This window comes from Bacillus sp. FSL R5-0416, from assembly GCF_037975425.1.
Taxonomy (GTDB): Bacteria; Bacillota; Bacilli; order Bacillales; family Bacillaceae; genus Bacillus; species Bacillus subtilis.
Window position 1 is genome coordinate 2,419,842 of record NZ_CP150252.1, and the last position, 55,059, is coordinate 2,474,900.

Consider the following 55,059-nt stretch of genomic DNA (forward strand, 5'->3'; position numbering starts at 1 on the left):
AGCGTCTCATCGACGTACATGCCAGGCACAAATCTCAGCATCGCACCAATCAAAAAGATGATCAATCCAATATGGTTGACATACGGGCCCCAGCGGGAAAAGCGTCCTTTTTCAGCAAGAATGCTGCCCTCTTTTTCTCTGATTCTATAATGTTTTTTCTTTAATAGAGCAACTATCTTTTCTTTCGATTCCCCGTTCAGTACAGTAACTGTTTCACTGAACAAGCGCTGCCTTCTTAAAAAAGCCGGGCTCCTTCTGACGCCTTGGTTTTTTAACGCTCTGTACAACGGAATGACCCGATCAAGGCTGCAAATCACGAGTGAAATGCCGATCGAGGCAATGAGCAGCAAATACCACCAAGAACCATATAAATGATGAAACCCGAGCAAATAATAAAGCTGGCCGAACGTGCCGTACTGCTCCTTGTAATAAGTATCAGCCTGTGCGCCCGGAGGCAGATAGGCTTCCTGGGGAAAAATGGTGCCGAACGCTGATGCGGCAAGGGTTATGACGATAAGCCATATTCCCACCTTAACCGAGGAAAAGAAATTCCAAATTTTATCGATGATCGTTTTGTTATAGGTTTGCGAACGTCTTGCGCTTCCGTCATATCTCATATCAGCGAGCGGAGGTTGAGTTTCCTGAAGAGCTCTTCCGCACGATTCGCATAAAACGGTTCCGACCGGGTTTATATGTCCGCATTCACATTTGACTTGCTTCATCCCGAAGTCTCTCCGGGTTTTATGAGATTCATATATTCGTGTATCATGCTTTCTGTCATAGTGCCGGTCACCACCTTGACAACTTTTCCTTCCGGATTGATCAAAAAGGTTGTCGGAAGCGGAGATACGTCATAGGCATCAAGCACTTGGCGATCTGTATCCAGAACAACCGGGAAATTCACTCCGTAGGATTTCATAAAATTATGTACTGCTATCTTTGACTCCCCAACATTTACAGCGACAATTTCAACACCTTGGCTTTTAAAATGCTTATATTGGTTTGCCATATAAGGAAACTCTTTTTTGCACGGTTCACACCATGTACCCCAGAAATTCAAAAAAACACCTTTCCCTTTTAAGTCACTGAGCTCGATACGTTTCCCATTCGTATCCTCAAGGACAAAATTCGGTGCGTCGGACCCTTCGGATATACTCTCTTTGCCGGCAAATACAGCATTGTAAATGGTATAGCCGAGTGCGCAGATTAAAACGAGAAGGATGCCGGTCCGAATGAATAAACGCCTTTTTTTCTTCATTGTCCACTGCCCCCTTCCCCCTATTGCAGATCCATTCAATTATATCATTGCACGTTCATTTCACATTTCTTACTTTTTGAAGGTTATGTGAAATTTAGAAAGCGTTTTTACCGTGATCCGCCAGTGCTCTGAGCCTTTTTACTTCGTGAGGCGTAAGCTCTCTGGCATCGCCCGTGTGCAGGCCTCGCAGGTTTAAAAACGCGTATTCCTCACGCTTCAGCTTGATTACCTCATGTCCGATCGCTTCAAACATGCGGCGCACCTGTCTGTTGCGTCCCTCATGGATCGTCAGCTGAATAATGCTTGTCTGCTTTTTCTTATCCAAGGACAGCAGCTTCGCTTTAGCAGGCGCTGTTTTGCCTTCTTCCAGCCTAATTCCGCGCTCCAGCTTTCTGAGCAGCTCTTTAGGCGGGATTCCTTTCACCTTCGCCACGTATGTTTTGTCTATTTCATACTTAGGGTGCATCAGCTTATTGGCGAATTCGCCGTCATTGGTTAAAAGCAAAAGACCGCTCGTATCATAGTCCAGACGCCCAATCGGATAAATGCGCTGCGGAATATTTTTAAAAAAGTCCGTCACCACTTTGCGTCCTTTATCATCTTGCGCTGCGGAAATAACGCCTCTTGGTTTATATAAGAGAAAGTAAACCGGCTCTTCGCGTTCAACCTTTAACCCGTTTACCTCAATCTGATCAGAACCGGTGACCTTAACACCTAGCTCTGTTACTACTTTGCCATTCACCTTTACTTTTCCTTCTTTAATCAGCTCTTCTGCCTTTCTGCGCGACGCAACTCCGGCATGAGCAATCACTTTTTGCAGTCTTTCCATGTCTTTCACCTCAAGTATTATCTTACTTTTTTCAACCTTAACAAACAAGCTTTTTCAAATTCCTATGCCAAATCTAAAAAAAACGCCGTTTTCAGGCGCTCCCAAATAATAACGTAACGATGATGATAGATGCAACTACGCCGATTAAATCTGCAAGAAGTCCCACCTTTAATGCATCACCCATTTTTTTAATGCCGACTGCTCCGAAATACACAGTCAGTACGTAAAGCGTTGTATCTGTAGATCCCTGCATGACGGAAGCCAGCCTGCCGATAAAGGAATCGGGCCCGTATACTGCAATTAAATCGGTCGTCATTCCGAGAGCGGCCGTACCGGAGATCGGGCGGATCAGAGCAAGCGGCACTACTTCAGCAGGGATGCCGATAGCGGAGAAAGCCGGTTTTAAAAGATCCATTATAAAATCAAGCGCGCCTGATGATCTGAAAACAGTTATAGCGACAAGCATTCCGACTAAATAGGGGATAATGGAAAAGGCAATTTCTATCCCCTCTTTCCCGCCTTCGACAAACGATTCATATGTTGGAACCTTTTTGATCGTTCCATAAAGAAGAATTCCGGCAATAATGATTGGAATCATGGCTAAAGACAGCCAGTTGATGATTTCCATCCGCTCACCTTCCCTTCTTTTTGCGGCGATAATAAAAATACCGATCAATGATAATGGCACCGATTCCGGAAATAAGCGTTGCCAAAATGCTTGGCCCGACGATATCTGTCGGCGTTTTGGAGGAATAAGCCATTCGGACAGCGATCACCGTTGTCGGGATGAGTGTGATGCAGGACGTATTAACAGCTAAAAAAGTAATCATTGACCGGCTTGCTTCCGATCGGTTTCCATTCAGCTTTTTCATTTGTTCCATTGCTTTAATGCCAAGCGGAGTTGCTGCATTTCCGAGGCCGAAGAAATTCGCCATAAGATTAGATAAAATATAGCCCATCGCCGGGTGATCCGGCGGTATATCAGGGAACAGTTTAGATATAAAAGGCCTGCACATCCGGCTGAAAATATCCAAAAGACCTGACTGCTCGGCGATTTTCATTAAGCCAAGCCAGAAAACAAGCACGCTCATCAATCCAAATGAAATCGTAATCGCTTCTTTCGCACCCTTAAACACGGCTTCATTTACATCTTGCAGAGTTCCGTTGCACATCGCAAAAACGAGTCCGATCACGGTTAAACTGACCCAAATTATATTGACCATTTTGCTCCGCCTGCCGCATTCAGAAAGATTGATTTAAACGTTTCAAAAAATTGTTTCTTCGGTTTTTGATGCCGCTCATTTTCATAATAGATCGGCACTTTTGCGATGGTTGCATCGTTGAACATGATCTCCATGTGCCCTACGATGTCAGGGATTTTCGAGGCATCTTTTTCCCATGCTTTTTTCGGCTTGAGCAGTGTGGTATTAATTTTCACATCTTCTTTTTCCTCTTCAGTCAGCAAATAGGTGATATCACGTTTGATAAAAGCCTTCGATTCATAAAATGTGCCTTTCAGCTTTGGAATATCCCCTTTTTTTGCAATTAAATAGGTTTGATAATGCTCAAACACATAGTTAAACATCTTCATATGGTCATCCCAATCATTAGGGTCATTAATGGTGACGGCTATCAGGTCAATGCCGTCCTTTGAAGCCGTAGAGACCAGTGTCCGTTTTGCAAGTTTTGTATAGCCTGTTTTTCCTCCTGTGCTGTACGGATATAGCATGGTCAGCAGTTTATTTTTGTTTTTCCATACGCTTTCCATCGTTTCCGCTTTGTATATTTTTGTGCCTGAAATCTTTTGATAGTCTTTCAGCTTCATAGCATACTTAGTTAAAATGGCCATGTCATAGGCTGTTGAATAATGATTTTCATGGTCGTCCAATCCGTGCGGGTTTTGAAAACGGGTGTTTTTCATACCAAGCTGCTCGGCTTTTTGATTCATCATATAAACAAACCCATCGAGGCTCCCACCGACATGCTCAGCAATCGCGACAGCGGCGTCGTTTCCTGATCTTAGCATCAGGCCATACACAAGATCTTTTAGCTTCACTTTTTGACCTTCTGTTAAATAAATGGCGGAGCCTTCTGTTCTGACAGCATTTGCCGAAACCGTCACCGTTTGATCCATTTTGCCGGATTCGATGGCGAGGACGGCGGTCATAATTTTTGTGATGCTCGCGATCCGCCTTTTTTGATGCTCATCCTTGGCATATAACACTCTGCCTGACGCACCGTCAATAATGATCGCGCTTTTTGCACTGACATCTATAGCAGCATGTGCTGTATTCACATTTACGGTTGCAATAAGAAAAGAAATCATGATCACGAATACTGCTTTTTTGAAAATGCGCATGTTTGCTCACGTCCTTGTGGTGGTTTGTACAAGTTTATGCGCATGTCCATCAGTTATGAATAACAATTATATTTCTGGAAGCAAACATAAAAAAACTCTCCCTGAAAAAGGGAGAGTAAACGTTATCTGATTGGCGCCATGCTTGATCCGGACGCTTCGTAATGAGCCAGCTCTTCCCTCATCTTCAGAAAGGCCGCGCTCAACGGCAATAATAATTGCTCAAGCGACGCAGGAACAGCATGATAAAACTCAATTGCGCTGACCCCGGTATAAGACGCCCGGCTATTTTCACACCACGTGTCTTTTTTCGGCATAAAGAACTCTTCAATGCATTGGTGATACACATTATAAAGTGTTTTTTCCGCTCTGGCTTCCTGAAAAGGCTCCTGCATCAGGAGACGGCGGCACGCTTCTGCGCCTCCTTCACAAAATACTGCCATTCTTCTCAGAGTGCTCAGCACATCACAGCAGTATCCTTTTTCAATAGGCAATTCAGCCTGTAAGGACTCAAGCGTCGTTTGATTTAGGTAATCGTTCACGGTATTGACAACCATTGATAAGAATTCGCCTGTTTTTTGAGTCTGCGCTCGCACAATCGAATGTCCCATTTCGTTTGGTATCTTCCCCTCATGTCTTTGTCTCTCACATTTTGCTTCTTTCATGATAGCTTCTTCCTTATATCTTATGATGATGAAAAAGCGCGATTCATTAAACTTCTATTTTATATCTTCGAAGGTTTGGTTAAAGTTTTCAAAAAATAAATCTGCTTCTTCTTGAAGAACGTCTTCTTCCGCATTTTCAGGCAGCGGCGGAAGCTCGTCCAGCGTTTTCAGACCGAATTGTTCAAGAAAAGTCGGCGTAGTACCGTATAAAATGGCCCGCCCCGGACCATCGGCACGCCCTACTTCACACAATAGCGCCTTCGCGACAAGACTGTGTAAAATCCGCTCTGATTTTACTCCTCTGATTTCTTCAATTTCTGCTCTCGTAATTGGCTGTTTGTATGAAACAATGGCCAGTACTTCTAAAGATGCCTGAGAAAGGCCCTTTGACGGCACTTCAATCAGTTTTTTCAAGTAAGGCGCAAAGTCTTTTTTGGTAGAGAGCATGTACGTATCTGCATACTCAATAAGTTCAATCCCTCGTGTATCTCCGCGGTATTCGTCCGCCACATCCGCCATGATCGTGTTCAGTTCAGGCTCTTCGATTTCAAGCACTGTTAACAGCTGCTTTTTTGTAAGCCCTTCATCGCCTGCAGCATAAAGAAGGGCTTCTACAATAGCTTTCCAATTCACGATATCAAGCCCCATGAATGGATTCACTCCCCGTAATGTAAATATCTGAAAAATTGTGCTCCTGTTCAATGAGGACCAGCTGATTTTTCATCAGCTCGAGAACAGCTAGAAAGGTCACTACTAAATGTTCTTTTTGCTCATATGGAAACAGATCCATAAAGTTGATTCTCGTTCCTCTAGATTTCAAGCTGTGCACGATTTCGTTCATTCTGGCTTCGATTGGTATGTCCTGTCTTGTAATTGTTGTTTCCATCGGCCTGTTTATTTTTTTGCGTTTCAGCACTTTTTGAAAAGCTCCGATCATATCATAGACCGTGACAGAGAGCTTTTGCTCAGACTGTTTTACTTCTTTTGCATATTCACTCAAATCACTCGGCGGTTTCGTGAACGATTTTTGTCTTTCTTCTTCCCGTTCTTTTAAATCCTTCGCCGCATCTTTATATTTTCGATACTCAATCAGCTTTTCAATCAGTTCCTCCCGCGGATCTTCTTCTTCAAGTAATTCATCTTCAAAAAGCTCCTCCTCTTGCTTCGGGAGCAGCATTCTGCTTTTAATGCTGAGCAGCGTGGCAGCCATAACCAAATACTCGCTGGCCATATCGAGCTCAAGCACACGCATCGTATGTACATATAATAAATATTGTTCAGTGATCTTCGCCACAGGTATATCATATATGTCAATTTCAAGACGATTGATTAAATGAAGCAGCAGGTCCAATGGGCCCTCAAACGTATCAATTTTCACTTGATATTCTTCCATCATCTCACCATTTTCAAGTATCACTCTCATTGCCGGAAAAACTGGCTACCCTATAGTATAAGCCACCAAAAAGCTCTCGTCCAATACTATTTCATTTCCTGTTTTGAACAAGTTTGTACAGAATATTCAAAACACGAGAGGTGTTTGCTCGGAGCGCAGAAGCGGGAGAAAAAGCCTTAGCTTCTGGTTTTCCTTTCTAAAAAGCAATAGAGGCCGAGCGTTCTTTTTTCCTTTTATCCCTTCTATGGTACACTAAAAGCACATTAAAGGAGGAAACACCTTGTATCCGAAAGCTTATATAGATTATCTCGTTGAGTTTCACGCGACACGGGATTATTTTGAATGCCATGAAATATTAGAAGAATATTGGAAGGAAGATCCGCCAAAGAAACGAAAACGCTATTGGGTGGGCTTTATTCAGCTTGCAGTGGCTTTATATCATCACAGAAGGCAGAATACAGCCGGGGCAAAAAGACTGATGGCGAACAGCATCCGGATTCTTCAAGCAGAACACCGGGCAGTCGAAGACTTAGGGCTTGATCATGGCCGTTTGCTCGAACTTATGCAATCGGTTTACGAACAAATCGAGACGGGCTCTGCCTATAAAAGCATTATGCTGCCAATCAAAGATGAGAAACTGGAGGAAGCATGCAGGATCGAATGCAGGAAAAAAAAGTATACATGGGGGCAGCCCAGTGCACTCAGGAACATATTTCTTATCGACAAACACCGTTTGCGGGATCGGACTGACGTCATCCGTGAACGTGAAAAAGAAATAGAACGCAGAAAAAAAAGCAGAGGCTGATTACAGCCTCTGCTTAATTATTGTATGAAATGTCTTGATCCTGCTGACCTTGACAACGTTCGAAAAAGCTCTGCGTTAATTCATTTGGAACCAGTACTTGCGTTTTGAATAAATGCTTTAAAGCATCCATCATCTGTTTTCCGATTCCTTGATGGCGATGAGAAGGATTCACACTGATATGCCGGATCTCAACCTCAGAATCCTTTTTTTCGACTCCGATTGCTCCGACGATATCCTCGTCCTCTTTCCAAAGAAAGAGCTGGCGGTCTGTATCCGTTTCGTAGTCCTTAATTGTCTGCTGAAGCTGCTTAAGGTCTTTTTCATTCGGCATAAACGAAAGAAGCCCCATCGCAATCTTTTCAAACGATTTTTTATAACGAATTAACATAAAAACCCCTCTATATCCAAAATGTCCAGTCTGCTATTAACGGATACGAATAGGTGATCCGTTTTCTCACATTATATCATTTTCGCCATATTTTTAAACTGTTTTCAGCAAATTATTCAAATGAGCGGTTTAAATTTGCCATTTCAATGGCAGAAACAGCACAATCTACACCTTTGTTGCCCGCTTTTGTGCCCGCACGCTCGATGGCCTGTTCGATGTTTTCAGTTGTTACAATTCCAAAGATGACAGGTACACCAGTAGTGTTTGCTGCTTGCGCGATGCCTTTTGCAGCTTCATTGCAGACATAATCGTAATGCGTCGTAGCGCCTCTGATGACAGTGCCCAATGTGATAATAGCATCATATTTTTTTGTTTCCGCCATTTTTTTCGCAGCAAACGGTATTTCAAATGCGCCTGGAACCCAAGCCACATCAATGTCATTTGTGTCTACGCCATGTCTGAGCAGCGCATCTTCTGCTCCGCTCAGCAGCTTGCTCGTAATAAAATCATTAAATCTTCCTACTACGATTCCGATTTTAAGACCTGTACCAACTAAATTTCCTTGTATGATATTCATATGATTCCCATCCTTTTTTGTGATATTTGTGATTAGAAATGAAGTAAATGACCTAGCTTGTTCATTTTGGTTTGCAAATATTTTTTATTGTGTTCTTTCGCCTCCATTTGAAGCGGCACTCTTTCTGAAATACTGAGTCCGTAGCCTTCAAGGCCTGCGATTTTTCGCGGATTATTCGTCAAAAGCTTCATATTCCGGACACCGAGGTCGCGTAAAATTTGTGCTCCGATGCCATAGTTGCGAAGATCCGGCAAGAATCCAAGCGCCTCATTGGCTTCTACGGTGTCATAACCTTGTTCCTGAAGCTTATAAGCTTTTAATTTATTGATTAAACCGATGCCTCGTCCTTCTTGGCGCAAGTACAGAAGCACTCCACGGCCTTCTGCGACAATTTGGTTCAGCGCGGCGTGCAGCTGCGGTCCACAATCACAGCGATGAGAGCCAAACACGTCACCTGTGAGACATTCTGAATGTACCCGGACCAATACCGGTTCTTCTCCGAACGGCACATCTCCCATCACAAATGCGACATGCTCTTTTCCATCTACCTCATTTGTGTATCCATAAACCTTAAATGTCCCAAAATCAGTAGGCAGCGTAATGTCAACTTCACGCTCGACGAGTGTTGTCAGATTGTAACGGTATTGAATCAAATCCTTAATGGTGATCATTTTTAATTGATGCTTTTTCGCAATTTCAATGAGCTCAGGCACTCTCGCCATCGTTCCGTCTTCATTCATAATTTCACAAATGACGCCGGCTCCTGGAGATCCGCAGGCTTCAGCAAGATCAACAGCAGCTTCTGTATGGCCCGCTCTTTTCAGGACACCTCCTTTTTTCGCAATCAGCGGAAAAATGTGCCCCGGACGCTGAAAATCAGATGGCACGGATGTGCTGTCCAGCAATGCTCGAACGGTAAAAGATCTTTCTTGAGCGCTGATACCTGTTTTCGTTTCACGATGGTCTATGCTTACGGTAAATGCAGTATGGTGAGAATCTGTATTATGCTCCACCATAGGGTGAAGATCAAGCCTGTCTGCGATTTCCTCACTGAGCGGCGTGCAGATCAGTCCTCTCCCATGTGTCGCCATAAAGTTAATGACTTCCGGCGTTGCATGCTCGGCAAGAGCCACAAAGTCTCCTTCATTTTCTCTGTCTTCATCATCTACAACGATGATGACTTCGCCTTTTTTTAAAGCGTCCAGTGCTTCTTCTATCGGATGAAACATGCAAATCTTCCTCTCTAAAAGCCGTTTTCGCTTAAGAAGGCTTTTGTAATGGTTTGTTGGGTCTTATTTTCATTGGCTTTATGCAAAAATCGATACATATATTTTCCGATCATATCGCATTCGATATTCACTTTAGAGCCGATCGTTTTTTCTGAAAAGATCGTTTCGCTGATTGTATGCGGTATTAAGGAGATCGTCACTGTGTCTTCTGTCAGGCCGAATATGGTTAAGCTCACGCCATCCACAGTAATTGATCCCTTTAAAACCAATGTTTTTGTTAATGACGGGTCCATTTTTAAATCATAGTAAACTGCGTTGCTTTTCTCTTCAATTCGTGTGATTTCCGCAGTTCCGTCGACATGGCCTGAGACGAAATGGCCTCCGAAACGGCCGTTTGCCGCCATTGCTCTTTCCAGATTTACTTTGCTTCCTTTTGTTAAATCATTCAGTGACGTAGCTTTGACTGTTTCAGGCATAACATCCACTGTGAATTGATTTTTTGTAAAATCAGTGACAGTCAGACAAATGCCGTTCACTGCAATGCTGTCGCCAAGATGAACATCCTCTAAAATCTTTGAGCATTTAATTGTTAAGGCCATTGAATGCCCTGCTTTTTTCATGGATTCGATTGTGCCTGTTTCTTCGATAATTCCTGTAAACATGGTCACCATCCTATTCCTTTGTCGGTTTTGCCGTCAGTTTGATATCACGGCCGATTTGGGTTATATCAGTGAATTGTAATAAGGGGACATCTTTCATTGATTGAAAACCTTCACCGGAGATTAAGCTGGGAGCATGCGTTCCTCCGATTAGTTTAGGGGCAAAATAGAAGATGATTTCTTGAAAACAGCCTTCTTTGACAAAGCTTCCGTGAACAGCTGAACCGCCTTCCACATACACCGACATGATGCCTTCTTCCGCTAGGATCTTCAAAACATCGGAAATTTGAATGCGCTCGGTTTCAAGTGTAAATATGTTCACTCCGAAAGCTGAAAGCCGTTTTTTCTTTTCCTCGTCTGCGCGTGCCGTCGTAAAAATCCATGTCGGCGCTATTTGATCGCAAATCACTTTAGCGTCCTCAGGAATCGAGAGTACGGTATCAAGTATGACCCGAACCGGCTGTTTTGTTACATTCGGCAGTCTGCAGGTTAAGCTCGGATTGTCGGCTTTCACTGTGCCAACTCCGACTAAAATGCTTTGGTGTGTTTTCCTGTATTGCTGAGCATCCTGTCTTGCAGCCTCTGACGTGATCCATTTGCTGTCACCCTTGCTGGTAGCTATCTTGCCGTCAAGGCTGGCAGCCGCTTTTAGCGTGACGTACGGAAGGCCTGTCCTCATAAAGTGCAGAAATTTTTCATTCAGCCTCTCCGCCTGGTCTGCCAGGATGCCTTCCCTTACCTCAATGCCGGCTTCTTTCATCATGCTGATCCCTCTTCCAGCCACAAGCGGATTAGGATCTCTCATCGCCACAAACACTCTTTTGATGCCAGAGTTGATAATCAATTCTGCACATGGCGGTGTTTTTCCGTAATGGCTGCACGGTTCGAGTGTAACGTAAATGTCGGCACCCTCTGCATGTGCTCCAGCAATATGGATGGCATGAACTTCTGCATGAGCTTCCCCATATTTTAAATGGGCGCCCATTCCGACAATTTGTCCGTCCTTTACGACAACAGCGCCGACAAGCGGATTGGATTCGGTCTGTCCTTCGCCCTGCTTCGCAAGATCTAATGCCAGCTTCATATAATACTCTTCCATTTGTTTCCCTCCCCTCTTTTGTTATTTACCGTCAAAAAAGCCCCGAATTTATAAAAAATTCGGGGCTTTAGGTATTTTACGCAATAGGAAATAACACTATGCATTTTTGAACCATTTGCATAGCGGTTCATCATCCTTCTCCCATCCAGACTTTCACTGTCGGCTTCAGCTTAAACTGAATCCACCGCGTGCTTATGCACACGGGTCACGGGCTCTAAAGCAAATGTGCTTTACTACCGCCGGTCGGGATTTCCACCCTGCCCCGAAGGATACAATCTTTATTCATTTGTCCTTATTGGCTATTATAGCGATCCTTTTTAAAGTACGCAATGAAATAAACTTACAATTTGAGAAAAACAAAACATCACCCTTCGATCCGAAAGGTGATGTTTTGTTAATCATTCACTTTTGCAACCTTGATTAATCCGTCGATCCGCTTTGATTTGCTGAAGTAAGCCTTAATCTTGTCACCTTCTTTTATATCAGATAAATCCTGATTTAATTTTTTTCCGTTGAAGATGATTTTCGTTCCGTTTTCTGCTACTCCATGATACTCTGAGCCGTCAATTTTCGTCACTTTATATTCCTGGATGGTGTATTCCTCTTCTTCCGAGGACAAGGTTTGTCCAATTGCTGTCGGAACATCCTTCAGCTCAACATCATTTATGTACATATAACCGCCTGCAAGTAAAAGCAAAAGCACTAACAGAATGGTAATCTTGGTTTTTATTCTTCCCATTTCTAAACCTCCAGCCAATATGAATCTATTCATTCATATGAGTTATTCCTTTTTTTCATGAATAAAAAACCGTAAATTCTCGTAAATTATTAATATAACGATGCATAACGGGAATATGTTTCACATTTCTGCAAAAATTTCTTTTCTATAGATATACGAATTTATGTTCTGTTTTTAGGGGATGACCGTAAAAAAGATATAAAAAAAGCAGCCCCAATGGGAAACTGCTTGATCCTAATTTGTTTTGCGGATTTCGTTAAACGGGTAGAAAACAAACTTTGACGTACCCGCAATTTGTTTTTTCGTGAAGAGGCCAAGTCCGTTACGGCTGTCCATGGAATTCCGACGATTGTCACCCATCACAAAATACTTGTTATCAGGCACTTTAACCGGGCCGAAATCATCGGTCAAATGGTCAAAACCGTCCTGTTTCGCTCTCTTTTTATTAGCCGCCAAATAAGGTTCGTCCACCTTTTTCCCGTTGATATAGAGCTGGTCATTTTTCATCTCAACCGTATCGCCGGGAAGGCCGATAATACGTTTAACATAGTGAACATCATCTCCGTTTAACACGACGATGTCTCCTCTATCAAACTCGCCGATGTATTTGACTGTCATATTGACAAAGACCCTTTCACGGTTGTGAAGTGTAGGATACATAGAGTCACCATCAACGACATACGGCGCAAAAATAAAGTTGCGGATGAGCAAAGCAAGAACGACAGCAATCACAATTGCTTTTGCCCATTCTAATATTGATTTTTTCTTCGAAACATTTTCTGATTTCAACTGATTTCCTCCAATAAACAACGGTCTTCAATTTATGTTATCACGAATCGAAAAAAAATCCCATTAGGACCATTGAAGTGATTTTACAAACTGTTAATCTTCATCTTCTACCCACATCATGCCTATTTTTTCTTGTCGATCATAACTAAGCCTGCAAATATTGAAAGAAATGAATCGCATAATTCAGAAGCGATGGACTCAGAAGAAAGAGAGTTCTTATATGCTAAATCTTTAGATCGTATATAAGGCATGAGGTTACGAACAGTTTGTTCATTTACTGCATTCCATTGATCTCTCAGTCCATGATACCCATGGCACTTGACAAAAAACAATTCACGTCATAAAGGTTACTGGAATGTTGGCGGCAACCTATTTCACAGGTGTAACCGCATCCGTTTTTGCTTTCATAATAGGTTTAAAATCATTCAAGCTCGAAAACATGGATCAGCCTCCAAAAAATAAATCGAATATATTCCCAGCAGTTGAAGACTCTTTATTATAAAACTCTGAATATCCGCAGTTCTTACAGTAAACCACTAGAAATCGGTTATGCTGCACGTCAAACAGCTTTGATAATCCCGTGCCGGTTGTGGCTATTTCTTTTTGTCCTGCTTCAGTACTGCCGCATTTTCTACAGCCTTTGTTGTCCATATCGCGATCTCCTTTTCATTACATCACGTTTATTTGATTTATTTTACCACAAAACACCAATGAACAGGCATCTCCTAAATATTTTTGCCATTAAGTTTACGCTAATCAACTCTAGCACTAATACATATAAAAAATAGAATGATATGAAAGGAGACTTGATAGTATGATTGATTATCCTATTAATATAAACAACGTTTCCGGGAACAGCGTAATTAACGTAGGCGGCGCTTTTATGATCAGGCCTTTAACTTTGTCCAAATCTGTGTTTGGCTCCGGAGGTTTAAACACAGGAATTGTCTTTGAAAATAACTTTGTAAGCAAGGCTAAAATGATTAATCATCAATTTACTGATCAGAACGTCACCAAAACTTTTTAATGTATTCAATACACGGGGGTCACTAACTAAACACCTGGTTTTGCCAACCGCCATCAGCATTCGGCGGTTTTTTATTGAACATTTTTGGCCAATAAAAAAAGCTTCCTCTCTAAGAGGAAGCCTTTTGCCTGCCGATTAGCCTTCTACACGAACTTCTTTCATGACGTCGCCATTAGACATGTTTTTCGCGAATTCTAATCCGCTTGTTACTTTACCAAATACAGTGTGAACACCGTTCAAATGAGGCTGTGGCTCATGAACGATGAAAAATTGGCTGCCGCCAGTGTCTTTTCCGGCATGTGCCATAGAAAGTGCGCCCGCCTCATGTGTATGCGGATTTCCTTCTGTTTCACATTTGATTGTGTATCCCGGGCCGCCAGTACCAGTTCCGTGCGGGCATCCGCCTTGGCTGACGAAGCCAGGGATCACTCGGTGGAATGTAAGCCCGTCATAAAAGCCTTCGTTTGCAAGCTTTTCAAAGTTTGCAACAGTTCCAGGTGCAGCTTCAGGATAAAGTTCAAATTCAATTTTGTTCCCGTCTTCTAATAAAAAGTAACCTGTTTTCAATTGTATGCCTACTTTCTTTATTTTAATTTTCAAAGGAGATTATGTATGATAGGTTATAGCCTGTCTCTCCTTGTCGCGGCTATTATACCACACCTTTCGGGGGAAAACGAATCTCCCGGGCTTTACTAAAAAATAAAAATGAAACCTGAATCTCTTTATCTCCGTCTAACCTAACGGAACTGTATTTTTCATGATTCAGGTCCTCACAAAGCAGCACTATCCAGCTGCTTGTGAAATTGAAGGAGGTCAAACTGCTTTGAAGAAAATTTGGATTGGAATGCTGGCAGCGGCCGTTTTGCTGCTGACGGTTCCGAAGGTCAGTCTCGCGGATGCCGCAGTTGGAGATGTCATTGTAACACTGGGTGCTGATTTGTCAGAATCCGACAAACAAAAAGTGCTTGATGAAATGAATGTCCCTGATAATGCCACAACGGTAACCGTGACCAATAAAGAAGAACATGAATATTTAGGAAAATATATATCAAACGCGCAAATCGGGTCGAGAGCGATTTCTTCTTCGTCAATCACCATTGCCAAAAAAGGCTCCGGATTGAATGTTGAGACCCATAATATCAGCGGCATCACAGATGAAATGTACCTGAATGCACTGATGACAGCCGGTGTGAAAGATGCGAAGGTGTATGTTACAGCACCGTTTGAAGTATCCGGGACTGCGGCTTTAACTGGATTGATTAAGGCGTATGAAGTTTCTTCAGACGAAGCGATCTCGGAGGATGTTAAACAAGTCGCCAACCAAGAGCTTGTCACGACATCAGAGCTTGGAGACAAAATCGGTAACGAAAATGCATCAGCCCTGATTGCAAAAATCAAAGAAGAGTTTGCTAAAAACGGGGTGCCTGATAATAAAGCTGACATCGAAAAACAAGTGGACGACGCAGCTTCTGATTTAAACGTCACACTTACTGACAGCCAAAAGAATCAGCTTGTCTCCCTATTCAATAAGATGAAAAATGCTGACATTGACTGGGGACAAGTCAGTGACCAGCTTGATAAAGCCAAAGATAAGATTACGAAATTCATAGAATCAGATGAAGGCAAAAACTTCATCCAGAAAGTCATTGATTTCTTCGTATCTATCTGGAATGCGATTGTATCTATATTCAAATAAGAAAAGCGCCGAAAAATCGGCGCTTTCTTTTATTGCTTTACACCCGTTTTAAATGGCAGATCAAGTTTTACAATATCTTCGTATGTTTCTCGCTTCACGACTAAATGAGCCTCACCGTTTTCGACAAATACAACGGCGGGTCTCGGAATACGGTTATAATTGTTGGCCATGCTGTATCCATAAGCGCCTGTACAAAAAACGGCAAGAAGATCGCCTTCTTTTACTTCCGGCAAGTCAATATCCCAAATCAGCATATCTCCGCTTTCACAGCACTTTCCGGCAATTGATACCGTTTTGTCATGCGCTTCTCCGATCCTGTTGGCTGCCGCAGCTTCATATTTAGCTTGGTAAAGCGCAGGACGAATATTGTCGTTCATGCCTCCGTCTACAGCCACATATTGGCGGACACCCGGCACTTCTTTTTGAGAGCCAACCGTATAAAGGGTTGTGCCTGCGTCTCCCACGAGAGAACGGCCCGGTTCGATCCAAATTTCCGGGATGTCAAAACCGTAACGGGAAGCATTTTCTTTCACAGCTTCAATAATTTTTTCAACGTATTCAGTGGCATGAAGCGGTTCATCATCTTCCGTATAACGAATGCCGAAACCTCCTCCAAGGTTCAGCACCTTGGATACAAATGAATATGAATCTCTCCACTCGTCTAGTTTTTTGAAGATTTTTTCCGCTGCTAACACAAAACCGGCCGTATCAAAGATTTGCGAGCCGATATGGCAATGGACACCTAGCAACTGAATGTGTTCCGATTGTAATACTTGTTCAATGGCCCGTTCAGTTTGTCCGTTATGAAGATCGAAACCAAACTTTGAATCTTCCTGGCCCGTTGTAATGTAGTCATGCGTATGCGCTTCTACTCCGGGCGTGATCCGAAGAAGAACGTCGATGGAGTGACCCGTTTCTTTACATAGGTCTTCAAGAAGCGCAATTTCATAGAAATTATCCACCACAATGCAGCCGATGCGGTGCTCAAGCGCCATCCGCAGTTCTTCCCTGCTCTTATTGTTCCCATGAAAGTGGATGCGTTCTGCCGGAAAGCCTGCCGCAACAGCCGTATATAGCTCTCCTCCGGATACGACATCTAAAGAAAGTCCCTCTTCCTCAGCGAGCTGAATCATTGCGACTGATGAGAATGCTTTACTCGCATATGCCACCTGTGCTTTCAGCCCTGCAGAAATAAACGCCTGCTTAAAGCTTTTAGCACGCTCACGTATTAAAGCCACATCATATACGTAAAGAGGTGTACCATATTTCTCCGCTAAATAGAGAGCATCCACACCTCCGATTTCTAAATGACCATGTTGATTTTGTCTGCTTGTGCCGTGTAAGAACAATGTCATTCCCTCTTTCTCCGCTTATGAATGAAAGGACAGTTTTATGGACTGTCCCTTCATAATTAAGACATACATTATCATACTCTTCAGTCAGTTTCAATGCGATTATGAATTGGTAGGCTGTCTTAAACGATTTTTGGGGTGAACGATACTGGGTCTTACTTTTGCGCCAGGTTTCGCTGTACGGACAAGAACCTGCCACAGCGCCTTTCCGTTAAAGGGAATCAGCGGCCATAAGTACGGTGTCTGAAGGGATTTGATGCTTGCCATGGCAATAATTAGCACTGTAAATCCGATGACGAGCCCTTTTATATGAAATAAGGCAACGAGTATCATGAGGACAAGACGGCTCATTTTGTTTGCCAAGCTTAATTCATAACTAGGCGTCGTAAAGGTTCCAATCGCCGCAAGTGAGACGTACAGAATCACCTCAGGCGAAAAAAGGCCGACTTCAATCGCAATCTGCCCGATCAGAACAGCGGCAATTAAACCCATTGCTGTCGATAAAGCCGTCGGGGTGTGAATGGCAGCCATTCTGAGAAACTCGATTCCTAAGTCAGCTAAAAATATCTGCAGGATGATCGGGATATGCGTATCTTTATTTAAACCGATAAATTTCATATTGTCCGGGAGCAGATCAGGCTGAAGCACAAAGAGAAACCAGATCGGAAGAAATAAAGTAGAAGCAAGAATACCGAAAAATCTTACCCATCTTAAAAAGGTCCCGACTGAAGGCGCCTGCCTATATTCTTCAGCATGCTGCACATGGTGAAATAAAGTCGTCGGGGTAATGATCACACTCGGCGATGTGTCCACTATAATGATAACATGGCCTTCTAGAACATGATTTGCGGCCACATCCGGTCTTTCTGTATAGCGCACGAGCGGAAAAGGATTATAGCTTTGATTAACAATGAATTCCTCGACAGTTTTGTCTGCCATTGTTAATCCATCGACATCAATGGATGCAATTTCTTTTTCTACGATCTCAACCAGATCCGGATCAGCTATATCTTCTATATAACAAATGCTTAAATCCGTCTTTGACCGCTCGCCAACTTTAGTCATCTTGACTCGAAGGCGCTCGTCTCTGATCCGCCTTCTGAGAAGGGCCGTATTGACGACGATATTTTCAACAAATCCGTCTCTGGCTCCTCTGACTACCTTTTCCGTATCAGGTTCTTCCGGGTTTCTGCCCGGATAGCTTCTGACGTCAATTATAAATGCGAAGCCTGCACCTTCAACAATGACAGCGACGAGCCCGGACAGCACTTGGTCGGTGGTTTCATCCAAGGTTTTTACTTTTTCGACCTGGGCGTTAAGCAGCCTGTTTTCGACGATGTCGACCAGCTCATCAGGGTCTTCTTTCCGATTGTTAATGGCAACAAGCTCTCTCATTAAATGAATAATATAGGCTGTATCGCATAATCCATTTAGATAGTAAAGCTGGATCTCTTTATCTAAAATCGTGAGTTTGCGAACACCTACATCATAGCTCGTCCCCATCCCAACACGGTTTTTGAAATACTCTTCATTTTTAGCTGGATTCCGATAAACCCGAATTTTCTCTTCCTTGTGGTCCGGCATGATACCCGCTCCTTTCTAAAATAAACTCGACCGCTTTCATGGTGATTGGCGACCCTTTTGAGATATCGTCTTTTCTGCCCATTTTGCCGATATCCCCGATACCGACAATAAGCGGGAGATCAAGTTTATCAAGGCAATAGACTGTATCTCCACTCATTCTGTGGTCATCAAATTCTCTTTCCCCGACTTTATCGACGCCGTATTCAGTTATTTCTCCATTGCGGTCAATGCTTACATCGACCCTGGTCCATTCAGCCTGATGTGTTTTTGACGCGACCGCAATCACACCGAGCACTTCAATAGACGGATGGGTTGCGACATAGGTTAGAGCGGCTTCTCCCGGACCCTCTCCTTGAAGGCCGGAGTCGTCAAACATGACAAATACAGGATCATACGGTGCTGAGGCGATCAGCTTGACAAGCTCGGCGCCGCTGCGGGTGGAAGGATTCCCTTTTGATTGTGAAATGCATCGACCTCCCACTTTGCTTGCGGCGTATTCAATTGTTTTAGCGGCATAAACATCCCCGTCTGTTACCAGTATGACCTTGCGTTTTGTCGTCATGTCGGCATTATCCTTTCGGTTTGAAAATAACAGCTACGATAAAGGCGAAAAGAATAGCGGCTGAGATACCGGCCGAGGTCAGCTCAAAAATCCCCATGCCGATTCCGATAAATCCGTGTATATGCGCCTGATGCATGGCGCCGTGCAGAAGACTGTGACCGAAGCTGACGATCGGAACGGTGGCGCCTCCTCCGGCAAATTCAATAAATTTATCGTAAATGCCGAAACCATCTAATATTGCACCGATTACAACAAATGATGTCATGACATGAGCTGGCGTCAATTTAAAAATATCCAAGAGCAGCTGGCCGACGATACAAATGGCCCCGCCGCAGACAAAAGCCAAAAGGTAGTCCATGTTAAGATGCACCTCCTGCACGCTCAAATACAACCCCGTGGGCGATAGTCGGGATGGTTTCTTTTTGCTGGATCATTGTCGGGCTTAATAGTGCCCCGGTCGCTACGACAAATACACGGTTTAATTTTCCTTCTCTCAGCTGCTTAAAAATATGAGAGTAGGTGACAACCGCTGAACAAGCACAGCCGCTCCCCCCGGCAAAGACCTGCTGATCCGGAGTGTAAATCAGAAGCCCGCAATCATCATGCTTTGTGCCGACTGGATATCCATCTTCTTTTAAGATGTCTTTTACGATTGGAGAACCGACGCCTGACAGGTCACCTGTCAGGATTAGATCATAATCATCCGCTGTCCGGTTGAGATCTTTAAAGTGCTGCTTAATCGTATCAGCTGCAGCCGGAGCCATAGCCGATCCCATATCAAAAGGGTCTGTAATTCCTAAATCAGAAACCTTTCCGACAGTCGCACTTGTGATTTGGATATCACCCGGTGTCTGACTGATGACAACTGCACCGCTTCCGGTTACAGTGGAGGTAGCAGTGTCCGGTTTTTGGCCTCCGTATTCTGTCGGATAGCGAAACTGTCTTTCCGCAGTTGCATTGTGACTGCTAGTGGCAGCGAGTGCCCTTTTGGCAAACCCGCCATCAACTAAGGCTGATGCGACAGCCACTGTTTCCATTGATGTTGAACAGGCGCCAAACATACAAAGAAATGGGATTTTCAAGTGTCTTGCCACATAGTTAGCCGTCACGTTTTGGTTCAGCAAGTCGCCTGCCAGCAATAGGTCAATATCATCTTTTGTCAGATTGTTTTTTTGAAGTGCAACATTAACAGCGTCTTCCATCAGCTGCCGTTCCGCCATTTCCCAGCTTTTTTGATTACAATGCATTTCGTCATAGGTTTTATCAAATAAAGAGCCGAGCGGTCCGTCTTTTTCCTTTGGTCCTGCTGCCGTTCCCGCTGAGTTGACAAATATGGGATGTTCAAATACCCAGGTTTGCTTTCCTGTTAATTTCATTTTCTTCTCCTCCTATGACATCAGTTTCTCAAAAGCAAACCGAATCATTCCAACGATGTATGCAGCTACAACTCCGAAAACAATAACATTTCCTGCCAGTTTAAACATATTTGTCGCTACTCCAAGCACTAATCCTTCGCTTTTATATTCAAGAGCCGCGCTTGCCATACTGTTGGCAAAACCTGTGACAGGTACGGCTGAACCTGCGCCTGCGAATTGTCCGATTCTGTCATAGATGCCAAACCCTGTAAGCAGGGCAGAAATTAATATCAGCGTTGCAGCTGTTGGATTCCCCGCAGTTTTTTCATTGAAATCAAAAAAATGGATATAAAAATTTTGCAGACCTTGCCCGATTGCACAAATCAGTCCGCCCACTAAAAAGGCTTTTACACAGTTCCAGACGTAAGGCGGCTTAGGCTGATATGTTTTCACTTTTGATTTGTAATTTTCTTTTATGTTTGTCATCTTGAAACCTCCTTATGAATGGTCAATAAAGTACAGCCAGTGAAATAAAGATCCCGCGATTTTCCCAATCACGATGGCCATTAATAAAATAATGATTTTACTTCTGAGCCCGATTCGTTTCGCCAAAATCGGCAGGACATTTAAAACTTCTGTAAGAGCAGCCGCTAGCATCCCGACGAACAAACCTGCCAGAAGCCCGACCGGCACAGCTATCCATTTTGTTAGATAAAGATGATTCATGTGAAGCGTCTCCCATCCCCCGCAAACCGCGCCAAGAATGACAGCCGCTTCATAAGCCTGAACAAATCTCATTGTTTTGGTGAGCTGCATCAGCCGCGGAATAATTCCCATTACGGTTAAAAAAGCAACGAAACCCGCCCCCACCGTTATGCCTCCGCCGAGCCCTACAAAAATAATGAACAATACACTAACGATCATGCAGATCCTTTATGGTTTCTTGATTCTCATGCATGGCCACATATTGATCGAGATCAAGCTGATAGTTAAACATCTCAACCTCCAGCGGGCTGGGCTCTTCATTTAGGCGCTTTTTAAATATGTGGTTAAAAAACACGATCATCCCCAGTCCCAAACCGATGCTGTATGGGATTTGAAGCAAATATGGATAGTCATTCCTCTCTCCGGTTATGATTTCATATAGTGCGATATGAACATCTCTCATGCTTACATCCTCATGAAAGTTCATGATGGCAAGACACGATCCAATAAACAGAAGCAGCCAGACACCGATAAATAGAACCGTTGATAAATTTCGCTTTCGATATTGAATTTCAACAATGGTTTCTGCTCCGCCTACGGTTTGAACATCAAGTGTCGGATCTTGTAAATGAATGGCTCTGAGGACTTGTATGATATCCAGAATTACGATATTTTTATCTTTTTCGCTCACCTGATAAAGCGGCATAGCCGAAAGTTTCTTTTTCAGCTGAAGCTGCCCTTCTATTTGCGCGGCATCTCCAACGGTAATAATATCCCCTGGATGTGCCAGCACCCGGTGGCGAAGCCGGATAAATATTCGTCGTTCCATCATTGATCACCATCTTTCGGTGGTTATATATGTAGTATGTGGTTCGATTTTGTTCTCATTCATCCGCTCGAAAAGACCATAAATTACCACGCTTTTGCACACAAAAAAGCTAGCCTGCACTGCAGACTAGCCATCCGTATGATCCATTTGAACCTTGATCTGTTTTAATATTTTCTTTTCAAGCCTGGAAACCTGCACCTGAGAGATCCCGAGCCGCTCAGCCACCTCGGACTGTGTCTGGTCTTTATAATATCTGAGATAGACGATTAGTTTTTCCCTTTCCTCCAAATCGCTGATTGCTTCTTTCAGCGCAATTTTGTCAAACCATTTTTCTTCTGAGTTGTCAGCGATTTGATCAAGCAGGGTAATCGGATCTCCGTCATTTTCATAAACGGTTTCGTGAATCGAAGATGGAGCCCTTACCGCCTCTTGGGCCAGTACAACATCCTCAGCTTCAATCTCCAAATGGTCAGCGATCTCCTGCACCGTCGGCACTCTGCCCAGTGTTTTCGAAAGCTCATCCTTTGCGCGCCGGATTTTGTTTCCAAGCTCTTTTAATGACCGTGATACCTTTACGGTTCCGTCATCACGGATAAATCGTTGGATTTCTCCGATAATCATCGGCACTGCATACGTTGAAAAACGCACATCATAGGTTAAATCAAATTTGTCAACAGATTTTAACAGCCCGATGCAGCCGATCTGGAAGAGATCGTCAGGCTCATATCCTCTGTTTAAAAACCGCTGTACGACAGACCAAACAAGACGCATGTTTTTTTCTATGAGGAGGTCTCTTGCCTGCTGGTCGCCATTTTGGCTTTGTTTGATTAATTCCTTTACTTCATGATCCTTCAGCTGAGCGTTTTTGCCGTTTTTCTTAACCTCCACATCCATAACAAATCTCCTTAATTACAAAGCGCTTTGCTTTTTGATAAGTGCTTTGTTAAGCGAATCGTTGTTCCCATTTCAGGCGATGAATCGATACTGATATCATCCATGAAATTTTCCATAATGGTAAAGCCCATTCCAGAGCGCTCAAGCTCAGGCTTAGTCGTAAATAGAGGCTGACGGGCTTCTTCAAGATCTGTAATGCCTAAGCCTTCATCACGAATGGTCATATATACGACATGATCTTCCAGCGTCACTGAAATGTAAACTTTCCCTTCACAGTTCTCTTCATATCCATGGATAATCGCATTCGTGACAGCCTCTGACACGACTGTTTTGATTTCAGTCAGTTCATCCATTGTCGGGTCCAGCTGAGCTATAAATGAAGCAACTGTCACACGGGCGAACGATTCATTCTGACTGAGGGCAGAAAACTCAATGTGCATTTCATTTTTCATGATGCCACCCCCAGTGTCAGGAGCGCCTGCTGTTCAGATTGTTCAAATCGGATAATTTTAAACAGACCCGACATATCAAACAATCGCTTCACCGCAGGAGAGATAGCGCAAACAACCATTTCTCCGCCAATTTGCTTAATTTGCTTGTATCTTCCTAAAATAACGCCAAGCCCTGAGCTGTCCATAAAGGAAAGGTCCTCCAAGTTCAGCACGATATGGCGAATATCATCCTTCTCCAATGATTGAGTCACTTTTTGCTTCAGGGTTTCAGCCGTATGGTGATCGAGTTCGCCTGTTAATCGAATACAAAGCACAGATTCTTTGACATGCATGTCAATTCCAAGGCTCATGCTCATTCCTCCTTGATATGATCGGATAATGAGTGTTTCGATTTCGACGGAATGAATTCCTTCACCGTGACAAAACTAGTGGTCATTCGGCATAATTACTTAAATTTTGTCCAGTCTCCCATCGTCCGCTTCAAGAATGTGATAAACCCGGCTTTCTTCATATCTTCTTTTGCAGCAACAGGACTTTCAGCGAGTACTTCTCCATCCTTTTTCAGAACAAGAGTGCCAAGCTCTTGGCCTTTTTGAATCGGAGCACTAATATTGTCCTTCATCTTGATTTCTTTTTTCACATCGTTCATATCCTCGCCTTTTTTCGTCAATATTGAAATCGGCTCAGATGTAGTGAGTTCGATCAATTTTTGTTTCCCTTTTTTGACCTTTACTTTTGCTACTGTTTCATTTCGTTTATATAAAGGATGCGTTTCATACTGGCTAAAGGCGAAGTCAAGCATTTTTGTCACTTGCGCGTTTCTTTCTTTAGGCGTGCTCGCTCCGAATACAACCGCTATGGCCCGCATGTTTCCTTTTTTAGCCGAAGCAGTCAGACAATATTTCGCTTCGCCTGTATAGCCTGTTTTTACGCCGTCTACACCAGGATAAAATTTGATAAGGCGATTTGTATTTACAAGCCAAAACTTTTTATCTGTATTTTCACGCAGATAATCTTCATACGTGCCGGTAAACTTCGTAATTGATTCGTATTTCAATAATTCCTTAGCCATGATTGCCATGTCATAAGCAGAGCTGTAGTGTCCTTCCTCGGTCAGTCCTGTTGGGTTTTTAAAGGATGTATTTTTCAATCCCAGCTCTTTTGCTTTTTTATTCATTTTCTTCACAAATTCTTCTTCAGAGCCGGAAATAAATTCAGCCATGGCAACGGAAGCGTCATTCCCCGAAGCGATTGCGATGCCTTTCAGCATTTCTTTGACAGTCATTTCTTCGCCGGGCTCAAGGAAGATCTGTGAGCCGCCCATTGACGCCGCATGTTCGCTTGTACGGACCTTATCACTCATTTTGATTTTGCCTTTATCTAAAGCTTCCATAATCAAAAGCATCGTCATAATTTTCGTCATGCTTGCAGGCGCCAGTCTCTCATTGCTGTTCTTGTTGTAAAGCACTTTTCCCGTGTCACGTTCTATCAGCACCGCAGACTTCGCTTCATGAGCAAGCTCCGATGTACGTTTTCCGTCTTGTTTTGCAAATGCAGACGGTGCAAATGTAAGCAGCATTATACCAATCAACAAAGTGGATAAAAGACGTTTCATCTCAAAAGCCCTCCATTTCATAATCCTTTTTATTTTTTCCAAGCGGGATGGTTTTATACGCCACTGATGGAAAATGTTTCGAATTTTGGGCATAAAAAAAGACAGCTGTGTGATATCAGACACAGCTGTCTTTTGGTCCTGCATTGATTCATATTTATTCGTACTGAGCGACGATCGCTTTAACAAGCTTTAAGAATCCAGCTTTTACTTTTTCGGTCACTTCCATAACTTCATCGTGACTTAAAGGCTGATCCAGAATTCCGGCTGCCGCGTTAGAGATGCAGGAAATGCCAAGAACCCGCATTCCCGCATGATTCGCTACAATGACTTCCGGAACAGTAGACATGCCGACTGCATCAGAGCCCATCGTTCTTAAGAAACGGACTTCTGCCGGTGTTTCGTAAGAAGGTCCTGTCACAGCAGTGTACACGCCTTTTTGAATTGGGATATTAAGGTCTTTCGCAATCTTTTCAGCCAGGCTGGACAGATCTTTGTCATAGGCTGAAGACATATCTGGAAATCTGGCGCCGAAATCTGCTTCGTTTGGCCCGATTAACGGGTTTGTTCCCATAAAGTTGATATGATCGGTAATAATCATTAAGTCTCCCGCACGGAATTCAGTGTTGACACCGCCTGCGGCATTTGTCACGATCAACGTTTCCACACCGAGCGCTTTCATCACGCGTACAGGGAATGTGACTTTCTCCATTGAGTAGCCTTCATAAAAATGAAAGCGGCCCTGCATTGCAATGACGGAAACTCCTTCAAGAGTGCCAAGCACAAGCTGTCCGGCATGCCCTTCAACAGTAGATACCGGGAATTCAGGTATATCTTCATATTTCAGCTTGACCGGATTTTCGATTTCGTCCGCCAAAATGCCAAGACCTGAGCCTAAAATAAGGCCGATCTTCGGAGATTCCGGCAGGTTTTGTTTAATAAAAGCGGCTGCGCGTTCAATTCTGTCCTTCAAGAAACAGTCCCCCTATTGTAATAAAGATAAAAAGCTTTTCCCGTATTTCGGTTTATTTGTTTGGAAATTATCAGCGATCGTTGCGCCAATATCGGCAAATGTATCTGCAAGCGGCAGCATTTGCGCTTTCTTATGTTTTTTGCTGTAAGCGAGAATCGGCACATACTCGCGTGTATGGTCAGTCCCATGATGAATCGGATCATTGCCGTGGTCGGCTGTAATAATTAACAGATCGTCTTCTCTCATTTTTTCAAACACTTCCGGAAGCCGCGCATCAAATTCTTCAAGCGCGCGTCCGTAGCCTTCAGGGTCACGGCGGTGTCCGAATAACGCGTCAAAATCAACAAGGTTCGCAAAGCTCAGACCCGTAAAGTCTTCTCCCAGCGTATCGATCACCTTGTCCATTCCGTCCATATTAGAAACCGTTCTGCGTGAAGAAGTAATGCCTTCTCCGTCGTAAATATCAGAGATTTTACCGATTGAAATCACATCTAAGCCGCTGTCTTTCAATTCATTCATGACAGTGCGATCAAACGGTTTAAGGGCATAGTCATGGCGGTTTGGCGTCCGTTTGAATTGACCCGGCTCTCCGACGAACGGCCGTGCAATAATGCGGCCAACCATATATTTCGGATCAAGCGTCAGCTCTCTCGCCGTTTCGCAAATGCGATACAGCTCCTCAAGCGGCACAACCTCTTCGTGAGCGGCAATTTGCAGAACAGAGTCAGCAGACGTGTAAACAATTAAAGCCCCTGTCTCCATGTGCTCCTGACCAAGCTCATCCAAAATCGCTGTGCCGGAAGCCGGCTTGTTTCCAATAATTTTGCGGCCAGATCTCTTTTCCAGCTCTTGAAGCAATTCATCAGGAAAGCCTTCCGGGAACACTTTAAATGGTTTATCAATGTATAAACCCATAATCTCCCAATGGCCGGTCATCGTATCTTTTCCGTTTGACGCTTCTTGCATTTTTCCATAGTAGGCAAGCGGATGTTCTGTTTTTTCTACACCTTTGATATCTTCGATAAGACCAAGGCCGAGCTTTGCCATATTCGGCATATGTAATCCGTTCATATGCTCGGCAATATGACCGAGCGTATGAGCGCCTTCGTCATTAAAGTCAGCGGCATCCGGCGCTTCGCCGATTCCGACTGAGTCCATCACAATTAAAAACACACGATTATATTTGTATGCAGGCATCTTGAAAGCCTCCTTTTTTTCTATACGTCTATTGTATCGCTAAGAGGTCTGACAACTCAAGTATAAACCGTTTTCATTCCCGTTGACAATGCATTTGGAAATAATGAGAAACTTCAATATTTTCTGTCGCTCTAAACAAAAAAGCCGCAGCCACCTGCGGCTATGCTCGCGGATGAAACTGCTTGTACACATCCTTCAGCCTTGTTTTCGTCACATGCGTATAAATTTGCGTTGTGGATATATCCGCATGACCGAGCATTTCCTGCACCGCTCTTAAATCTGCCCCGTTCTCAAGCAGATGCGTCGCAAAGGAATGCCTGAGTGTATGCGGAGTCAGCTCTTTCTTAATGCCGGCTTCCAACGCGATTTTTTTCAGGTTCTTCCAAAATCCCTGGCGGCTGATCTGTTTGCCGTGATGATTTAAAAAGAGGGCGTCAGATACATTATTTTTTAACAGTTTTCCCCTGGCTTTTGTCATATATTCCTCAATGGCGGAAGCGGCGGCTTCACCAATTGGCACAATCCGTTCTTTTCTTCCTTTGCCGAAGCATCGGACAAACCCCATAGATAAATGAACATCTGTCGTTTTCAACTCAGTCATTTCACTGACTCGTATGCCTGTCGCATAAAGCAGCTCCAGCATTGCTTTATCCCGATATCCGAAAGGGCTCGTCAGCTTAGGCGTGTCCAATAATCGCTCGACTTCATTGAGTGCGAGCACCTTCGGAAGCGCCCGTTCCGTCTTTTGTGTTTCGATATGAACGGAAGGGTCCTTATCCGTTACTTTTTCCCTGAGCAGAAATTGATGAAAAGAGCGAATAGATGCTAAATGCCGCGCCGATGTCTTGCCGGATTTCCCCGAGTCCTTCAAATGCTTTAAGTATTGGATAATATGTATGCGGGTAACGTGATTCCAATCTGTAACATGAAGGGTTTCTGTTAAGTAGAGAGAATAGCTTTTCAAGTCACGTTCATAGGATACGATCGTATTTTGAGAGAGCCCTCTCTCTACCATGACGTAGTGGATGAAATCCTTTATTTGATCTTTCACTCTTGATCTACTCCCCGTTTTGGTAAAAAAAGATCAACCGGTCGAACCATCCGCCTTTTTCATCCTGATCCATTTCAACAACTTTTACAGCGGAGCCTTCCGGTTTATCATACCGATGATAGTTTTCATACTCTTGATTCACCCATATCATAGCATAATAGAACAAAGCGGTAAAACCAGTAAACAGGATGAAAACTTTCAATGCATCGACAGCTGTTTTCAGGAATCTTCCCATGTCCTAATCGATCCTTTCCCTATGGTTCCAGTTATATAAACCATATGCCAAATCAGAAAGGTTTTATACATAGAAACAGCAAAAAACCCTTTCCCCATGAGAAAAGGTTCGCGCTCGGCACCGTCTATTCAGTTTCTTTTCCGTTACAGCGGTGGCAAATGCCGTGAAACGTCAATCTATGATCTTTAATCTTAAATTTCCAATCACGTTCAATGATTTCTTCCACGTCTTCAAGCAAATCTTCTTCAATTTCATCAACGGCTCCGCACTCCATGCACACCAAGTGGTGATGAAAGTGAGCTGCGCCCTCTTTCCGAAGGTCGTAACGGGACACACCGTCTCCAAAGTTAATTTTATCTACGACTTTTAATTCAGTTAATAATTCAAGCGTACGGTATACTGTAGCGAGACCGATCTCAGGAGATTTCTCTTTTACGAGGAGGTATACATCTTCTGCGCTTAAATGGTCTTCTTCGTTTTCAAGCAGCACTCTTACTGTCGCTTCACGCTGTGGCGTAAGTTTATAGCTGGATGAGTGCAGTTGTTTCTTAATTCGATCAATACGGTTTTCCATGTCTTTCCCTCCTACGCCGCATTCCATGACTCATTATAACAAAATACGCGCAGAGTTCCAACTATAATTATTATAAACTGATAAATAAAACGGTTTTCTTTTAATAATAATTTTAAAAAAGTCTAGATGTAAGCTTTTCCATTAAAACAGGAGATAAGTATGCTTCAAAGAGAGATGAGATCAGCGCTAAAAACAGAATGACCAGCAGCACAAAGGCATACCGCCCGAACCATTGAATCGGCGCGTCATGCAGGCTTCGTTTCACGAACAGCTGTCTGATTAACTTTAAAGAAAACGCAATTGCACATGTGCCCATAATGAGATAAGCCGGAATCAGCAGCACATTTTGCGGCAAAACGGAGACAAAAGATAGGAAAAACCCGCTTACTCCCATCTGATTGACTAGGAACCCGACAGTAAAGCCGACGACGATCCCTTTCAGAAAGATCATGATGAAAATAATCGGCATTCCAATGACGGAAATTCCCAGTATCCACATCAGGCCTAAATACTTTGCATTATGAAAGATACTTTGCCCAAACATATCAGCTGAACTTGCCTGTTTTCCATCCGAAAGCTGTCCAAAAAATTGACTTAAGTAGTAGTATAAATCTTCTTTCTGGCTGATGGTCATACTGTTGACAATAATCGCGCCAAAGATGACACCCATGAAAAACAGCACTGACACAAATATATAAAGAGAGAGATGATCTTTGACATGCCTGAGAAACATGTCCTTATAAGAGATTTTTCGCATACCGTTTCCTCCCGCCCGTTCTAGTGATTTGATTTAATAGATTGTATGAAAGAAACGGAAAAACATGCCCTTTTTCAAAAAGAAACGATAGAGACGAATGCGAGGCGGCTTTTTGGGGCACAAAAAAATCCTTATCATCAACTGCTGTATGATCATAAGGATTCTTATGCTTCCGTTTATTCAAAATCTCTTTTTTGCTTTTTGTCATTCTTTCATGTGTGCTGAAAGATGGTGTGCTGCCTCTTGATAATAAGACGTCACGTCCGCCGTTTCTCAATCGATGCTCCCGCTTCTTTTTCGCTTGGCTTTTTGCCATGTGATCACTCCCTTTTTTTTTCATAGTAATGATAACAAAATTGAACAATAATAAGAAAAAAACAGCACCTGCTACGACAGGTGCTGTTTAGCTACATTTATTTCACTGCTGTAAGAGCTGCATGCTCGACAGCTGCTGCTACCGCATGATGGACTTTTGAATCAAGCGGCTGAGGGACAACATCACCTTGTTTAGTGCAAGCTGCGATGGCCTCTGCTGCTGCGACAAGCATATCATGATTAATCTCCGTGCTTTTTGCGTTAAGCGCTCCTCTAAAAATCCCCGGAAAACCGAGTACATTATTAACAGAACGCCCGTCAGCTGCATATGCGGCGCCAGCCTGCAGTGCGGCCTCCGGCTCAATTTCCGGCTTCGGATTCGATAAAGCCAGAATCACTTGACCAGAACGTACAAATGCCGGTTTTATTAAACCCGGAACGCCCGTTGTAGCAATGACAATATCACATGTTTCCATAAGCTCCTCAATACTGGAAACTGCCTGTCCGCCGTATTGTTCGAGACGGTTCATTGCTGACTCTGATTTGTCTGTGCCGTACACAGCATTCACACCATAAGCCATGAACATCCGGCAGATGGCCACGCCTGCTGCGCCAAGGCCGATTTGCCCCACTTTCGCTTCTTTCAGGTCAACTCCCGCACTCCTGCATGCCGAAATGGCAGCTGCCAGCGTCACTACAGCTGTACCATGCTGGTCATCGTGCATAACAGGGATGTTCAGCTCCTCTTTTAGGCGATCCTCGATTTCAAAACAATGCGGCGAACCGATATCCTCAAGAAGGATGCCGCTAAAGCCCGGAGAAATATGTTTTACTGTTTTGATGATTTCTTCAGGATCACTCGTATCAAGCAGTATCGGAATGCCGCTAATGCCCGCCAGCTGATCAAATAAAGCAGCCTTTCCTTCCATGACAGGCATGCCAGCCACAGAGCCGATATTCCCAAGGCCTAAAATTGCAGTTCCATCCGTTACAATTGCAACAGAATTGCTGATCGTTGTATAAATAGAAGCTTTTTCAGGTTCTTTTTCGATCAGTCGGCACACGTCCGCAACACCTGGTGTGTAGACACGTCCCAGCTCTGCCAGTGAACGGATCGGCATTTTGCTTTTCATTTGGATTTTTCCGCCTTCATGTGCGGACAGGACTTCATCAGATACAGTGTGAAGCCTGATCCCTTCTCCGAGGGCCTGTACAGCCGCGATCACTTCCTGAAGCTGTTCTTCATTCTCCACTTGAACGGTAATATTCCGCATTGTGTAATTGGGTCCGACCTTTACCGTCTCCACTTCACCAATATCTCCGCCCAGAAGGCCGATTGCCGTAGCCACCCTTCCAAGATTTCCGGGAACCGAAGGCGTTTCGATCATCAGTGTCCGAATCATGTGTTTCGCTATCATTCAGTGATCCTCCCCTATTAGCCTAGTTTTTCGGCTTTAACTGTATTGTTTTTCGTATACCATATAAATTTTCCTGTATAACCATAGATAATTGCAAGACCTATTGCTACAAAACTGAGCCACATAAACGGCAGATAAGAGAAGGTAGAAACACCTAAAATACCAGCCATGTAAATCCCATTATCAGACCAAGGTACCATCCCCGAAGTCAATGTTCCCCCGACCTCTGAGTTACGTGATAACACTCTTCTGTCCAGATGCAAGCGATCATAGCTGTCTTCCATAATTTTCGGAGTCAAAATAAGAGATACATACATCGCACAGCCGAAGATGTTCGCTAAAAACGCTACGATCAGTGTAGACAATGTGACATTGCCGGCTGAAGTTAATTTCTTTTCAAACGTTGAAACAATGACTTTTAACACGCCGAGTTTCTCAAGCAGACCGCCAAAACCAAGGCCAAAGATGATGACGACGAGAGAATCAAGCATACCGACAATTCCACCGCGGTTTAACAAGCCGTTCAAAAATTCAACATCAGTTTTAATAGAGAAACCGTTGTACGCAGTTGCAATCGCATGGGCAATATCCATTCCTTGGAAAACAACAGCCCAGATTGCACCGAGTAAAGCGCCAATTACGATAACCGGCATAGATGGCTTTTTCATCGCCAATAAGACTATGACGACAACTGCCGGGATCAGCATCCAAATATGAATGTCAAACGTGTTTTGCAAAGATGATTTTAAGAATTCAACTTTATCAAGATCAATATTTTTCCCGCCGTACATAAATCCAACAACTGTAAAGAGTATAGCTGTAATGACATAAGCAGGTATTGATAAATAAAGCATTGCTCTCACGTGAGCCAATACATCGACTTTTGATAGTGAAGAAGCTAGAACTGTACTGTCAGACAGCGGAGACAGCTTGTCCCCGAAATAAGCACCTGAAAGAATAGCTCCCGCTACTAGAGGAAGCGGAATGCCTAAACCCTCTCCAATTGCGATCATGGCAATACCGGCAGTTCCGACTGTTCCCCATGACGTTCCTGTTGCCACAGACATAATGGAACAAATAATTAACGTTGCCAGTAAAAAGATACTTGGGTGAATAAATTCCAGTCCGTAATAAATCAAAGTCGGCACAACGCCTCCGGCAATCCATGTTCCGATGAGCGCCCCAACTGAAACGAGAATCAGTACGGCTTCAAGGCCATTTGATATCCCATGTACAATCGCATTTTGTAAATCTTTATAAGAATAACCGAGTCTTATACCTAAAAGCATTGCAATAAACCATGAAACAAAAAGCGCCAGCTGTATCGGCAAGTCGAGAAAGACTGTAAACGATAGAACAAGTGCTAAAAATACTCCTAGTACAATAATAATTTCAAATAGTGTTGGCAATCTTACATCCTTCAAAAGAAGTCCCCCTTCATGTAAAAGCTAAAACGCTTTCAATATATAGTGCAACACGTATACTATACTTCCTCATCCCTATGTTGTAAACAGCTTATTCATCCGACTATTCGGAGATGAATAAGCTGTATTTTATACAAATTTTATTTTTCTAATAGTTCTTTCCCTGCGATACCTGGTTTGGTCATCTCATATGGGTTTAAAATAATATCCAATTCTTCTTCAGTCAGCACATCATGCTGCAGGCAAAGGTCACGGACTGATTGGCCTGTCATAATCGCTTCCCGGGCAATTCTGGCAGCCGCTTCATATCCAAGATGCGGATTGACAGCTGTGATCACGCCTGCGCTTTTTTCTACGTATTGCTTCAACCGCTTTTCGTTGGCTTCAATGCCCTTTAAGCAGTTGTCAGTGAACGAACGGAAGCCGTTGTTCATGATGCTGATGGATTGAAGCAAATTAAAGACAAGCACGGGCTCCATGACGTTCAACTCAAGCTGGCCGGCTTCTGAAGCAAGGCAGATTGTATTGTCGTTTCCGATAACCTGGAACGCAATTTGGTTGATCAGCTCCGCCATAACCGGATTGACTTTCCCCGGCATAATAGATGAACCCGGCTGACGTGCAGGCAGAGAAATTTCCGCAAGTCCGGCGCGCGGTCCCGACGCCATTAAGCGCAGGTCGTTTGCGATCTTCGACATGTTCATCATGCAGACTTTTAATGAAGCTGATACCTCTGTATAGGCATCTGTATTTTGTGTCGCATCAACAAGATGGTCAGCGCCGACAAGAGGAAGCCCGCTAATATCAGCAAGGTGCTTTACTACCTGTTTGATATATTCAGGATCAGCGTTCAGCCCTGTACCAACAGCAGTTGCGCCCATGTTGACTTCATATAGGTGCTGGCGCGATTGCTTGATTCGTTTGATATCACGCTCGAGAACACGGCTGTAAGCTTCGAATTCCTGGCCAAGACGGATCGGAACCGCATCTTGAAGGTGTGTCCGGCCCATTTTAATAACAGAGTCAAACTCCTGTGCTTTTTGCTTAAACACACTATGCATATCTTCCATTGTTTTCAGCAGTTTTTCTAAGAGCTTCAATGTGGAAATATGAATAGCAGTCGGGAACACATCGTTCGTAGACTGTGACATGTTCACATGTGTGTTTGGACTTAAATGGATATAATCTCCCTTTTTATGTCCCATGATTTCAAGCGCCCGGTTTCCGATAACCTCATTCGCGTTCATGTTCATAGAAGTTCCGGCACCGCCCTGAATCGGATCGACGATAAACTGATCGTGCCACTTGCCTTCCAGAATCTCGTCAGCAGCTTGTACGATAGCTTGGCCAATTCCTTCATACAGCCGTTTCACGTCCATGTTGGCAAGAGCCGCAGCTTTTTTCACAATCGCCAGTGCGTTAATCATTTCCTCATGGATTTTGTATCCTGTGATCGGGAAATTTTCAGAAGCACGGAGCGTCTGAATTCCGTAATAAACATCTGCCTCAATTTGTTTTTCCCCAAGGAAGTCTTTTTCCACGCGATATTCTTTTTGGCCGTTTAACATAATCTTTAACCTTCTTTCTCTTTGCTGGTTATCGTTTTTACATTTTACAGGACAACGTCATCAGCTATCGGCGTTTCCATAATTCTCTTGACGACAGGAAGATCCGAAGACTGACCTAGCGCCCACATCAATTTTGGCACAATTGCTTCTGTGTTCATATTTCTTGATCGGATAATTAAGTCTTGGTTGACTCTGCGGCCAACCTCGTAAATGCTCATGTCTTCGCCTTCTTCAAGACATTGAGTCGTAATGACGACGACAATGCCGCTTTCGATCAGCTCATTCACTTTTGACAAAATGTCCCTGCCTTCAAACGGCACCCCTCCGCTGCCATAACTCTCAATGACAATTCCTTTGTACATGCTTTTCAGGGCATCAAACATTTCGGGCTTTAAGCCTGGATGCAGCTTCAGCAGACATACATCTGTGCATAGTGAAGTGTCAACTGTGAAGGTGTCGTTCTCAGGTTCCGTTACTTGTTTGTTGTATTCAATCCCGTCTTCATTGATAAAAGCGATATATGGGTAATTGATGCTTTCAAATGCGTCGTAGCTTTTCGTTCTTAATTTGATCGCACGCGTTCCCTGAATGACTCTGCCGTCAAATACAACATAAACGCCGCCCACGCCTTCACAGGCAAATCGAATGGCATCAGTAATATTTTTTTTGGCATCGGTTTTTTGGAACGTGATCGGAATCTGCGAGCCGGTGATGACAATCGGCTTTTTGGCATGCTGCAGCATATACGATAGTGCTGCAGATGTATAGGCCATTGTATCTGTACCGTGAGTAATAACAAACCCGTCATAGGCATCATAATTTTCCTTAACGGCTTCCGCTATTTCCACCCAGTATTCAGGCTGCATATTGGTGCTGTCTATATTCATAAGCGACTGAGTTTCCATTGTGTAATCGTTATCAAGTTTTGATACGTAACTTAATAATTCATCAGCCTTGACTCCGGGAGCCAGCCCATTTTCCCCTTCAACTGAAGCAATCGTTCCCCCAGTTGTCAACATCAATAATTTTTTCATACCATGCACCTCTTCACTGTATCTAAAGATGGGTTGCGAGAAGGTATTCGCTTTTCGCATACTTTTAATGCAATTATAGACACGGAAAATAAAATACGCAAGACATTATTATTCAATTCGCGTACACTTCCTAATACCTATATGATATAATCAGCTCAAGGTGAAAAAGGAGCGGAAGTTCATGAATCTAGATCGTTTAACTGAATTGAGAAAAAAGAAAAATTGGTCGCTTCAATATACAGCTGACCTTCTCGGTATCGCAAAAAGCACATATGCCGGCTACGAGTCAGGCTACCGACGGCCTTCACTTGAAGCGCTTGCCATGCTGGCTGACCTCTTTGACACAACCTGCGATGAACTTTTAGGCCGCGAGAAACAAAAGCAGACTGCTCCTCAGGCCATAGAATTGGCCACGTGGAGCAGCCTTGACTTTACCATTTCTGTTGATGGCCAGCCGCTGAGTGAAGATGAAATCATCCAGCTGATTACCTTTATACGCACAAAAAGAAAAGTACAGGAGGAACTGAGTTAATCTTTAGCTCACGGTTTAATTTTACCGTAGGTTCCTCCTCCTCCGGCTTTCAATTCCAGTTTTCCGGATCTCGCTTTTACGATAAGCGCCGCGGTTTTCGGCGGGACAACGCGAGCCAAATCTTCTTCTGCAGCCTCATGAAGAACAGCCATTTCTGTTCCGAAGGCTTTTTTTAGTTTGTCCAGCGTTTTCGGGCCTACACCCGGAACAAATTGCAGCGGGATCTGATGTACATATCGCGGACGCGGGACGCGAACTTCAAGCTGATCACTCAATTCACGCAATCTTTCGCTGACTCCCTTGGTAAATCTGGCATTTCCGCAATTCACGCACGCTGTTTCCCCGCTTACAGCAGGCTCTCCGCACGCTTCGCAAGCAGTCTGATAATATTTCCCCAATAACGGGTCCAAGCCATAATTTGCGATAATTTTCCTGTCATCTTGTCTCTTTAATGCAAGAGCAAATTCAGTAAAATCAGCTGACTGCACATATAGTTCATTATATTCTCTGCCGATTTTCCCCAACGAATGCGCATCAGAATTTGTTAAAAAAGGATACGGATTCAATTCAGATACCTGTGATGCCATGTCTGTATCACAGCTTAATCCAAGCTCCACCGCGTCTATCATAGATGGATCAAAAACCTCAGTTAAGCTTGATTTAACCCCTTTTCCATATAAGCTTTTATGCGGCGTAAAGATATGGGCGGGGATAAACAAGCCGCCCATATTCTGCACTTTTTTTTGCAGGTTTAAGCCCGTTTCATAAATCCGCTGCGAGCTTAAATGAATATTTTTCAGCCGGGCTGACAGCCAGTTTGAAAACTGTTTCATATCAGCCAGCGTCGGCATAAATACGAGCACATGGATCGGTCCGCTACAGGCTTCATCATAAATCTCCAGCTCGCTCCCCAATAAAAGAGTCGTGCTGCGATAACGGATTCCTCCCCCGTCAAGCTCGCGATATTTTCCAGATGAAATGCCTTCCTCAAGCTCTAGAATGACTTCCGGAGAATGACAGTCGATAATGCCGAGGAGTTCAATTCCTTTATGTTCACTGGCTTCAACCAAAATTCTGTCCAGCGTTAGTGTTTTGGCGCCTGTTATTTTGACAGCCCTTCCTGTAAAGGTCCGGCCGATATGAATGTGCAAATCCGCGTAAATCTTTTTCATTTTTGTGCTTGGAGCGCTTCTTTCAGTTGAAGATACTGAATCGCGTAGGCTGTTTTAGCATCATATACTTCACGCGATTCAACCAGCTTTAGCGCATCTTCAAGCGTCACCTCCATCACTTCAACAAACTCGTCCTCATCAAGCTCCCGTTTTTCTTCAAGCACAGAAAGCTCCTCAGCAAGAAAAACGTGAACGATCTCATCTGCAAATCCGGGTGATGTATAAAACGCAGTTATTTTTGTCAGTTTTTTTGCTGTATAACCGGTTTCCTCTTCAAGTTCCCGAAGTGCCGTATACTCCGGCTCCTCACCTTTTTCAAGCTTACCGGCCGGAATTTCAACGATCGTCCGCTCAAGCGGCTTACGGAATTGTTTGACCATGATGATTTTCCCTTCATCTGTGACGGCTAGTACCGCTACAGCTCCAGGGTGTTTCACAATTTCACGTTTACTGGCTTTGCCGTTTGGCAGCTCTACATCCTCGACATAAAGATCAATGACTTTACCCGAAAAGATCTGTTCTTTGGCAATTGTTTTTTCTTCTAATGATTTCATTTCTTCATCTCCCGTTCTGTCTCTATATGATGCCCCATACATTTTATCATACTAGAGCAAAAGGGGGCTTCTTCGTGAAAGTGCACCGCATGCCAAAAGGTGTTGTCTTAGTCGGAAAAGCATGGGAAATTCGGGCGAAGTTAAAAGAGTATGGACGCACATTTCAATATGTGAAAGATTGGATCTCAAAGCCATAAAAGTTGAAACTTTAGCTCCTTTATATTACGGTCAATACAAAGCCTAAAAAAGGAGTGTGCACATGAAAAAGCGCAAATTGGGTACATCTGATTTAGACATTAGTGAAGTCGGACTCGGCTGTATGTCTCTTGGAACTGAAAAAAACAAAGCATTGTCCATTTTGGATGAAGCGATCGAGCTTGGCATCAACTATTTGGACACAGCGGATTTGTATGACCGAGGACGCAATGAAGAAATTGTCGGTGATGCGATCCAAAACAGACGCCAGGATATTATTCTGGCAACAAAAGCGGGAAACCGTTGGGATGACGGAAGCGAGGGCTGGTATTGGGACCCTTCAAAAGCTTACATAAAAGAGGCGGTAAAAAAGAGCCTTACACGGCTGAAAACAGATTATATCGACCTTTATCAGCTTCACGGCGGCACGATAGAGGACAACATTGATGAAACGATTGAAGCGTTTGAGGAATTAAAACAAGAAGGTGTCATCCGCTACTACGGCATTTCTTCCATCCGCCCGAATGTGATTAAAGAATATGTAAAAAAATCAAACATCGTCAGCATTATGATGCAATTCAGCCTGTTTGACAGACGCCCTGAGGAATGGCTCCCGCTTTTAGAGGAACATCAAATCAGCGTAGTCGCCAGAGGTCCTGTTGCCAAAGGGCTCTTAACTGAAAAACCGCTTGATCAAGCTTCAGACAGTATGAAACAAAACGGGTACTTGTCCTATTCATTCGAGGAACTGACAAATGCCCGCAAGGCAATGGAGGAAGTGGCTCCCGATCTTTCCATGACAGAAAAGTCGCTGCAGTATCTGCTAGCACAGCCGGCTGTCGCTTCAGTGATTACAGGCGCCAGTAAGATTGAGCAGTTACGGGAAAATATTCAGGCAGCAAATGCACGGCGTTTAACCGAAGAGGAAATCAAAGCGCTCCAATCTCATACGAAACAAGACATTTACAAAGCTCATCGCTCATAGCAGAAAAACCAGCACCCGTACGGGTGCTGGTTTATTTATATTGATGCCAATCCATTTGGCTTTCATTTAGGAGTTCTTCAAAGCTCTTATTTTTTTCGATCTCTTTTTTCTTTCTAATCTGTTCTGCTTTTTCTCTTTCCTGCCTCTTTTCATCCTCTTCCTTCAATTGGCTCTTCATCTCCATAAGCTTTGCTTTGATATCGGATTGAAGGCCGTCTTTTAGCTGGTGTTTGTCAGCGGATTTTTGTTTTTTCATTGAGACTTCCCCCATGTTTTGTTTTGAAGACAGTTTATCACGGAGCATATACACTGAACAAGCAGACTCTCTTCTGATCACTTTCTCAGCGGAGCAGTGTTTAGGTATAATGATTTTAAACACGAATTACCTATATTTAGTTGAAAGGTGCTGTGACTTTTGAAGAAAATCCTTTTGGCCATTGGCGCTCTCGTAACAGCTGTCATCGCAATCGGAATTGTTTTTTCAAATATGATTCTATTCATCAAGAAAAAAACGGATGAAGACATTATCAAAAGAGAGACAGACAACGGACATGATGTGTTTGAATCATTTGAGCAAATGGAGAAAACCGCTTTTGTGATACCCTCCGCTTACGGGTACGACATAAAAGGATACCATGTCGCACCGCATGACACACCAAATACCATCATCATCTGCCACGGGGTAACCATGAATGTGCTGAATTCTCTTAAGTATATGCATTTATTTCTTGGTCTCGGCTGGAATGTGCTCATTTATGACCATCGCCGGCATGGCCAAAGCGGCGGAAAGACGACCAGCTACGGGTTTTACGAAAAGGATGATCTCAATAAGGTTGTCAGCTGGCTCAAAAACAAAACAAATCATCGCGGATTGATCGGAATTCACGGTGAGTCGATGGGAGCTGTGACCGCCCTGCTTTATGCTGGTGCACACTGCAGCGATGGCGCTGATTTTTATATTGCCGATTGTCCGTTCGCATGTTTTGATGAACAGCTTGCCTACCGGCTGAGAGCGGAATACAGGCTCCCGTCTTGGCCCCTGCTTCCTATCGCCGACTTCTTTTTGAAGCTGAGAGGCGGCTATCGCGCACGTGAAGTATCTCCGCTTGCTGTCATTGATAAAATCGAAAAGCCGGTCCTCTTTATTCACAGTAAGGATGATGACTACATTCCTGTTTCTTCAACCGAGCGGCTTTATGAAAAGAAACGCGGGCCGAAAGCGCTGTACATTGCCGAGAACGGTGAACACGCCATGTCATATACCAAAAATCGGGATACGTACCGAAAAACAGTGCAGGAGTTTTTAGACAACATGAATGATTCAACAGAATAAAAAAGCGAAAGGCCTCTTCGGCTCTTTCGCTTTTTTATGTTACAGAACGTCGGTAATGCCATCCATATTTTCTCTGATCCATTCAATCGCAAGATCTATCGTTGTAAACTCCTGCGTCTCGAAGGTCATTTCATCCTGCAATAGCCAGACATCTTTCTTGATGGACTCTGCTCCTCCAATTGACCAGTGAAGCAAGGTATAGGGATGGTTTTGATTCAGGAAGGATACCCACGTTTTATTTTGTGCTGTGTTCTTCATTGCCTTCAGCTTTTGTTCCACGTTTCGCGTCTCCTACTTTACTAATATGCTCATTCTGGGGCTGAGCATTTCAGCCGGGCTTTTCAGCGCCAATGTTTTGGCTTTTTCATTGTAATCGATCGTCATTTGATCGTCAAAAAACACTTTTTGTGACGATTGGATATACAGCGGAACGCCGTTCGTTTCCAGCTGCTCGCACTGTCCCGTTAATTCTTCTGCCAGCCAGATTGTCGGGACACCGCTTACCGCGCAGCCGCATCCTTCTGCATCGTAACGAAGCTGGGCTTTTTTCCCCGGGTTGGCGTCAAACGCCTGCTGCAGTGCCTGTTTTGCTGCATCTGTCACATGTATGTTCATAAGGTGAAACCCCCGTTTTCATCATTTTCGCTATTGTAGCATACAACACTGCCATTCGCATTGTTTCTGCCTTTTTTCCACCGCTTCGCATTTTCTTCTGCAGTCTTGATCCACTCATCTTTCCCTTGTATGTACTGATTGATGCTGTCAGGATGCTGGGCCGCCAGCCGTTTTTTGAGAACGGCGTATTCCTTCGCTATGTTTGGATGAGCTCTGAGATAATCTCTGAATAACAGATGCCTTTCAATAGCAGGGTTTCCCTGTTCGTACATATGGACATGATGAGTGCGTTTATTTCCGCCCTTTTGGAAATAACGCCTGCCCGCTATGCCGTTCTCACCTTTTGGTATATAGCCGTTAGCCTTCATTTGTTCATCAAATTGGCTCACGGCTTCAATGCTTCTGACTTCAATTAACATATCAATGATTGGCTTCGCTGCCATGTTCGGTATTGATGTGCTTCCGATGTGATGAACAGCGATAATCTCCGACCCGAACACCAGCTTCAGCCGTTCTTTTTCTTCATCGAAACATTCTGCCCATTTTTCGTTGTAGAGAATGACCTCAACTTTTCTTTTCGGATACAAATGAAAGACCGACAGCAATAGACCCTGCGCTGCTTTGACGGTTTCTGCCTTTTGGAATCCGGCCTGTGTATAGAGTGACACGGCCGGGATATTGTTCTCGGCTGTGACTACTTCGATTTTCTCAGCGTCTTCATTATGATCAATGACAAATTGCAGAAGCGCTCGTCCAATTCCTTTTCTGAAACCGTCAGGATGTACAACAAGCCTGCAAATGGTGAGATGATGCATGTTTTTCTCATATGAAATGACACCGATCAGCTTGCCGTTTTCCCGATATCCCGCAAACCGTTCATGGGATGCTTGAATATCCTTCACCTTCTCTTGTAAAGCGGGAATACCGTCAAAACCGATAATCTCTGTTTCCTTTATGTAGGCGGGGATCTGTACGGCTAAAATCTCACGCGCTATAGCGGCTTCCTTATGCTGGAGAAATTCAATCATTCGTGTTCTCCTGAAACAGCCGCTGTCTGTCGACTTTTGCGACGCGGACTGCATACGACTCGTACCAAAGGCTTTTTCCTTTTTCTTTTGCTGCTTGATGTTCAGTGTGATGCCTCCAATGGTTAATTGCGTCCATACTGTCCCAATAGGAAACTGTGATGCCCCTTCCATCCGCTTCACGTACGCTTTCCACGCCTAAAAATCCAGGCTGATCCGCCGCAAGCGATACCATCCGCTCCGCTGTTTCTCCATATCCTGTGTCATTTTCGCTTTTGACAGAAGAAAAAATGACTGCATAGTAAGGAGGCTCAGGTGTTTTTGATAAAAAATTCATCATATTTCCCCCTCATATGTTTTTGACAAACAGTACCCTGTCTTGGCCTGGGCCATCATAGTTTGCAAACACTGAGATGCCATTTACCGTCTTGTTGCCCTTTTCAATATCAAACCCCAATTTTGTGTGATATGCGATTGATACCTTATTCACAGGTGAAGTGACGCACTTTACCCGGGTGCAGCCTCTTTGTTTTACTGTTTCGATAAATACATCATACAATTGTTTCCCAATTTGCATTTTTCTGAAATCTGGATGCACACCGGAAAAATGAATGTACGCCGTTTCAGAATCCGATTGCGATTGAAATCCGATTAAAAATCCCGTCATGCTGTTATGTTCGGATGTAATAAAGCTTGTGTCCTGAAAATGCTCAAAAAATAGTCTCGGCAATTTTTCTTTCAGCTGTCTGCCGCCCCACCATTCATTCAGTACAGACGTTACCATTTCATAATCTGAAGACGTGATTGTTCGAATATCCATTACGATTTGATCTCCCTCCGTCTGGCAAAACGAATGTCAGCTCTTTTTCTCACAATATAAAAATTATATTTTGCCTGGCTGGAATTGTAAATGCCTTCTTTCCTTTATCATACGTTTCCAGACTGCCGAGGGAACAATGTTTCATCATTTTAGCCTATTTCTCCCCCAAGCAGGAGGAGAGACTTTACAGCACAATATCAAGCACTTGATCAAGTCTCAGCTTATAAAGCTGATCCTCGTCTCCTTTTATCCATACTGCTTTTTCAAACTCTTCATACCGGCAGATCTTCCCGGTGCAGCGGACAATCTCACCGTCCTGAAAGCAGCTGACAGTGATATCCTGAGCGAACTCCATCGCGGCGCAAAGCGTTTGATTCATCTCTTCCAGCTTATTGGGGTCAAGGATCGGCTTTTGCAGCTTCTGTTTAAGTCGCTTTCTCTCCAGCAGGCTTTGCTTATGTTCCGGCAGAAACATCCTGCTCCCTTCCCACAGCAGGTTGCCCCTTTTTAAATGATCGTTCATTTATAATGCCCCCCTATTTTAGCCGCACGTTCAAATGCCTGGCCTGCCGCTGTCAGTGACGCCGCCCTGATGATTGCTGTATCGCCGAATCGATTTTTAATGCCATCCATCACATAGCCTAGGCTCATTTTCTTTGCATAATCCTGAAATAAATTGAGCTGCCATATGTCATCAGATGAGAGCTGAGACAGATTGACACCGAGGCGGCGGACGGGTTTCCCGTCCCAAAATGTAAGAAACAGCCGGCGTACAGCCTCATATACATCCTGAGTAGAATTAGTCGGCTCTGCCAGCTTCACTTGCCGGTTGAAGCCCGTCGGCCAATCAAAATCAGCACCCCGGCAGCTCACTGACACCGTCTGCCCCATGACTCCGGCGTTTCGGCTTCGCCTGCACACTTCTTCACTCAGCTCAAGCAATACGACCTTGATTTCTTTGTCAAAGTGTTCGTAGTCTCTCGGGAGAGTCATTCCATGGCCTATCGCCTTTTGCCCGTCCAGAGACGAAGTTGACACAGGGGAATAGTCGATTCCGTTTGCCGTCATCCACAGCACGTGGCCGTTAATGCCCCATTTCTTTTTTAAAAGATCGAGCGGAAAAGCCGCGAGCCCGCCGATCGTGCTGATGCCCATTCGATTTAAATGATGCTTCATGCGGCTCCCGACGCCAAACATGCTGCCCACCGGGAGCGGCCACATTTCGGTTTTCATATTTTCTTTCGTTAAGGTAAAAATGCCGTTCTTATTCTTTTTGGCAAAATTGTCACACGCAATTTTGGCCAGCGCTTTGTTAGGGCCGATTCCGACCCGTGCATAAACGCCGATCTCCCGCATGATTCTGCCCTGAATGCTTTTCGCGATCTCCATCGGCGTCCCAAACAGCTTCTGGCTGCCTGTAATGTCCATGAACTGTTCATCGATAGAATAAGGCTCCACAAGGTCTGTATACTCCTCGAGAATGGCCGTAATTTGCAGTGATACATCAATATACCGCTGCATACGCGGCCGGAGCACAACAGCCTCAGGACACTTTTCCTGCGCCTCCCACAGCCGTGAAGCATTCACCACACCTTTTTGTTTCGCCAGCGGGCAGGCAGCCAATACGACTCCGCCCCTTTTTTCAGGGTCACCCGAAACAATGACAGGCTTATTTTTCAAATGTGGATTTTCCGCTTTCTCTACAGATGCATAAAACGATTGCATGTCAACGAGAAAAATCACTTTTTCTTTCATCATACACACCTCTAAAAAGAACTTATGTTCGTTTTTCATTATATGCGAAAGTATGTTCGTTTTATACTGGTAAATGATTCTTGTCTGACAGAAAATATGATCCAAGGGTTTGAGAGAAGAAAAACATTTAGTAGAATAAAAGCGAAGCATAAGGATAGGAGAGTCATGATGGAGAAATTTGTCGAAAAAATGATGGAACAGGCATTGCGGCAATACGGCAGAAACGTTGCTATAGATCCGTTAAGCCCGTATGAAAAACAAAGCCTGAAAGCGGCTCTACAAGAGAGACGGAATGAAGAACCGGATGAGGATTTGCATGCGCATATAGAAGATATCATTTATGACTATGTCACAAACCAAGGCTTGTTCTCTTAAACTCATGACTTTCAGCCGCTGATGCGGCTTCCCCTTGAAAACACCGCCTGAAACAAATAAACAGTCTCAGGCTTACAGAAAAAAAGCAGGATTTTCTCACGCTCCATAGATTCATATGGCCTGGCGTAAAATTCCCCTCAATGCTCGCGCAAAACGGAATAAGCTGTCCATGATCACGCGTATACACTTTTTCGAAGAGATGTGCTCTCTTGTTCTGTCATGCGGTCCATCGGTTTTCAGCTTACATCTTGATCTCATAGCCGGTTTCACTGCCGATATGATCTACGTCCTGGCGGCTTAAACTCTTTTAATGTTTCAAACACACCCTCACTGAATTCGGACATACCGTCATTTCCCTTCTGTCATCACCTTCAATTTCAAGATGTAACCCCCGCCACACGCATCCTCAACGCATAGTATATTGCCATCCATACAATCAGGCATACTACATGTCAATAACGAAATATTTTGAACGATCTATTGGAGAAGGAAATTTTTTCATATATGATAGAGAAAGATCATACATACAGGAGAGAATATAATTCATGAAGAAATGGAAAGATATCCACCCGATCAGCTGGACAATTATAATCGGAACCATTTTCGGCAGAATGGCAACATCGATGAGCATTCCTTTTTTAGCGATTTATTTGACAGCCGTCCAAGGCGCATCAGCTTCCTATGCAGGGCTGGTCATCGCCGCGAGCTCATCAGTCGGCATCCTCGCAAGCTTTTACGGCGGATATATCTCAGATAAATTCGGCAGAAAAAACATGATGTAATTTACGCTATGCGGCTATTAATATCGGCGTTGTCTTCGGACCTGTGCTTGGCCTATATTTCGGCTCATCGCAATCGACTACGCCCTTTTTGGTGCCTGCAGTCATTTACGGACTATACGGAATTGTGCTTGCCCTCCAATTTAAAAAACATCCATCCTTATCAGCACCAGCCCAGTCCCGAAATATGAGCGTGCGGGAAGCGTTTATGGTCACGCAAAAGGATTATCTTTTTACCATTGCTTTGGTCGGCATTACGCTATGCACCTTCGGCTACTCACAATTCAGTTCCACATTCCCTCAGTATATGGCGCAGAACCCCTTGATCGGCAATGGAACGAAGCTGTATGGGCTGATGCTGACATTAAACGCAATCGTTGTGTTGGCGACGCAATTTCCCATTGTCCATTTTGCAAAATGGTTTTCGCCGCTTTGTTCTCTGATGCTCGGTAATGTGATGGTTAGCATCAGCATGGCCATTTTCACCGTATCACACGGTGTTCCATCAATTGTGATGATTGTCATCACATTTACAATCGGCGAAGTGCTTTTATTCTCTATGATGGATTTGTATGTAGACCAGATTGCAAAACCAGGATTAAAAGGCACTTATTTCGGGGCAATCGGTTTTTCACAGCTCGGAAACGTCATCGGCCCTTGGGTCGGGGGGATATGTATAGACCTGTTTGGCGCTGGCCGGCCGATTTATATTTTTTCTGTCCTGAGCGGCATTACCCTGCTCGGCCTGCCATTTTTAGCGTTCGCCTATCGGCAAATGAAAATGGAGACCACAAAACACCGTTCCCGTCTGGAAAAGCCGCTTTAAATAAAAAACGGAAGAGAATGAATCTCTCCCGCAAACATGAGGTGAAGAACATGAATATAGGTGATGTGATGTTTCAGCTGTTTGTATTTATTATATTTGCCGCTGTCGTCTTTGCGGCTGTTACAGGCTTCAAGTATGCGAAAAACCGAAAAGCGCAGCTGGATCGCATTGAGAAAAAGCTGAACAGCCTGTCCGAAGATCACGATTAACAGCTTGGGGCAACGAGCTCTACCTTAATCCGGTCTGGATCCTCACAAAAGACTGCATAATGCCCGTCTCCTCCGGCAAAAGGATGCCTGTCTCGGTACAACACACGATAGCCTTTTGCCGTCAATTTTTCAGTCATCTGATCGACTTGAAGCTTGGATTCAGCATGAAATGCGAGATGGTTCAGACCGACTCGGCATCTATGGTATTCCGGCTCTAGAAATGGCTCTTTCGCCTGCACAATCACTAGGTAAAAACGATCTTTCTTCCAGCTGATGCCTGAGCTCCATTTTTGATACTCTTTATAGCCAAGTTCTTTTAAGAACCAGCCCCAAAACCGCCTAGACGCCTCCAAATCAGAGACATACAGTTCAATATGATGCACAATTTCATACCCTCCTTACCAGCACTTCCTCGACCTTATGCCCGTCTCCCTTACGCAAAATGAGATCTGACCTGAATTTAGTCGGCAAAATATTTTCATATAAATTCGGCCGGTTGACACTCTCCCAAATCGAGGCTGCCATCTCGTCAGCCTCCTGATCGGACAAGTCTTTAAATTTATGAAAATATGAATCAGGATTTTGAAAAGCAGTTTCCCGAAGAAGGCGAAAACGCTCTAAATACCAAGTGAAAATCCGGCTTTCCTCCGCATCCACATAAATCGAAAAATCAAAGAAATCGGAAACAAAAATACGCGGGTTTTCCCGGTCATCCTCCAAGGTGGGCGACTGAAGAACATTAATGCCTTCAATAATCACAATATCCGCCTGTTCTACAACCTCGAACACACCTTCCTCGCGGTCATAGGTTAGATGGGAATACACTGGGGCCTTTACGCTGTCCTTTCCTGATTTTAAGTCATTCAAAAATTCGAGCAGCGCCTTTACATCATAGCTTTCAGGAAATCCTTTTCTTGACATCATATTTTTCTTTTTCAGCTCGGCAGTAGGAAATAAAAAACCATCTGTCGTGATAAGGCTCACTTTTGGACGGTCAGGCAAACGCGAAAGCAGCTTCTGCAAGATCCGCGCCGTCGTGCTTTTTCCGACTGCGACACTGCCGGCAATGCCGATAATAAACGGAATTTTGGCTGAATGTGGGTGCTTCAAAAAAACATTGACATGCTTATTGCGTTCAGCCGCAGACTTGACATGTAAATGAAGCAAGCGAACAAGCGGAATATAGATCGTCTCCACTTCTTCAACAGATAGATAATCATTCAATCCTTCCACAGCTTTTGCCTCTTCTTCAGATACAGCAATCGACAAATGCCCCCCAAAACCAGACCAAGACTCCCGATTGTGCTGTGTATATAAAGTATGTAGGTTAAGTTCTTTATTTTTCACTGTTTACACCTGACTCTCTGTAGGTTAAAACCCTTACAAAGATTGTAACGGAAAACCTTTTTACTGTCTGCTTATTTTTCATTTCGTTTTTTTAGCAAATCAGCACCGATTCGGTTATACGCAGCCATTTCATCTTTTGGAACCATGCTTCCTCCCGTTCCCCAGACGACATGTACGGCATGTTCCATCTTATATTTCTGAGCATAGCGCCTTCCCTCTTCTGTCGTAAAAAGCTGAACCGGCCCGAACATGCCGGCAAGAGCAGAGGGCTCTAAATATTTATCTTCAGATACAGCCAGCATATGAAGCAAAGTATAAAGCGTATTGTCCTCTACCGTATAACAGCCGCTCAGAAGCGGTTCAATCAGCTTGCCGACAAATCCTGACGGCCTCCCTACGGCAAGTCCGTCAGCAGCAGTCTGATTATCCAGGCCGATATCCTGGACGGAGATTTTCTCGTGAAGTCCTGAATAAAGCCCTAACAGCATACAAGGTGAATGAGTTGGTTCTGCGAAAAACACATGAACATGATCTCCGTATAAAAGCTTCAGCCCAAATGCTACACCGCCCGGTCCTCCGCCGACTCCGCACGGCAGATACACAAACAAGGGCGTCTCAAGACTTGGCTTTATATTCATACAGTCAAGCTGTGTTTTTAATCGGCTTGCAGCAACAGCATATCCTAAGAACAGCTGTCGAGAATGTTCATCATCAATAAAATAACAGAATGGATCTTGTTCCGCCTGTCGTCTCCCTTCGTTCACCGCTTCGCTGTAATCTGTTTCGTACTCCATAACAGTGACTCCCTTTTGGCGGAGGAGATCCTTTTTCCACTGCTTAGCATCGGCGGACATATGCACTGTCACGCGAAAGCCGAGTGCCGCGCCGATGATGCCGATGCTTAAACCTAGATTTCCTGTCGAACCGACAGCAATCGAATAGCGGGAGAAAAACCCGGTAAACCGCTCTTCCTGTAAGATGCGGTAATCATCGGTTTCCTGAAGCATTCCTTCTTGAAGCGCGAGATTTTCAGCATGCTTTAACACTTCATAAATCCCGCCCCTCGCTTTAATCGATCCTGAAATCGGAAGCTCATGGTCGCACTTTAAAAGCCATCTTCCCGGAAATGGCTGCTGATATGCCGCTTCCAGCTTTCCCTTCATATGCTGCACCTCAAAAAGCGGAGACTCGATGATTCCTTTAGCGCCTTTCGTCTCAGGAAACACCTCGGCAATGTAAGGTGCAAACCGCCGCATTCTTTTTTCCGCTTCCGCTATCTCGGTTGCCCACTCATCTGCACGGGGTATTGGCCCCTCTTTCTTGCCTGAATTTGCCCAGAATACAGGCTCTGCATCAATCAGTTTCTGAATAAACGGATCTTTAAGCAGAGCATGAAGGACTTCTGAATGAACTAACATTCAACAATCTCTCCCTTCCACTATCAAAAACTGCCTCGTGAGAAACAAGCCACTCCACCACAGGCAGTTCTATCATTATTTTTTCATGAGCGCGCGTCCTGCCAGCTTTTCTACAAGAGCTGGAAACAGCTGATACAGCTTAGTGCCGGCATTCATTAAACGCGGAAGATTGATCTCCCGCTTTTTCGTAAAAATTGCAGCTGTAATTTGAGCTGCCACGTCATCAGGATCAAGCATCCAGCGGCCGACATTTTTGGCGTAGTCCCCGCCTTTATCAGCAATGGAAAAAAAGTCCGTCTGAATCGGTCCCGGGTTGACTGTTGTCACATAAATGCCGGTTCCCGAAAGCTCCATCCGCAAAGCGTTTGAGTAACCTAACACGGCATGTTTGGTCGCGGAATACAGGCTAGACTTCGGTGTTGCGATTTTCCCCGCTTGAGAGGCGATATTGATGATATGGCCCTTTTTTTGCTCAAGCATTTGCGGAAGCACCGCTTTTGTACAGGCGATCAGGCCGAAGACATTCACATCAAACATCGCTTTCATGTCATCCAATGTAGAGTCTAAAACCGTTTCAAATATACCGAAGCCTGCATTGTTAATCAGTACATCAACCGAGCCGATCTGATCGCGGACCCGGATGATATCCTCTAGGCGGCCAACATCCAGAGGAAAAAGCTCACACTGTCCGCTCCATTCCTCGGTTATTTTCCTTTTGATTTCTATCAAACGATCCTCGCGTCTAGCCGACAGAAGGACATGGGCTCCTTCAGCCGCGCATAAGTATGCGATTCTTTCACCAAGCCCTCCTGAAGCGCCGGTTATCCAAATCCTTTTTCCCGCTATATGTTTCACCCATTTCACCTCTTCATTGTTTTAAAGTATGCGGTATTTCCTTCCCAATATGACGTGATGGCTTCTTCAGCCTCCAACACATCAAGGTGACCTGCCGTTTCTGACATCGTTAAAAACAATTCTTTTTCATATACAGCAGGAAAAAGCTGCTGACAGACCTGAAAAGCGGTCATCGGCTTTTCATCCAGCATGCGACGAACATCCTCCGTCCTGTTCCTCTGCTTGTCAAAACGCTTCTCAATCAGCGCTTGTACACTGGTGATAGGCTCGCCGTGACCAGGAAATACGATTGTTGGATCAAGTTGAGACAGCCTTCGCAATGACCGCTGATAATCCACTAAAGGCTTTGACCTGACGTCTCCCGCTTTCGGCGCTTCCAAAATCGGATTAGATGAGCTGTTTGCCAGCAGTAGATCGCCGCCAAGCATCCTTCCGCTTTTTTCATGGAACAGAACGATATGCGATTCAGCATGTCCAGGCATCTCCAACACAGACCAGCCCTCAAGCCCATCTATGCCCATACCTTCTCTGATTGATTTTGTCAGAGATCTCGTACAGGAAAATGCGTACGCTGACCGAATCAGCTTTTCCGCCTTCCCCGTATCAAATGGAACGCCTAATTCAGGCAGCAGCTTTTGAAAAAAACGTTTTTGCCAATCCACAAAGGCTTGATTTCGGCTGATATAAGGTTCGTTGAACGCATGCCCAATCACTTCGATTTCATCTGAAAAGACATCAAGCAAGCCTGCATGGTCAGCATGATGGTGAGTCAGTACAACCTGCTCGATATCTGATATTTTCACATTTACAGCGGCAAGCTGCTCTTGTAGGGCTCTGGCAGCCTCTTTTGTATTCGGCCCGGCATCGATAAGTGTCAGCGCATCACCTTTTACGAGATAAACGATAACATCGCCGACAGCAAACGGCGTCGGGACGCGGATCGCAATTACATCTTCAGTTGTCATCCTTTCGCTCCTTGTCTTCATTCATTATTCATATTTTAGCTTTTTCTCGGTCTTGTGTCATTATTGCAGAATGAGAACAAACCTTTTTGAAAAAGCTATTGACATTAGCTTGTCCGCCATTGCATAATGAACAACAAACTAAAACGAGAACCATTGGAACGCTATGACGAGGAATAGTATACAAGGCAATGGCCTAAGAGAGCGATACCCCCGGCTGAAAGGTGTTGCGGCCCGCTTGTTTGTAGAACCTGCCCTCAAGTCGCGGTTAGGAAAACCTAAACGTTTCCCGCGTTACGGGGATTTGAGCTGAGCACAATTTGTGCTAATGAGGGTGGTACCGCGAACCTTTTCGTCCTTTACGTGATGAAAAGGTTTTTTGTTGTTCTGATAGAAGGAGGATATCAATGAAAAAGATAGGATTTGTCGGCGCCGGGTCAATGGCAGAAGCAATGATCAACGGCATTTTGCAAAGCGGCATCACAAAACCAGAACATATCTATATTACAAATCGCTCAAATGACGAGCGTCTGATTGAATTAAAGGAAACGTACGGCGTGCGTCCATGCAGAGATAAAAATGAGTTTTTCACTCACACCGATATCATTATCCTCGCTTTCAAACCGAAAGACGCGGCGGAAAGCATCGACAGCATCCGGCCGTATATCAAGGACCAGCTTGTCATTTCAGTACTTGCAGGCCTTACCATCGAAACCATTCAGCATTATTTTGGCAGAAAGCTCGCGGTCATTCGCGTCATGCCTAATACATCAGCGGCAATCAGAAAATCAGCAACCGGATTTTCCGTAAGCACGGAAGCAAGCAAGAATGATATTATTGCCGCAAAAGCTCTATTGGAAACAATCGGTGATGCAACACTGGTTGAGGAGCGGCATCTTGACGCTGTCACTGCAATCGCAGGCAGCGGCCCGGCCTATGTGTATCGTTATATTGAGGCGATGGAAAAAGCAGCACAAAAATTAGGATTAGATAAAGAAACGGCAAAAGCACTCATTTTGCAGACAATGGCAGGGGCAACAGATATGCTCCTCCAAAGCGGCAAACAGCCGGAAAAGCTGCGTAAAGAAATCACCAGTCCTGGGGGCACTACAGAGGCAGGTCTTCGCGCTTTACAGGACTCCCGCTTTGAAGAAGCAATTATTCACTGTATTGAAGAAACAGCTAAACGGAGCGCAGAAATCAAAGAACAGTTTGCCGGTGCCGCCTTAGAGAGACATTCTTAGATGTAAGGACAAAAACAGAAGGCACAGTGCCTTCTGTTTTTTATTTTTCCCGCAGCAGCTGGCCGGCAGATTCTGATTGCTTTAATAGCGCGGAGATCGTAAATGAAAGCAAATCGGGAAGCACTTCAAAGGAATAAGGTATATACAATCTTTCCGTCCATTTATGCGGGTCTTTACCAGCCGGACCGACATTTAAAACCGGGACATATAAAGCCTGATTTTTACCGCTTGGCAATGAATATCCTCTGTTAAAGAGCGGCATATTGCTTGTGTATGCATCAACCTCCTGCTTTTCCAGCTGAAGATAACTCAAGTCCGAAAGTCCGGGGAAGTACTGAACCTCCCGTAATGCAATGCCGTATCGCTCAGCCGCATAATGCTTTAACTGATCTGCTGTATTTCTGATCAATTGATCATCCTTTGAAGAAACAGCTGGATAAAGCGGCGGACTATAAAACAGAACGATGAGCGGCGCATCCTCCTTACAAAGCGAAGCAAGCTCAGAAACAATTTTCGTCGAAAAATCCCTGTCTCCAAGCCCGCCCCTGTTAGCAAAGGCATAATTTAGAGCCCGCTCTGTTTCCGAGATCCCCGCACGCTTTTTTGCACGCGAGACCAGCTCATCAAATGTCAAAACAGTGACATCCCGCTCAATCGGCTGAAATGGCTCAAATTGTTGAAAATCCTGTGTTTTCTTCCGAACGTTCGACATGATTTCCTCCGCCGCCTGTTCTGCTGTTTTAAGCAGCATCTGATGCAGCTCACTAGCTGAGCGTTTCATTGACAGCACATTAAATAATGTGACAGCTGTATGCGGTGTCTGGACTGAATATGCCTCTTTCAAGTCCTTTTGCATTAAGTTTACCGGCGGCGGAGTGACCTCGCCATCAACCTTTTCGCAATAATCAGCATTCAGTTCAAGCAAACGGTTAATCTCAGATACCATTAAATTTGCGTTTAGGCCTGAAAACGGCTCTCCAACATGTGTCTCAATCCCCTTGCAGAAAAAACCCGCAAGCACCTTTCCAATGCTTCCTGTATAAAAATATTGCTGCTGATCGCCGGGAAATTTTTCAAACATCGGTTCGGCATTCAGGCAAGCGGTTAATGTGATATCATGCTTTTTCTCCATTTCCTTCAATGCAGGAACCGCTTCAATCATGCCTCTTGAATTCACTTCCTCGTCCGGAACCGTTATCAACAGCAGATTGCCCTCAAAATGTCCGTTCATTGCCCTCTCCAGCATCGACAGTTGAACACAAAGCCCCGCTTTCATATCCATCGTCCCTCTTCCGAACAGCCAGTCTCCGCTTTCGGCATCTCTTCTCACCCGTTCCGGGAGCAGCTCTTTTTTCTCTAAAAAGGAGCTCAAAAGCTCAGCAGGCTTGCAAGCCATATGTTTAAATTCGCCGTAATCTTCTATGTCAACGACATCAAAATGACTCAGCAGAAGCACTGTCTTTTTGACATTCTTCTTTTTGACTAGAGCCGTAAGAAAAGATCTGCCATCGTCCATCGGATGAAGTGTTACATCATCAGGGTGCTTTTGAAAATAGGGCTTGTCCTTCAAAATAAAATAAAGATACTCTGCAAGCGCTGCCTCGCCCTTTGAACCGGTGATGCTTTCGTATTGCACAAGAGAAGTTAAAAGTGCCAGCAATTCGTCCTTCGTCTGCCAATTCATTGATTCCGCCCCTCCTATGAATAAAAATGCTTCAATACTGAAAAATAAACTGATTTCTCGTCTATTATACAGAAATGTTTGACAAAAGCGGTTCTTTTGAGCAGTTTATATGACGGGAAAGAAATGACTTGATATAATCAATCTCTAAAAACCTTACGGGAGGCGAAAGAAATGGCCAGAAAATTATTTACACCTATTACAATTAAAGATATGACGTTAAAAAACCGCATTGTCATGTCGCCAATGTGCATGTATTCTTCTCATGAAAAGGACGGAAAATTGACACCGTTTCACATGGCACATTACATATCGCGCGCAATCGGCCAGGTCGGACTGATTATTGTAGAGGCGTCAGCGGTTAACCCTCAAGGACGAATCACTGACCAAGACTTAGGCATTTGGAGCGACGAGCATATTGAAGGCTTTGCAAAACTGACTGAGCAGGTCAAAGAACAAGGTTCAAAAATCGGCATTCAGCTTGCCCATGCCGGACGTAAAGCTGAGCTTGAAGGAGATATCTTCGCTCCATCGGCGATTGCGTTTGACGAACAATCAGCAACACCTGTAGAAATGTCAGCAGAAAAAGTAAAAGAAACGGTCCAGGAGTTCAAGCAAGCGGCTGCCCGCGCAAAAGAAGCAGGCTTTGATGTGATTGAAATTCATGCGGCGCACGGATATTTAATTCACGAATTTTTGTCTCCGCTTTCCAACCATCGCACAGATGAATACGGCGGCTCACCTGAAAACCGCTATCGTTTCTTGAGAGAGATCATTGATGAAGTCAAACAAGTATGGGACGGTCCTTTATTTGTCCGTGTATCTGCTTCTGACTACACTGATAAAGGCTTAGACATTGCCGATCACATCGGTTTTGCAAAATGGATGAAGGAGCAGGGAGTTGACTTAATTGACTGCAGCTCAGGCGCCCTTGTTCACGCAGACATTAACGTATTCCCTGGCTATCAGGTCAGCTT

The 55,059-nt window shown here is 44.2% G+C and carries 68 protein-coding genes, 3 pseudogenes and 1 riboswitch (2 of these 72 running past the window's edge); of the genes and pseudogenes, 14 read left to right on the forward strand and 57 right to left on the reverse strand.

The window, feature by feature from the left end; all coding sequences use genetic code 11:
- The 9 genes from resB to scpA all read right to left on the reverse strand — a co-directional run.
- Positions 1-722 carry the beginning of a cytochrome c biogenesis protein ResB gene (resB, locus tag NYE20_RS12750; protein WP_038429221.1) on the reverse strand. It extends 907 nt beyond the left edge of the window, so 722 of the gene's 1,629 nt are visible here — the first part of the coding sequence; the start codon lies at positions 720-722; its stop codon lies off the left edge, out of view.
- The gene (resA, locus tag NYE20_RS12755; protein WP_014480156.1) at positions 719-1,258 is read right to left on the reverse strand and encodes a thiol-disulfide oxidoreductase ResA; all 540 of its coding nucleotides are present in this window, start codon (positions 1,256-1,258) and stop codon (positions 719-721) included. Before resA ends, resB begins: the two co-directional genes overlap by 4 nt.
- Before the next feature lie 94 nt (positions 1,259-1,352).
- On the reverse strand, positions 1,353-2,087 hold the full coding sequence (gene rluB, locus NYE20_RS12760; RefSeq protein ID WP_004398815.1) for a 23S rRNA pseudouridine(2605) synthase RluB: 735 nt from the start codon (positions 2,085-2,087) through the stop codon (positions 1,353-1,355).
- Positions 2,088-2,178: 91 nt separating this feature from the next.
- A complete protein-coding gene (gene spmB, locus NYE20_RS12765) occupies positions 2,179-2,715 on the reverse strand; it encodes a spore maturation protein SpmB (RefSeq protein WP_003230509.1) in 537 nt (178 codons plus the stop codon).
- A 4-nt stretch (positions 2,716-2,719) separates the two neighbouring features.
- Entirely contained in the window at positions 2,720-3,310 is a 591-nt protein-coding gene (gene spmA / locus NYE20_RS12770) for a spore maturation protein SpmA (protein WP_004398980.1), read from the reverse strand.
- Complete coding sequence (gene dacB, locus NYE20_RS12775) at positions 3,298-4,446, reverse strand: D-alanyl-D-alanine carboxypeptidase DacB (RefSeq protein WP_014480157.1); 1,149 nt, start codon at positions 4,444-4,446, stop codon at positions 3,298-3,300. Before dacB ends, spmA begins: the two co-directional genes overlap by 13 nt.
- Positions 4,447-4,568: 122 nt before the next feature.
- Entirely contained in the window at positions 4,569-5,108 is a 540-nt protein-coding gene (locus tag NYE20_RS12780; RefSeq protein ID WP_014477219.1) for a YpuI family protein, read from the reverse strand.
- 54 nt (positions 5,109-5,162) lie between these two features.
- Complete coding sequence (scpB, locus tag NYE20_RS12785; RefSeq protein WP_003223904.1) at positions 5,163-5,756, reverse strand: SMC-Scp complex subunit ScpB; 594 nt, start codon at positions 5,754-5,756, stop codon at positions 5,163-5,165.
- Entirely contained in the window at positions 5,746-6,501 is a 756-nt protein-coding gene (gene scpA / locus NYE20_RS12790) for a segregation/condensation protein A (RefSeq protein WP_014477220.1), read from the reverse strand. Before scpA ends, scpB begins: the two co-directional genes overlap by 11 nt.
- A 280-nt stretch (positions 6,502-6,781) precedes the next feature.
- On the opposite strand from scpA, the gene NYE20_RS12795 reads away from it, so the two are divergent.
- A complete protein-coding gene (locus NYE20_RS12795) occupies positions 6,782-7,306 on the forward strand; it encodes a DUF309 domain-containing protein (protein ID WP_032726064.1) in 525 nt (174 codons plus the stop codon).
- A 13-nt stretch (positions 7,307-7,319) separates the two neighbouring features.
- On the opposite strand, the gene ribT is transcribed toward NYE20_RS12795, so the two are convergent.
- The 7 genes from ribT to lepB form a co-directional block, all read right to left on the reverse strand.
- On the reverse strand, positions 7,320-7,694 hold the full coding sequence (gene ribT / locus NYE20_RS12800; RefSeq protein WP_003223910.1) for a GNAT family N-acetyltransferase RibT: 375 nt from the start codon (positions 7,692-7,694) through the stop codon (positions 7,320-7,322).
- Positions 7,695-7,806: 112 nt separating this feature from the next.
- Entirely contained in the window at positions 7,807-8,271 is a 465-nt protein-coding gene (ribH, locus tag NYE20_RS12805) for a 6,7-dimethyl-8-ribityllumazine synthase (protein WP_003223915.1), read from the reverse strand.
- 32 nt (positions 8,272-8,303) lie between these two features.
- On the reverse strand, positions 8,304-9,500 hold the full coding sequence (locus tag NYE20_RS12810) for a bifunctional 3,4-dihydroxy-2-butanone-4-phosphate synthase/GTP cyclohydrolase II (RefSeq protein ID WP_339183141.1): 1,197 nt from the start codon (positions 9,498-9,500) through the stop codon (positions 8,304-8,306).
- A gap of 14 nt (positions 9,501-9,514) precedes the next feature.
- Positions 9,515-10,162 (reverse strand): riboflavin synthase subunit alpha, encoded by a 648-nt coding sequence (gene ribE, locus NYE20_RS12815; protein WP_014480161.1) that lies wholly within the window; start codon positions 10,160-10,162, stop codon positions 9,515-9,517.
- Positions 10,163-10,172: 10 nt separating this feature from the next.
- Positions 10,173-11,258 (reverse strand): bifunctional diaminohydroxyphosphoribosylaminopyrimidine deaminase/5-amino-6-(5-phosphoribosylamino)uracil reductase RibD, encoded by a 1,086-nt coding sequence (gene ribD / locus NYE20_RS12820; protein ID WP_161621657.1) that lies wholly within the window; start codon positions 11,256-11,258, stop codon positions 10,173-10,175.
- A 129-nt stretch (positions 11,259-11,387) separates the two neighbouring features.
- A riboswitch (FMN riboswitch) is annotated at positions 11,388-11,532 on the reverse strand.
- Positions 11,533-11,652: 120 nt separating this feature from the next.
- Entirely contained in the window at positions 11,653-11,997 is a 345-nt protein-coding gene (locus NYE20_RS12825) for a hypothetical protein (RefSeq protein WP_003230488.1), read from the reverse strand.
- A 234-nt stretch (positions 11,998-12,231) separates the two neighbouring features.
- On the reverse strand, positions 12,232-12,786 hold the full coding sequence (gene lepB, locus NYE20_RS12830; protein ID WP_161621658.1) for a signal peptidase I: 555 nt from the start codon (positions 12,784-12,786) through the stop codon (positions 12,232-12,234).
- 266 nt (positions 12,787-13,052) lie between these two features.
- Between lepB and NYE20_RS12835 the strand changes: the two are divergent.
- A pseudogene (locus tag NYE20_RS12835) lies at positions 13,053-13,288 on the forward strand (hypothetical protein).
- Here NYE20_RS12835 and NYE20_RS12840 read toward each other — a convergent pair.
- Positions 13,231-13,437 (reverse strand): zinc ribbon domain-containing protein, encoded by a 207-nt coding sequence (locus tag NYE20_RS12840; RefSeq protein ID WP_021481576.1) that lies wholly within the window; start codon positions 13,435-13,437, stop codon positions 13,231-13,233. The pseudogene NYE20_RS12835 and the gene NYE20_RS12840 overlap by 58 nt on opposite strands.
- A 163-nt stretch (positions 13,438-13,600) precedes the next feature.
- Between NYE20_RS12840 and NYE20_RS12845 the strand changes: the two genes are divergently transcribed.
- A complete protein-coding gene (locus tag NYE20_RS12845; RefSeq protein WP_003230479.1) occupies positions 13,601-13,813 on the forward strand; it encodes a spore germination protein in 213 nt (70 codons plus the stop codon).
- Between the two features lie 135 nt (positions 13,814-13,948).
- Here the strand turns inward: NYE20_RS12845 and NYE20_RS12850 are convergent, their stop codons facing one another.
- The gene (locus NYE20_RS12850) at positions 13,949-14,380 is read right to left on the reverse strand and encodes a peptidylprolyl isomerase (RefSeq protein WP_003223931.1); all 432 of its coding nucleotides are present in this window, start codon (positions 14,378-14,380) and stop codon (positions 13,949-13,951) included.
- Positions 14,381-14,636: 256 nt separating this feature from the next.
- Here NYE20_RS12850 and NYE20_RS12855 point away from each other — a divergent pair, with 256 nt between their 5' ends.
- Positions 14,637-15,509 (forward strand): DUF1002 domain-containing protein, encoded by an 873-nt coding sequence (locus tag NYE20_RS12855; RefSeq protein WP_021479957.1) that lies wholly within the window; start codon positions 14,637-14,639, stop codon positions 15,507-15,509.
- A 29-nt stretch (positions 15,510-15,538) separates the two neighbouring features.
- Here NYE20_RS12855 and lysA read toward each other — a convergent pair whose 3' ends face one another.
- The 23 genes and pseudogenes from lysA to ansA form a co-directional block, all read right to left on the reverse strand.
- Positions 15,539-16,858 (reverse strand): diaminopimelate decarboxylase, encoded by a 1,320-nt coding sequence (gene lysA / locus NYE20_RS12860; RefSeq protein WP_004398851.1) that lies wholly within the window; start codon positions 16,856-16,858, stop codon positions 15,539-15,541.
- Between the two features lie 105 nt (positions 16,859-16,963).
- Entirely contained in the window at positions 16,964-18,445 is a 1,482-nt protein-coding gene (gene spoVAF / locus NYE20_RS12865) for a spore germination protein SpoVAF (RefSeq protein WP_003230471.1), read from the reverse strand.
- The gene (gene spoVAEA / locus NYE20_RS12870; protein ID WP_003230469.1) at positions 18,396-19,007 is read right to left on the reverse strand and encodes a stage V sporulation protein SpoVABEA; all 612 of its coding nucleotides are present in this window, start codon (positions 19,005-19,007) and stop codon (positions 18,396-18,398) included. Before spoVAEA ends, spoVAF begins: the two co-directional genes overlap by 50 nt.
- A gap of 7 nt (positions 19,008-19,014) precedes the next feature.
- The gene (spoVAE, locus tag NYE20_RS12875; RefSeq protein ID WP_003230467.1) at positions 19,015-19,365 is read right to left on the reverse strand and encodes a stage V sporulation protein AE; all 351 of its coding nucleotides are present in this window, start codon (positions 19,363-19,365) and stop codon (positions 19,015-19,017) included.
- Position 19,366: 1 nt separating this feature from the next.
- Positions 19,367-20,383: a stage V sporulation protein AD gene (spoVAD, locus tag NYE20_RS12880; RefSeq protein ID WP_003230465.1), complete on the reverse strand. Its 1,017-nt coding sequence runs from the start codon at positions 20,381-20,383 to the stop codon at positions 19,367-19,369.
- A 12-nt stretch (positions 20,384-20,395) separates the two neighbouring features.
- Positions 20,396-20,848, reverse strand: a complete 453-nt coding sequence (gene spoVAC, locus NYE20_RS12885) for a stage V sporulation protein AC (RefSeq protein ID WP_003223947.1) — start codon at positions 20,846-20,848, stop codon at positions 20,396-20,398.
- 12 nt (positions 20,849-20,860) lie between these two features.
- Complete coding sequence (gene spoVAB / locus NYE20_RS12890) at positions 20,861-21,286, reverse strand: stage V sporulation protein SpoVAB (protein WP_003230463.1); 426 nt, start codon at positions 21,284-21,286, stop codon at positions 20,861-20,863.
- Complete coding sequence (spoVAA, locus tag NYE20_RS12895) at positions 21,276-21,896, reverse strand: stage V sporulation protein SpoVAA (protein ID WP_015714205.1); 621 nt, start codon at positions 21,894-21,896, stop codon at positions 21,276-21,278. Before spoVAA ends, spoVAB begins: the two co-directional genes overlap by 11 nt.
- Before the next feature lie 126 nt (positions 21,897-22,022).
- Positions 22,023-22,790: an RNA polymerase sporulation sigma factor SigF gene (gene sigF / locus NYE20_RS12900; RefSeq protein ID WP_003230458.1), complete on the reverse strand. Its 768-nt coding sequence runs from the start codon at positions 22,788-22,790 to the stop codon at positions 22,023-22,025.
- 11 nt (positions 22,791-22,801) lie between these two features.
- The gene (gene spoIIAB / locus NYE20_RS12905; protein ID WP_161621659.1) at positions 22,802-23,242 is read right to left on the reverse strand and encodes an anti-sigma F factor; all 441 of its coding nucleotides are present in this window, start codon (positions 23,240-23,242) and stop codon (positions 22,802-22,804) included.
- Positions 23,239-23,592, reverse strand: coding sequence for an anti-sigma F factor antagonist (gene spoIIAA / locus NYE20_RS12910; protein ID WP_003223957.1), 354 nt, complete (start codon positions 23,590-23,592; stop codon positions 23,239-23,241). Before spoIIAA ends, spoIIAB begins: the two co-directional genes overlap by 4 nt.
- Before the next feature lie 95 nt (positions 23,593-23,687).
- Positions 23,688-24,857, reverse strand: coding sequence for a D-alanyl-D-alanine carboxypeptidase DacF (gene dacF, locus NYE20_RS12915; RefSeq protein ID WP_038829775.1), 1,170 nt, complete (start codon positions 24,855-24,857; stop codon positions 23,688-23,690).
- A 154-nt stretch (positions 24,858-25,011) separates the two neighbouring features.
- Positions 25,012-25,827: a purine nucleoside phosphorylase I, inosine and guanosine-specific gene (locus NYE20_RS12920; protein WP_161621660.1), complete on the reverse strand. Its 816-nt coding sequence runs from the start codon at positions 25,825-25,827 to the stop codon at positions 25,012-25,014.
- A 12-nt stretch (positions 25,828-25,839) separates the two neighbouring features.
- Positions 25,840-27,024, reverse strand: a complete 1,185-nt coding sequence (gene deoB, locus NYE20_RS12925; RefSeq protein WP_015251776.1) for a phosphopentomutase — start codon at positions 27,022-27,024, stop codon at positions 25,840-25,842.
- A gap of 160 nt (positions 27,025-27,184) precedes the next feature.
- Complete coding sequence (xerD, locus tag NYE20_RS12930) at positions 27,185-28,075, reverse strand: site-specific tyrosine recombinase XerD (RefSeq protein ID WP_032726071.1); 891 nt, start codon at positions 28,073-28,075, stop codon at positions 27,185-27,187.
- Between the two features lie 7 nt (positions 28,076-28,082).
- Positions 28,083-28,310 (reverse strand): YqzK family protein, encoded by a 228-nt coding sequence (locus tag NYE20_RS12935; protein WP_003230440.1) that lies wholly within the window; start codon positions 28,308-28,310, stop codon positions 28,083-28,085.
- Between the two features lie 124 nt (positions 28,311-28,434).
- Positions 28,435-28,884 (reverse strand): ferric iron uptake transcriptional regulator, encoded by a 450-nt coding sequence (gene fur / locus NYE20_RS12940; protein ID WP_003223972.1) that lies wholly within the window; start codon positions 28,882-28,884, stop codon positions 28,435-28,437.
- A gap of 112 nt (positions 28,885-28,996) precedes the next feature.
- The gene (spoIIM, locus tag NYE20_RS12945; protein ID WP_004398593.1) at positions 28,997-29,641 is read right to left on the reverse strand and encodes a stage II sporulation protein M; all 645 of its coding nucleotides are present in this window, start codon (positions 29,639-29,641) and stop codon (positions 28,997-28,999) included.
- 103 nt (positions 29,642-29,744) lie between these two features.
- Positions 29,745-29,957 (reverse strand): annotated as a pseudogene (locus NYE20_RS12950) (hypothetical protein); the annotation flags it as partial.
- A 97-nt stretch (positions 29,958-30,054) separates the two neighbouring features.
- Positions 30,055-31,374: an NAD-dependent malic enzyme gene (locus tag NYE20_RS12955; RefSeq protein ID WP_004398731.1), complete on the reverse strand. Its 1,320-nt coding sequence runs from the start codon at positions 31,372-31,374 to the stop codon at positions 30,055-30,057.
- 17 nt (positions 31,375-31,391) lie between these two features.
- Complete coding sequence (gene mleN / locus NYE20_RS12960; RefSeq protein ID WP_014480178.1) at positions 31,392-32,798, reverse strand: malate-H+/Na+-lactate antiporter MleN; 1,407 nt, start codon at positions 32,796-32,798, stop codon at positions 31,392-31,394.
- A gap of 140 nt (positions 32,799-32,938) precedes the next feature.
- Positions 32,939-34,366 carry an aspartate ammonia-lyase gene (gene aspA / locus NYE20_RS12965; protein ID WP_014477246.1) on the reverse strand — a complete coding sequence of 476 codons (1,428 nt, stop codon included), beginning with the start codon at positions 34,364-34,366 and terminating at the stop codon, positions 32,939-32,941.
- Between the two features lie 44 nt (positions 34,367-34,410).
- Positions 34,411-35,400, reverse strand: a complete 990-nt coding sequence (ansA, locus tag NYE20_RS12970; protein WP_004399032.1) for an asparaginase — start codon at positions 35,398-35,400, stop codon at positions 34,411-34,413.
- A 181-nt stretch (positions 35,401-35,581) separates the two neighbouring features.
- Here ansA and ansR point away from each other — a divergent pair, with 181 nt between their 5' ends.
- Positions 35,582-35,932: an HTH-type transcriptional regulator AnsR gene (gene ansR, locus NYE20_RS12975; protein ID WP_004399024.1), complete on the forward strand. Its 351-nt coding sequence runs from the start codon at positions 35,582-35,584 to the stop codon at positions 35,930-35,932.
- Between the two features lie 8 nt (positions 35,933-35,940).
- Here ansR and NYE20_RS12980 read toward each other — a convergent pair whose 3' ends face one another.
- Positions 35,941-37,104: a TIGR00375 family protein gene (locus tag NYE20_RS12980; RefSeq protein WP_038829772.1), complete on the reverse strand. Its 1,164-nt coding sequence runs from the start codon at positions 37,102-37,104 to the stop codon at positions 35,941-35,943.
- A complete protein-coding gene (nudF, locus tag NYE20_RS12985) occupies positions 37,101-37,658 on the reverse strand; it encodes an ADP-ribose pyrophosphatase (protein WP_004398600.1) in 558 nt (185 codons plus the stop codon). Before nudF ends, NYE20_RS12980 begins: the two co-directional genes overlap by 4 nt.
- Positions 37,659-37,732: 74 nt before the next feature.
- On the opposite strand from nudF, the gene mciZ reads away from it, so the two are divergent.
- Entirely contained in the window at positions 37,733-37,855 is a 123-nt protein-coding gene (gene mciZ / locus NYE20_RS12990) for a Z-ring formation inhibitor MciZ (protein WP_003230420.1), read from the forward strand.
- Positions 37,856-37,917: 62 nt separating this feature from the next.
- The gene (locus NYE20_RS12995) at positions 37,918-38,838 is read left to right on the forward strand and encodes an aldo/keto reductase (protein WP_033884657.1); all 921 of its coding nucleotides are present in this window, start codon (positions 37,918-37,920) and stop codon (positions 38,836-38,838) included.
- Between the two features lie 31 nt (positions 38,839-38,869).
- On the opposite strand, the gene NYE20_RS13000 is transcribed toward NYE20_RS12995, so the two are convergent.
- Complete coding sequence (locus tag NYE20_RS13000) at positions 38,870-39,094, reverse strand: YqkE family protein (RefSeq protein WP_003230416.1); 225 nt, start codon at positions 39,092-39,094, stop codon at positions 38,870-38,872.
- A 159-nt stretch (positions 39,095-39,253) separates the two neighbouring features.
- Between NYE20_RS13000 and NYE20_RS13005 the strand changes: the two genes are divergently transcribed.
- Positions 39,254-40,171, forward strand: a complete 918-nt coding sequence (locus NYE20_RS13005; protein ID WP_161619408.1) for an alpha/beta hydrolase — start codon at positions 39,254-39,256, stop codon at positions 40,169-40,171.
- Between the two features lie 39 nt (positions 40,172-40,210).
- On the opposite strand, the gene NYE20_RS13010 is transcribed toward NYE20_RS13005, so the two are convergent.
- The 7 genes from NYE20_RS13010 to NYE20_RS13040 form a co-directional block, all read right to left on the reverse strand.
- On the reverse strand, positions 40,211-40,450 hold the full coding sequence (locus NYE20_RS13010; protein ID WP_003230411.1) for a YqkC family protein: 240 nt from the start codon (positions 40,448-40,450) through the stop codon (positions 40,211-40,213).
- Between the two features lie 12 nt (positions 40,451-40,462).
- A complete protein-coding gene (locus tag NYE20_RS13015) occupies positions 40,463-40,786 on the reverse strand; it encodes an iron-sulfur cluster biosynthesis family protein (protein WP_032726078.1) in 324 nt (107 codons plus the stop codon).
- Complete coding sequence (locus NYE20_RS13020) at positions 40,783-41,814, reverse strand: GNAT family N-acetyltransferase (RefSeq protein ID WP_032726079.1); 1,032 nt, start codon at positions 41,812-41,814, stop codon at positions 40,783-40,785. The genes NYE20_RS13015 and NYE20_RS13020 overlap by 4 nt, the downstream gene beginning before the upstream one ends.
- The gene (locus tag NYE20_RS13025) at positions 41,807-42,151 is read right to left on the reverse strand and encodes an antibiotic biosynthesis monooxygenase (RefSeq protein WP_044144006.1); all 345 of its coding nucleotides are present in this window, start codon (positions 42,149-42,151) and stop codon (positions 41,807-41,809) included. The genes NYE20_RS13020 and NYE20_RS13025 overlap by 8 nt, the downstream gene beginning before the upstream one ends.
- Positions 42,152-42,160: 9 nt before the next feature.
- Positions 42,161-42,631 carry a GNAT family N-acetyltransferase gene (locus tag NYE20_RS13030; protein WP_161621662.1) on the reverse strand — a complete coding sequence of 157 codons (471 nt, stop codon included), beginning with the start codon at positions 42,629-42,631 and terminating at the stop codon, positions 42,161-42,163.
- Positions 42,632-42,815: 184 nt separating this feature from the next.
- The gene (locus NYE20_RS13035) at positions 42,816-43,154 is read right to left on the reverse strand and encodes a YolD-like family protein (protein WP_021479968.1); all 339 of its coding nucleotides are present in this window, start codon (positions 43,152-43,154) and stop codon (positions 42,816-42,818) included.
- Positions 43,151-44,389 carry a DNA polymerase IV gene (locus NYE20_RS13040; RefSeq protein WP_080121355.1) on the reverse strand — a complete coding sequence of 413 codons (1,239 nt, stop codon included), beginning with the start codon at positions 44,387-44,389 and terminating at the stop codon, positions 43,151-43,153. The genes NYE20_RS13035 and NYE20_RS13040 overlap by 4 nt, the downstream gene beginning before the upstream one ends.
- A 165-nt stretch (positions 44,390-44,554) precedes the next feature.
- On the opposite strand from NYE20_RS13040, the gene NYE20_RS13045 reads away from it, so the two are divergent.
- The 4 genes and pseudogenes from NYE20_RS13045 (at position 44,555) to NYE20_RS13060 (ending at position 46,575) form a co-directional block, all read left to right on the forward strand.
- Entirely contained in the window at positions 44,555-44,761 is a 207-nt protein-coding gene (locus NYE20_RS13045) for a YqzH family protein (RefSeq protein ID WP_014477257.1), read from the forward strand.
- A gap of 545 nt (positions 44,762-45,306) precedes the next feature.
- The gene (locus NYE20_RS13050) at positions 45,307-45,543 is read left to right on the forward strand and encodes an MFS transporter (RefSeq protein WP_250622366.1); all 237 of its coding nucleotides are present in this window, start codon (positions 45,307-45,309) and stop codon (positions 45,541-45,543) included.
- A 43-nt stretch (positions 45,544-45,586) separates the two neighbouring features.
- Positions 45,587-46,114 (forward strand): annotated as a pseudogene (locus tag NYE20_RS13055) (MFS transporter); the annotation flags it as partial.
- 98 nt (positions 46,115-46,212) lie between these two features.
- Positions 46,213-46,575 (forward strand): hypothetical protein, encoded by a 363-nt coding sequence (locus tag NYE20_RS13060; RefSeq protein WP_119123068.1) that lies wholly within the window; start codon positions 46,213-46,215, stop codon positions 46,573-46,575.
- Here the strand turns inward: NYE20_RS13060 and NYE20_RS13065 are convergent.
- The 5 genes from NYE20_RS13065 to NYE20_RS13085 form a co-directional block, all read right to left on the reverse strand.
- Complete coding sequence (locus NYE20_RS13065) at positions 46,572-46,958, reverse strand: VOC family protein (protein WP_004398989.1); 387 nt, start codon at positions 46,956-46,958, stop codon at positions 46,572-46,574. The two genes, NYE20_RS13060 and NYE20_RS13065, sit on opposite strands and share 4 nt — an antisense overlap.
- Before the next feature lie 4 nt (positions 46,959-46,962).
- A complete protein-coding gene (gene coaA, locus NYE20_RS13070) occupies positions 46,963-47,922 on the reverse strand; it encodes a type I pantothenate kinase (RefSeq protein WP_003245966.1) in 960 nt (319 codons plus the stop codon).
- Positions 47,923-47,993: 71 nt separating this feature from the next.
- Positions 47,994-49,340 (reverse strand): D-serine ammonia-lyase, encoded by a 1,347-nt coding sequence (dsdA, locus tag NYE20_RS13075; RefSeq protein WP_038829767.1) that lies wholly within the window; start codon positions 49,338-49,340, stop codon positions 47,994-47,996.
- A gap of 75 nt (positions 49,341-49,415) precedes the next feature.
- Complete coding sequence (locus NYE20_RS13080) at positions 49,416-50,195, reverse strand: SDR family oxidoreductase (RefSeq protein ID WP_021479974.1); 780 nt, start codon at positions 50,193-50,195, stop codon at positions 49,416-49,418.
- Between the two features lie 5 nt (positions 50,196-50,200).
- A complete protein-coding gene (locus NYE20_RS13085) occupies positions 50,201-51,160 on the reverse strand; it encodes an MBL fold metallo-hydrolase (protein ID WP_038829766.1) in 960 nt (319 codons plus the stop codon).
- 404 nt (positions 51,161-51,564) lie between these two features.
- Between NYE20_RS13085 and proC the strand changes: the two genes are divergently transcribed.
- Positions 51,565-52,401, forward strand: coding sequence for a pyrroline-5-carboxylate reductase (gene proC / locus NYE20_RS13090; protein ID WP_038829765.1), 837 nt, complete (start codon positions 51,565-51,567; stop codon positions 52,399-52,401).
- A gap of 40 nt (positions 52,402-52,441) precedes the next feature.
- Here proC and NYE20_RS13095 read toward each other — a convergent pair whose 3' ends face one another.
- On the reverse strand, positions 52,442-54,085 hold the full coding sequence (locus NYE20_RS13095; RefSeq protein WP_046160558.1) for a M20/M25/M40 family metallo-hydrolase: 1,644 nt from the start codon (positions 54,083-54,085) through the stop codon (positions 52,442-52,444).
- Positions 54,086-54,256: 171 nt separating this feature from the next.
- On the opposite strand from NYE20_RS13095, the gene namA reads away from it, so the two are divergent.
- On the forward strand, positions 54,257-55,059 hold the 5' portion of the coding sequence (namA, locus tag NYE20_RS13100; RefSeq protein ID WP_041849994.1) for an NADPH dehydrogenase NamA. It continues 214 nt past the right edge of the window; the window shows 803 of its 1,017 coding nt (coding positions 1-803); the start codon lies at positions 54,257-54,259; its stop codon lies beyond the right edge, outside the window.

Excerpts from the sequence above, each read along its gene's own strand:
- resA (WP_014480156.1), bottom strand. The coding sequence starts at position 1,258 with ATGAAGAAAAAAAGGCGTTTATTCATTCGGACCGGCATCCTTCTCGTT.
- rluB (WP_004398815.1), bottom strand. The coding sequence starts at position 2,087 with ATGGAAAGACTGCAAAAAGTGATTGCTCATGCCGGAGTTGCGTCGCGC.
- spmB (WP_003230509.1), bottom strand. The coding sequence starts at position 2,715 with ATGGAAATCATCAACTGGCTGTCTTTAGCCATGATTCCAATCATTATT.
- spmA (WP_004398980.1), bottom strand. The coding sequence starts at position 3,310 with ATGGTCAATATAATTTGGGTCAGTTTAACCGTGATCGGACTCGTTTTT.
- dacB (WP_014480157.1), bottom strand. The coding sequence starts at position 4,446 with ATGCGCATTTTCAAAAAAGCAGTATTCGTGATCATGATTTCTTTTCTT.
- NYE20_RS12780 (WP_014477219.1), bottom strand. The coding sequence starts at position 5,108 with ATGAAAGAAGCAAAATGTGAGAGACAAAGACATGAGGGGAAGATACCA.
- scpB (WP_003223904.1), bottom strand. The coding sequence starts at position 5,756 with ATGGGGCTTGATATCGTGAATTGGAAAGCTATTGTAGAAGCCCTTCTT.
- scpA (WP_014477220.1), bottom strand. The coding sequence starts at position 6,501 with ATGGAAGAATATCAAGTGAAAATTGATACGTTTGAGGGCCCATTGGAC.
- ribT (WP_003223910.1), bottom strand. The coding sequence starts at position 7,694 with ATGTTAATTCGTTATAAAAAATCGTTTGAAAAGATTGCGATGGGGCTT.
- ribH (WP_003223915.1), bottom strand. The coding sequence starts at position 8,271 with ATGAATATCATACAAGGAAATTTAGTTGGTACAGGTCTTAAAATCGGA.
- NYE20_RS12810 (WP_339183141.1), bottom strand. The coding sequence starts at position 9,500 with ATGTTTCATCCGATAGAAGAAGCACTGGACGCTTTAAAAAAAGGCGAA.
- ribE (WP_014480161.1), bottom strand. The coding sequence starts at position 10,162 with ATGTTTACAGGAATTATCGAAGAAACAGGCACAATCGAATCCATGAAA.
- ribD (WP_161621657.1), bottom strand. The coding sequence starts at position 11,258 with ATGGAAGAGTATTATATGAAGCTGGCATTAGATCTTGCGAAGCAGGGC.
- NYE20_RS12825 (WP_003230488.1), bottom strand. The coding sequence starts at position 11,997 with ATGGGAAGAATAAAAACCAAGATTACCATTCTGTTAGTGCTTTTGCTT.
- NYE20_RS12840 (WP_021481576.1), bottom strand. The coding sequence starts at position 13,437 with ATGGACAACAAAGGCTGTAGAAAATGCGGCAGTACTGAAGCAGGACAA.
- NYE20_RS12845 (WP_003230479.1), top strand. The coding sequence starts at position 13,601 with ATGATTGATTATCCTATTAATATAAACAACGTTTCCGGGAACAGCGTA.
- spoVAF (WP_003230471.1), bottom strand. The coding sequence starts at position 18,445 with ATGCCGGACCACAAGGAAGAGAAAATTCGGGTTTATCGGAATCCAGCT.
- spoVAEA (WP_003230469.1), bottom strand. The coding sequence starts at position 19,007 with ATGACGACAAAACGCAAGGTCATACTGGTAACAGACGGGGATGTTTAT.
- spoVAE (WP_003230467.1), bottom strand. The coding sequence starts at position 19,365 with ATGGACTACCTTTTGGCTTTTGTCTGCGGCGGGGCCATTTGTATCGTC.
- spoVAD (WP_003230465.1), bottom strand. The coding sequence starts at position 20,383 with ATGAAATTAACAGGAAAGCAAACCTGGGTATTTGAACATCCCATATTT.
- spoVAC (WP_003223947.1), bottom strand. The coding sequence starts at position 20,848 with ATGACAAACATAAAAGAAAATTACAAATCAAAAGTGAAAACATATCAG.
- spoVAB (WP_003230463.1), bottom strand. The coding sequence starts at position 21,286 with ATGATCGTTAGTGTATTGTTCATTATTTTTGTAGGGCTCGGCGGAGGC.
- spoVAA (WP_015714205.1), bottom strand. The coding sequence starts at position 21,896 with ATGGAACGACGAATATTTATCCGGCTTCGCCACCGGGTGCTGGCACAT.
- sigF (WP_003230458.1), bottom strand. The coding sequence starts at position 22,790 with ATGGATGTGGAGGTTAAGAAAAACGGCAAAAACGCTCAGCTGAAGGAT.
- spoIIAB (WP_161621659.1), bottom strand. The coding sequence starts at position 23,242 with ATGAAAAATGAAATGCACATTGAGTTTTCTGCCCTCAGTCAGAATGAA.
- spoIIAA (WP_003223957.1), bottom strand. The coding sequence starts at position 23,592 with ATGAGCCTTGGAATTGACATGCATGTCAAAGAATCTGTGCTTTGTATT.
- dacF (WP_038829775.1), bottom strand. The coding sequence starts at position 24,857 with ATGAAACGTCTTTTATCCACTTTGTTGATTGGTATAATGCTGCTTACA.
- deoB (WP_015251776.1), bottom strand. The coding sequence starts at position 27,024 with ATGCCTGCATACAAATATAATCGTGTGTTTTTAATTGTGATGGACTCA.
- NYE20_RS12935 (WP_003230440.1), bottom strand. The coding sequence starts at position 28,310 with ATGGGAAGATTCCTGAAAACAGCTGTCGATGCATTGAAAGTTTTCATC.
- fur (WP_003223972.1), bottom strand. The coding sequence starts at position 28,884 with ATGGAAAACCGTATTGATCGAATTAAGAAACAACTGCACTCATCCAGC.
- spoIIM (WP_004398593.1), bottom strand. The coding sequence starts at position 29,641 with ATGCGAAAAATCTCTTATAAGGACATGTTTCTCAGGCATGTCAAAGAT.
- NYE20_RS12955 (WP_004398731.1), bottom strand. The coding sequence starts at position 31,374 with ATGATAGCGAAACACATGATTCGGACACTGATGATCGAAACGCCTTCG.
- aspA (WP_014477246.1), bottom strand. The coding sequence starts at position 34,366 with ATGTTAAACGGCCAAAAAGAATATCGCGTGGAAAAAGACTTCCTTGGG.
- ansA (WP_004399032.1), bottom strand. The coding sequence starts at position 35,400 with ATGAAAAAATTATTGATGTTGACAACTGGGGGAACGATTGCTTCAGTT.
- ansR (WP_004399024.1), top strand. The coding sequence starts at position 35,582 with ATGAATCTAGATCGTTTAACTGAATTGAGAAAAAAGAAAAATTGGTCG.
- NYE20_RS12980 (WP_038829772.1), bottom strand. The coding sequence starts at position 37,104 with ATGAAAAAGATTTACGCGGATTTGCACATTCATATCGGCCGGACCTTT.
- nudF (WP_004398600.1), bottom strand. The coding sequence starts at position 37,658 with ATGAAATCATTAGAAGAAAAAACAATTGCCAAAGAACAGATCTTTTCG.
- NYE20_RS12995 (WP_033884657.1), top strand. The coding sequence starts at position 37,918 with ATGAAAAAGCGCAAATTGGGTACATCTGATTTAGACATTAGTGAAGTC.
- NYE20_RS13000 (WP_003230416.1), bottom strand. The coding sequence starts at position 39,094 with ATGAAAAAACAAAAATCCGCTGACAAACACCAGCTAAAAGACGGCCTT.
- NYE20_RS13015 (WP_032726078.1), bottom strand. The coding sequence starts at position 40,786 with ATGAACATACATGTGACAGATGCAGCAAAACAGGCACTGCAGCAGGCG.
- NYE20_RS13020 (WP_032726079.1), bottom strand. The coding sequence starts at position 41,814 with ATGATTGAATTTCTCCAGCATAAGGAAGCCGCTATAGCGCGTGAGATT.
- NYE20_RS13025 (WP_044144006.1), bottom strand. The coding sequence starts at position 42,151 with ATGATGAATTTTTTATCAAAAACACCTGAGCCTCCTTACTATGCAGTC.
- NYE20_RS13030 (WP_161621662.1), bottom strand. The coding sequence starts at position 42,631 with ATGGATATTCGAACAATCACGTCTTCAGATTATGAAATGGTAACGTCT.
- NYE20_RS13035 (WP_021479968.1), bottom strand. The coding sequence starts at position 43,154 with ATGAACGATCATTTAAAAAGGGGCAACCTGCTGTGGGAAGGGAGCAGG.
- NYE20_RS13040 (WP_080121355.1), bottom strand. The coding sequence starts at position 44,389 with ATGATGAAAGAAAAAGTGATTTTTCTCGTTGACATGCAATCGTTTTAT.
- NYE20_RS13045 (WP_014477257.1), top strand. The coding sequence starts at position 44,555 with ATGGAGAAATTTGTCGAAAAAATGATGGAACAGGCATTGCGGCAATAC.
- NYE20_RS13050 (WP_250622366.1), top strand. The coding sequence starts at position 45,307 with ATGAAGAAATGGAAAGATATCCACCCGATCAGCTGGACAATTATAATC.
- NYE20_RS13060 (WP_119123068.1), top strand. The coding sequence starts at position 46,213 with ATGTATAGACCTGTTTGGCGCTGGCCGGCCGATTTATATTTTTTCTGT.
- dsdA (WP_038829767.1), bottom strand. The coding sequence starts at position 49,340 with ATGTTAGTTCATTCAGAAGTCCTTCATGCTCTGCTTAAAGATCCGTTT.
- NYE20_RS13085 (WP_038829766.1), bottom strand. The coding sequence starts at position 51,160 with ATGACAACTGAAGATGTAATTGCGATCCGCGTCCCGACGCCGTTTGCT.
- proC (WP_038829765.1), top strand. The coding sequence starts at position 51,565 with ATGAAAAAGATAGGATTTGTCGGCGCCGGGTCAATGGCAGAAGCAATG.
- NYE20_RS13095 (WP_046160558.1), bottom strand. The coding sequence starts at position 54,085 with ATGAATTGGCAGACGAAGGACGAATTGCTGGCACTTTTAACTTCTCTT.